The sequence below is a fragment of the Nocardiopsis ganjiahuensis DSM 45031 genome, assembly GCF_000341085.1.
In the GTDB taxonomy this organism is placed as follows: Bacteria; Actinomycetota; Actinomycetes; order Streptosporangiales; family Streptosporangiaceae; genus Nocardiopsis; species Nocardiopsis ganjiahuensis.
Window position 1 is genome coordinate 1 of sequence record NZ_ANBA01000016.1, and the last position, 57097, is coordinate 57097.

55 protein-coding genes and 1 pseudogene (1 of these 56 cut by a window edge) are annotated in these 57097 nt (G+C 71.8%); 35 read left to right on the top strand and 21 right to left on the bottom strand.

Features of this window, described 5'->3' with window-relative positions:
* Both D458_RS0122625 and D458_RS0122630 read right to left on the bottom strand, forming a co-directional pair.
* Positions 1–843, bottom strand: an 843-nt coding sequence (locus D458_RS0122625) for an ABC transporter permease (RefSeq protein ID WP_017589016.1), incomplete at its 3' end; no start/stop codon positions are given.
* Positions 843–1622: an ABC transporter ATP-binding protein gene (locus tag D458_RS0122630; RefSeq protein ID WP_017589017.1), complete on the bottom strand. Its 780-nt coding sequence runs from the start codon at positions 1620–1622 to the stop codon at positions 843–845. The genes D458_RS0122625 and D458_RS0122630, both read right to left, overlap by 1 nt.
* Before the next feature lie 283 nt (positions 1623–1905).
* On the opposite strand from D458_RS0122630, the gene D458_RS0122635 reads away from it, so the two are divergent.
* From D458_RS0122635 to rpsR, 6 genes are all read left to right on the top strand, one after another.
* Positions 1906–2619: a PIG-L deacetylase family protein gene (locus D458_RS0122635; protein ID WP_017589018.1), complete on the top strand. Its 714-nt coding sequence runs from the start codon at positions 1906–1908 to the stop codon at positions 2617–2619.
* Positions 2620–2806: 187 nt separating this feature from the next.
* Positions 2807–3016 (top strand): hypothetical protein, encoded by a 210-nt coding sequence (locus D458_RS0122640; RefSeq protein ID WP_017589019.1) that lies wholly within the window; start codon positions 2807–2809, stop codon positions 3014–3016.
* Positions 3017–3018: 2 nt separating this feature from the next.
* Positions 3019–3261: a hypothetical protein gene (locus D458_RS34025; RefSeq protein ID WP_040702719.1), complete on the top strand. Its 243-nt coding sequence runs from the start codon at positions 3019–3021 to the stop codon at positions 3259–3261.
* 99 nt (positions 3262–3360) lie between these two features.
* Positions 3361–4212: an NAD-dependent protein deacetylase gene (locus tag D458_RS0122645; RefSeq protein WP_017589020.1), complete on the top strand. Its 852-nt coding sequence runs from the start codon at positions 3361–3363 to the stop codon at positions 4210–4212.
* Positions 4213–4371: 159 nt separating this feature from the next.
* Positions 4372–5487: a CobW family GTP-binding protein gene (locus D458_RS0122650; RefSeq protein ID WP_239648043.1), complete on the top strand. Its 1116-nt coding sequence runs from the start codon at positions 4372–4374 to the stop codon at positions 5485–5487.
* Between the two features lie 56 nt (positions 5488–5543).
* Positions 5544–5795: a 30S ribosomal protein S18 gene (rpsR, locus tag D458_RS0122655; protein WP_017589022.1), complete on the top strand. Its 252-nt coding sequence runs from the start codon at positions 5544–5546 to the stop codon at positions 5793–5795.
* A 249-nt stretch (positions 5796–6044) separates the two neighbouring features.
* Here rpsR and D458_RS37060 read toward each other — a convergent pair whose 3' ends face one another.
* A complete protein-coding gene (locus D458_RS37060; protein WP_017589023.1) occupies positions 6045–6185 on the bottom strand; it encodes a hypothetical protein in 141 nt (46 codons plus the stop codon).
* A gap of 136 nt (positions 6186–6321) precedes the next feature.
* The gene (locus tag D458_RS0122665) at positions 6322–7338 is read right to left on the bottom strand and encodes a LacI family DNA-binding transcriptional regulator (protein WP_017589024.1); all 1017 of its coding nucleotides are present in this window, start codon (positions 7336–7338) and stop codon (positions 6322–6324) included.
* A 219-nt stretch (positions 7339–7557) separates the two neighbouring features.
* Between D458_RS0122665 and D458_RS0122670 the strand changes: the two genes are divergently transcribed.
* From D458_RS0122670 to D458_RS0122695, 6 genes are all read left to right on the top strand, one after another.
* Positions 7558–8853, top strand: coding sequence for an ABC transporter substrate-binding protein (locus D458_RS0122670; RefSeq protein ID WP_026119591.1), 1296 nt, complete (start codon positions 7558–7560; stop codon positions 8851–8853).
* Complete coding sequence (locus D458_RS0122675) at positions 8850–9737, top strand: carbohydrate ABC transporter permease (protein ID WP_017589026.1); 888 nt, start codon at positions 8850–8852, stop codon at positions 9735–9737. The genes D458_RS0122670 and D458_RS0122675 overlap by 4 nt, the downstream gene beginning before the upstream one ends.
* A gap of 136 nt (positions 9738–9873) precedes the next feature.
* Entirely contained in the window at positions 9874–10713 is an 840-nt protein-coding gene (locus D458_RS0122680; protein ID WP_017589027.1) for a carbohydrate ABC transporter permease, read from the top strand.
* Positions 10714–10761: 48 nt separating this feature from the next.
* Positions 10762–12405: a glycoside hydrolase family 43 protein gene (locus tag D458_RS0122685; RefSeq protein WP_017589028.1), complete on the top strand. Its 1644-nt coding sequence runs from the start codon at positions 10762–10764 to the stop codon at positions 12403–12405.
* A 367-nt stretch (positions 12406–12772) separates the two neighbouring features.
* Positions 12773–13573 carry a cyclase family protein gene (locus D458_RS0122690; RefSeq protein WP_017589029.1) on the top strand — a complete coding sequence of 267 codons (801 nt, stop codon included), beginning with the start codon at positions 12773–12775 and terminating at the stop codon, positions 13571–13573.
* Positions 13566–15284 (top strand): thiamine pyrophosphate-binding protein, encoded by a 1719-nt coding sequence (locus D458_RS0122695; RefSeq protein WP_017589030.1) that lies wholly within the window; start codon positions 13566–13568, stop codon positions 15282–15284. Before D458_RS0122690 ends, D458_RS0122695 begins: the two co-directional genes overlap by 8 nt.
* A 141-nt stretch (positions 15285–15425) precedes the next feature.
* Here the strand turns inward: D458_RS0122695 and D458_RS0122700 are convergent, their stop codons facing one another.
* The 4 genes from D458_RS0122700 to D458_RS0122715 all read right to left on the bottom strand — a co-directional run bounded on the left by D458_RS0122700 (position 15426) and on the right by D458_RS0122715 (position 19703).
* Positions 15426–16406 (bottom strand): glycoside hydrolase family 16 protein, encoded by a 981-nt coding sequence (locus tag D458_RS0122700; protein ID WP_017589031.1) that lies wholly within the window; start codon positions 16404–16406, stop codon positions 15426–15428.
* Positions 16407–16495: 89 nt separating this feature from the next.
* Positions 16496–17332 carry a carbohydrate ABC transporter permease gene (locus D458_RS0122705; protein WP_017589032.1) on the bottom strand — a complete coding sequence of 279 codons (837 nt, stop codon included), beginning with the start codon at positions 17330–17332 and terminating at the stop codon, positions 16496–16498.
* Positions 17329–18186, bottom strand: coding sequence for a carbohydrate ABC transporter permease (locus D458_RS0122710; protein ID WP_239648044.1), 858 nt, complete (start codon positions 18184–18186; stop codon positions 17329–17331). The genes D458_RS0122705 and D458_RS0122710 overlap by 4 nt, the downstream gene beginning before the upstream one ends.
* A gap of 197 nt (positions 18187–18383) precedes the next feature.
* Positions 18384–19703: an extracellular solute-binding protein gene (locus tag D458_RS0122715; RefSeq protein ID WP_239648045.1), complete on the bottom strand. Its 1320-nt coding sequence runs from the start codon at positions 19701–19703 to the stop codon at positions 18384–18386.
* A 251-nt stretch (positions 19704–19954) separates the two neighbouring features.
* Here D458_RS0122715 and D458_RS0122720 point away from each other — a divergent pair, with 251 nt between their 5' ends.
* Positions 19955–20833, top strand: a complete 879-nt coding sequence (locus D458_RS0122720; RefSeq protein ID WP_051049753.1) for a GntR family transcriptional regulator — start codon at positions 19955–19957, stop codon at positions 20831–20833.
* Between the two features lie 136 nt (positions 20834–20969).
* Here D458_RS0122720 and D458_RS0122725 read toward each other — a convergent pair whose 3' ends face one another.
* The gene (locus tag D458_RS0122725) at positions 20970–21692 is read right to left on the bottom strand and encodes a LysE/ArgO family amino acid transporter (protein ID WP_026119593.1); all 723 of its coding nucleotides are present in this window, start codon (positions 21690–21692) and stop codon (positions 20970–20972) included.
* A 92-nt stretch (positions 21693–21784) separates the two neighbouring features.
* On the opposite strand from D458_RS0122725, the gene D458_RS0122730 reads away from it, so the two are divergent.
* Complete coding sequence (locus D458_RS0122730) at positions 21785–22675, top strand: LysR family transcriptional regulator ArgP (RefSeq protein ID WP_017589037.1); 891 nt, start codon at positions 21785–21787, stop codon at positions 22673–22675.
* A gap of 67 nt (positions 22676–22742) precedes the next feature.
* Positions 22743–23111: a hypothetical protein gene (locus D458_RS0122735; protein WP_017589038.1), complete on the top strand. Its 369-nt coding sequence runs from the start codon at positions 22743–22745 to the stop codon at positions 23109–23111.
* A gap of 16 nt (positions 23112–23127) precedes the next feature.
* On the opposite strand, the gene D458_RS0122740 is transcribed toward D458_RS0122735, so the two are convergent.
* Positions 23128–24147, bottom strand: a complete 1020-nt coding sequence (locus D458_RS0122740; protein ID WP_026119594.1) for a LacI family DNA-binding transcriptional regulator — start codon at positions 24145–24147, stop codon at positions 23128–23130.
* A gap of 589 nt (positions 24148–24736) precedes the next feature.
* Positions 24737–25534 (bottom strand): hypothetical protein, encoded by a 798-nt coding sequence (locus D458_RS0122745; protein ID WP_017589040.1) that lies wholly within the window; start codon positions 25532–25534, stop codon positions 24737–24739.
* A 210-nt stretch (positions 25535–25744) separates the two neighbouring features.
* Between D458_RS0122745 and D458_RS0122750 the strand changes: the two genes are divergently transcribed.
* Positions 25745–26593, top strand: a complete 849-nt coding sequence (locus tag D458_RS0122750) for a TIGR03620 family F420-dependent LLM class oxidoreductase (RefSeq protein WP_017589041.1) — start codon at positions 25745–25747, stop codon at positions 26591–26593.
* A gap of 174 nt (positions 26594–26767) precedes the next feature.
* Here D458_RS0122750 and D458_RS0122755 read toward each other — a convergent pair whose 3' ends face one another.
* Positions 26768–28582 (bottom strand): AMP-dependent synthetase/ligase, encoded by a 1815-nt coding sequence (locus D458_RS0122755; protein ID WP_017589042.1) that lies wholly within the window; start codon positions 28580–28582, stop codon positions 26768–26770.
* 269 nt (positions 28583–28851) lie between these two features.
* On the opposite strand from D458_RS0122755, the gene D458_RS0122760 reads away from it, so the two are divergent.
* Positions 28852–30066, top strand: coding sequence for an acyl-CoA dehydrogenase family protein (locus D458_RS0122760; RefSeq protein ID WP_017589043.1), 1215 nt, complete (start codon positions 28852–28854; stop codon positions 30064–30066).
* A 74-nt stretch (positions 30067–30140) separates the two neighbouring features.
* Positions 30141–30410, top strand: coding sequence for a hypothetical protein (locus tag D458_RS0122765; RefSeq protein WP_017589044.1), 270 nt, complete (start codon positions 30141–30143; stop codon positions 30408–30410).
* A gap of 4 nt (positions 30411–30414) precedes the next feature.
* On the opposite strand, the gene D458_RS0122770 is transcribed toward D458_RS0122765, so the two are convergent.
* Entirely contained in the window at positions 30415–31167 is a 753-nt protein-coding gene (locus D458_RS0122770) for a class I SAM-dependent methyltransferase (RefSeq protein ID WP_017589045.1), read from the bottom strand.
* Positions 31168–31420: 253 nt separating this feature from the next.
* Here D458_RS0122770 and D458_RS0122775 point away from each other — a divergent pair, with 253 nt between their 5' ends.
* The 7 genes from D458_RS0122775 to D458_RS37700 all read left to right on the top strand — a co-directional run bounded on the left by D458_RS0122775 (position 31421) and on the right by D458_RS37700 (position 39392).
* Positions 31421–32293 (top strand): FAD binding domain-containing protein, encoded by an 873-nt coding sequence (locus D458_RS0122775; protein WP_017589046.1) that lies wholly within the window; start codon positions 31421–31423, stop codon positions 32291–32293.
* Positions 32294–32295: 2 nt separating this feature from the next.
* The gene (locus D458_RS0122780; protein ID WP_017589047.1) at positions 32296–32832 is read left to right on the top strand and encodes a (2Fe-2S)-binding protein; all 537 of its coding nucleotides are present in this window, start codon (positions 32296–32298) and stop codon (positions 32830–32832) included.
* Positions 32829–35192: an aerobic carbon-monoxide dehydrogenase large subunit gene (locus tag D458_RS0122785; RefSeq protein WP_017589048.1), complete on the top strand. Its 2364-nt coding sequence runs from the start codon at positions 32829–32831 to the stop codon at positions 35190–35192. The genes D458_RS0122780 and D458_RS0122785 overlap by 4 nt, the downstream gene beginning before the upstream one ends.
* An 84-nt stretch (positions 35193–35276) precedes the next feature.
* Positions 35277–36167, top strand: coding sequence for an XdhC family protein (locus tag D458_RS0122790; protein WP_040702720.1), 891 nt, complete (start codon positions 35277–35279; stop codon positions 36165–36167).
* 3 nt (positions 36168–36170) lie between these two features.
* A complete protein-coding gene (locus tag D458_RS34030) occupies positions 36171–37082 on the top strand; it encodes an AAA family ATPase (RefSeq protein WP_017589050.1) in 912 nt (303 codons plus the stop codon).
* Complete coding sequence (locus D458_RS37695) at positions 37079–37984, top strand: SRPBCC family protein (protein WP_026119596.1); 906 nt, start codon at positions 37079–37081, stop codon at positions 37982–37984. Before D458_RS34030 ends, D458_RS37695 begins: the two co-directional genes overlap by 4 nt.
* Positions 37968–39392 carry a vWA domain-containing protein gene (locus D458_RS37700; protein ID WP_239648046.1) on the top strand — a complete coding sequence of 475 codons (1425 nt, stop codon included), beginning with the start codon at positions 37968–37970 and terminating at the stop codon, positions 39390–39392. Before D458_RS37695 ends, D458_RS37700 begins: the two co-directional genes overlap by 17 nt.
* A 27-nt stretch (positions 39393–39419) precedes the next feature.
* Here the strand turns inward: D458_RS37700 and D458_RS35725 are convergent.
* The 5 genes and pseudogenes from D458_RS35725 to D458_RS0122830 form a co-directional block, all read right to left on the bottom strand.
* Positions 39420–40253 (bottom strand): annotated as a pseudogene (locus D458_RS35725) (LysR family transcriptional regulator); the annotation flags it as partial.
* A gap of 362 nt (positions 40254–40615) precedes the next feature.
* Complete coding sequence (locus D458_RS0122815; protein ID WP_017589053.1) at positions 40616–41101, bottom strand: winged helix-turn-helix transcriptional regulator; 486 nt, start codon at positions 41099–41101, stop codon at positions 40616–40618.
* A 61-nt stretch (positions 41102–41162) separates the two neighbouring features.
* Complete coding sequence (locus D458_RS0122820; RefSeq protein ID WP_017589054.1) at positions 41163–42212, bottom strand: aldo/keto reductase; 1050 nt, start codon at positions 42210–42212, stop codon at positions 41163–41165.
* A 57-nt stretch (positions 42213–42269) separates the two neighbouring features.
* On the bottom strand, positions 42270–42593 hold the full coding sequence (locus D458_RS0122825; RefSeq protein WP_017589055.1) for a putative quinol monooxygenase: 324 nt from the start codon (positions 42591–42593) through the stop codon (positions 42270–42272).
* Between the two features lie 143 nt (positions 42594–42736).
* Complete coding sequence (locus tag D458_RS0122830) at positions 42737–43228, bottom strand: hypothetical protein (protein ID WP_017589056.1); 492 nt, start codon at positions 43226–43228, stop codon at positions 42737–42739.
* A gap of 252 nt (positions 43229–43480) precedes the next feature.
* Here D458_RS0122830 and D458_RS0122835 point away from each other — a divergent pair, with 252 nt between their 5' ends.
* The 3 genes from D458_RS0122835 (at position 43481) to D458_RS0122845 (ending at position 48308) form a co-directional block, all read left to right on the top strand.
* Positions 43481–45106, top strand: coding sequence for a bifunctional aspartate transaminase/aspartate 4-decarboxylase (locus D458_RS0122835; RefSeq protein ID WP_017589057.1), 1626 nt, complete (start codon positions 43481–43483; stop codon positions 45104–45106).
* Positions 45107–45143: 37 nt separating this feature from the next.
* A complete protein-coding gene (gene aspT, locus D458_RS0122840; RefSeq protein ID WP_017589058.1) occupies positions 45144–46835 on the top strand; it encodes an aspartate-alanine antiporter in 1692 nt (563 codons plus the stop codon).
* A gap of 228 nt (positions 46836–47063) precedes the next feature.
* The gene (locus D458_RS0122845; protein ID WP_017589059.1) at positions 47064–48308 is read left to right on the top strand and encodes a PucR family transcriptional regulator; all 1245 of its coding nucleotides are present in this window, start codon (positions 47064–47066) and stop codon (positions 48306–48308) included.
* 83 nt (positions 48309–48391) lie between these two features.
* Here D458_RS0122845 and D458_RS0122850 read toward each other — a convergent pair whose 3' ends face one another.
* The gene (locus D458_RS0122850) at positions 48392–49357 is read right to left on the bottom strand and encodes an LLM class F420-dependent oxidoreductase (RefSeq protein WP_017589060.1); all 966 of its coding nucleotides are present in this window, start codon (positions 49355–49357) and stop codon (positions 48392–48394) included.
* A 203-nt stretch (positions 49358–49560) separates the two neighbouring features.
* Between D458_RS0122850 and D458_RS0122855 the strand changes: the two genes are divergently transcribed.
* The 4 genes from D458_RS0122855 to D458_RS0122870 all read left to right on the top strand — a co-directional run bounded on the left by D458_RS0122855 (position 49561) and on the right by D458_RS0122870 (position 52768).
* Positions 49561–50091: a YbhB/YbcL family Raf kinase inhibitor-like protein gene (locus D458_RS0122855; protein ID WP_017589061.1), complete on the top strand. Its 531-nt coding sequence runs from the start codon at positions 49561–49563 to the stop codon at positions 50089–50091.
* Between the two features lie 248 nt (positions 50092–50339).
* Entirely contained in the window at positions 50340–51401 is a 1062-nt protein-coding gene (locus tag D458_RS0122860) for an ATP-grasp domain-containing protein (RefSeq protein ID WP_017589062.1), read from the top strand.
* Positions 51398–52186, top strand: coding sequence for a 3'(2'),5'-bisphosphate nucleotidase CysQ family protein (locus tag D458_RS0122865; protein ID WP_017589063.1), 789 nt, complete (start codon positions 51398–51400; stop codon positions 52184–52186). Before D458_RS0122860 ends, D458_RS0122865 begins: the two co-directional genes overlap by 4 nt.
* A gap of 126 nt (positions 52187–52312) precedes the next feature.
* The gene (locus D458_RS0122870) at positions 52313–52768 is read left to right on the top strand and encodes a DUF1707 SHOCT-like domain-containing protein (RefSeq protein ID WP_017589064.1); all 456 of its coding nucleotides are present in this window, start codon (positions 52313–52315) and stop codon (positions 52766–52768) included.
* Positions 52769–52823: 55 nt separating this feature from the next.
* On the opposite strand, the gene D458_RS0122875 is transcribed toward D458_RS0122870, so the two are convergent.
* Positions 52824–53315 (bottom strand): DUF3145 domain-containing protein, encoded by a 492-nt coding sequence (locus tag D458_RS0122875; protein ID WP_026119597.1) that lies wholly within the window; start codon positions 53313–53315, stop codon positions 52824–52826.
* A gap of 360 nt (positions 53316–53675) precedes the next feature.
* Here D458_RS0122875 and D458_RS34040 point away from each other — a divergent pair, with 360 nt between their 5' ends.
* Both D458_RS34040 and D458_RS0122885 read left to right on the top strand, forming a co-directional pair.
* Positions 53676–54200 (top strand): RNA polymerase sigma factor, encoded by a 525-nt coding sequence (locus D458_RS34040; protein ID WP_017589066.1) that lies wholly within the window; start codon positions 53676–53678, stop codon positions 54198–54200.
* A gap of 3 nt (positions 54201–54203) precedes the next feature.
* Positions 54204–54626 (top strand): hypothetical protein, encoded by a 423-nt coding sequence (locus D458_RS0122885; RefSeq protein WP_017589067.1) that lies wholly within the window; start codon positions 54204–54206, stop codon positions 54624–54626.
* 185 nt (positions 54627–54811) lie between these two features.
* On the opposite strand, the gene D458_RS0122890 is transcribed toward D458_RS0122885, so the two are convergent.
* On the bottom strand, positions 54812–55585 hold the full coding sequence (locus D458_RS0122890) for a CPBP family intramembrane glutamic endopeptidase (RefSeq protein WP_160168065.1): 774 nt from the start codon (positions 55583–55585) through the stop codon (positions 54812–54814).
* 277 nt (positions 55586–55862) lie between these two features.
* Between D458_RS0122890 and D458_RS0122895 the strand changes: the two genes are divergently transcribed.
* Positions 55863–57097, top strand: partial view of a CHAT domain-containing protein gene (locus tag D458_RS0122895; RefSeq protein WP_017589069.1) — the 5' portion only. 964 nt of this gene lie beyond the right edge of the window; 1235 of the gene's 2199 nt are visible here — the first part of the coding sequence; the start codon lies at positions 55863–55865; the stop codon falls past the right edge of the window.

Consider the following 57097-nt stretch of genomic DNA (forward strand, 5'->3'; position numbering starts at 1 on the left):
GAGGCGCTGCACCACCGTGAACACGCTGAAGACGGCCACGCCCAACAGCGCCGCGAGGAGGATGGCGGCGATGAGGTCCTCCGACTGCAGACGGGCCCGGTAGGTGTCCAGGAGGGTCCCGATCCCGGCCTGTCCCTGCGCGAAGAACATGTCGCCGATGACGGCGCCGGTGACGGAGAGCCCCGCGGCGGTGCGCAGACTCGTGATGACCGACGGCAGGGCGGCGGGCAGCTGCAGGGACAGCAGGCGCCGCCAGCGTCCGGCCCGCCCCAGGGTGAACAGGTCGTGGAGGTCGCGGTCCACCGACTGGAGGCCGAACAGGGTCATCGACACGACCGGGAAGAACGCGATGAGGACGCAGACGATGGTTCTGGCCGGGAGCCCGTAACCGAACCACAGGCCGATCAGGGGCACGATCGCCAGCACGGGGACGACCTGGAGCACGACCGCGTAGGGGTAGACGACGCGTTCGATCGCGCGGGACTGGCTCATCAGCACCGCCGCGGCCACACCCAGGACCGCGGCGAGGAACAGCCCGAGCAGGGCCACCTGGGCGGTGACCGCCAGCGCGCGGAGCATGGTCCCCAGGGTGAGGGGGTCGAGCAGCGAGTGGGTGAGGACCCGGTGCGGCGGGGGCAGGAGGAACCGGCGGTCCTCGCTGAGCACGAGGTAGGACACCGCGTACCAGGCGGTGAGCGCGAGCAGCACCGAGACCAGAGGCGGAAGCGCCCCGTGCCGGCGCGACCGGCGGGCTGCGGCCGGTGCGGTCCCGGGGACGTCGGGCACGGACCGCCGGGCGTTGGAGGCGGGGCCGGTGTGGCGGGTGGGGAGTGTGTCAACCATCAGCTCACCCCGTTCAGGGCGGTGCCGACCTCGCGCACCCGCTCATGGAAGCCGGGTTCGTGGCGGAAGCCGGGCGTGCGCGGGTGAGCGGCCGGGTTGTCGACGATCCGCACGATCCTGCCCGGCCGGGGTGACATGACCACGATCCGCGAGGCCAGGAAGACGGCTTCGGAGACCGAGTGGGTGACGAACAGGGCGGTGAATCCGTGGGCGGTGTGCAGGCGCAGCAGTTCCTCCTGCATGCGCAGGCGGGTGAGGTCGTCCAGGGCACCGAAGGGCTCGTCCAGGAGCATCAGCTCCGGGCGCAGGGCCAGAGCCCGGGCCAGGGACACCCGCATGCGCATGCCGCCGGACAGCTCGCCGGGCAGGCCGGCGGCGAACTCGGTGAGCCCGACCGCCTCGATCGCCGCCTCCACCCGGGCACGGCGCTCCGCCCGGCCCACGCCCCGCAGGCGGGCCGACAGCTCCACGTTGGCCCGCACGCTCCGCCAGGGCAGGAGAGTGGGCGACTGGAAGATCACCCCGGTGGATTCGGGCCCCACCGCCACCGTCCCCGCCGTGGGGGCCTCCAGCCCGGCGGCCAGGCGCAGGAGCGTGGACTTCCCGCACCCCGAGGCGCCGAGCACCGCGACGAACTCGCCCCGGGACAGTTCGAGGTCGACCTCCGACAGCGCCAGTGTGCCGGTCGGGTAGCGCAGGTCCACCCCGGCGAAGGTGACGTCCGCCGGTGTGTGATGAGTCGGTGCGTCAGCGTGCCTGACGGTCTCGTAGAGCTTCACTACGCCCCATCCCCTCGGGTGTAGGCCGTCGCATGATTGCATGCAACCTGTGGTGAAATAGAGAGTAAAGGCGCTCTGTTGAATGCAGGTTGCCGAATATTTCGCCGAGATTGCTTGATATCGCATGCTGATCGGGAAGCCCTGACATGCGGACGACCCAGCACGCGGAATCGGCCGCGAGTTCCCCCGTCCCGGCCCGGGGCGGGACGGCGGCGGCCGGGAGGTTCATACGATGGGTGGCGACCTCGAACACGCGGGAACGCCCGCGACGAAAGGAGCCCCGGTGGCTGACGTGCCCGAACGCGCCCTGGTCGTGATGGCCCATCCCGACGACGCCGACTTCGCCTGTGCCGGAACCGTGGCGCTGTGGACCGAGGCCGGAACCGAGGTGGTCTACCTGATGGTCACCGACGGCGAGGCCGGCGGGGACGAGATCACCCTGGACAGCTCGGAGATCGCCGCGATGCGCCGGGAGGAGCAGCGCCGGGCCGCGGCCGAGGTCGGGGTCAAGGACGTGCGCTTCCTCGGGTACCCGGACGGAAGGGTGCTGGCCTCCCTCGACCTGCGCCGCGACATCTCGCGGGTGATCCGCCGGGTCCGGCCCGGGCGCGTGATCATCCCCAGCCCCGAACGCGACTGGGACAGCATCGCCGCCAGCCACCCCGACCACATGGCCACCGGAGAGGCCACCCTCAACGCGGTCTTCCCGGACGCGCGCAACCCGCACGCACACCGTGAACTCCTCGCCGACGAGGGCCTGGCCCCGTGGACCGTCCCCGAGGTCTGGGTCGTCGGCGGCCCCAAGCCCAACCACTACTCGGACATCACCGACGTCTTCGAGCGCAAGGTGGCGGCGCTGACCGCGCACGAGAGCCAGATCGGGGACATCGCGGAGCTGGAGCCGATGCTGCGCCAGTGGATGGCCGCCAACGCCGCCGAGGCAGGGCTCCCCGTGGGCCGCCTGGCCGAGGTCTTCCAGATCGTCCAGACCGCCTGAGCCGAACCCGGGGGCGCTGTCGCGCGGCTCCGCGACCGCACCCCGTGGTGCCACGGCTCCCGGGCCGCGACCGCAGCATCGCCCGGGTTGCGACTCATACCCTTCAGGGGTATAAGTGGATCTTGAGAATACCCCCTCAGGGTATCCGAGTGCGACAGGGGCGTACCCCCTGGGAGGAGCCACCACCATGGGCCATCACGACCACAGGGCACCGGAGGACACCGTTCAGGACGGAGTCGCCATCTGCCCGGTGATGCCGGACAACACGGTCGTCAAGGCCGAGGCCGAAGCCGCCGGCCTCGTCCGCGACCACGGCGGCCGGCGGTACTGGCTCTGCTGCTCCTGCTGCGGCCCACGTTTCGACGCGGACCCCGAGCGCTACACCGGGGCGGCCTGAACATGGCCTGGGAACGGCGAGGCCTGGCACGGATCGCCCTGGCAGGCGTGATCGGGGCGGCCCAGGAGGCGGTTCGGCTGGAGCGGGCCCGCACCGAGACCTCCCCGCCCACCGCCGCCGACACGCGTTCCGCGCTCCGGTCCCGGGCCGCTGTCACCTGCCTCGTGGGCTGCCTGACACGCTCGTTGGCCCCGGACGCCCCTGTTCCCCCGCTCCCCCGGGGGTGCGGGGGAACAGGGGCCTAGGGACACGGCGGGAACCCGGGAGACGAGACCCCCGGTGCGCTCGGCCGGGGGCGCCCGCCCCGGCGGAAGGGGAACGCCGTCACGACATATCCTCGAACGGTGACGAACACGCTCCGCGTCCACAGCCCCGCCGAGGCGGCCGCCCGGGTACGCGAGGTCCTCGGCCCGGGGCCGGTGGTCGCGCTGACCGGCGCGGGGATCTCGACGGACTCGGGCATCCCCGACTACCGTGGCCCGGACTCACCGCCCCGCACACCCATGACCTACCAGGAGTTCGTCGGCGACGCCGTGTTCCGGCGCCACTACTGGGCCCGCAACCACGTCGGCCGGCGCCACGTGGAGAACACCAGGCCCAACGACGGCCACCGCGCCCTGGCCGACCTCGAACGCGCCGGCGTGGTGTCCGGGGTGATCACCCAGAACGTCGACACCCTGCACGAGGCCGCGGGCAGCAGCCGCGTCATCGACCTGCACGGCCGCTACGACCGGGTGGTCTGCATGGGGTGCCGTGCGGTGACCGGCCGCGAGGAGCTGGCCGAACGCCTCACCGAACTCAATCCCGGCTTCGCCGCCGAGGTGGCCGACATCGAGGTCGCCCCCGACGCCGACGCCGTCCTGGCCTCCACCGAGCACTTCCGGGTGGCCGACTGCTCCTCCTGCGGCGGCGTCCTCAAACCGGACATCGTGTACTTCGGCGAGAACGTGCCCAAGCCCCGGGTACTGGAGGCCTACGCGATGGTCGACCACGCGGCCGGGCTGTTGGTAGCGGGGTCGTCCCTGACGGTCTTCTCCGGACGAAGGTTCGTGAAGCACGCCGTCAGCCGGGGCAGACCCGTGGTGATCCTGAACCGCGGCGCGACCCGCGCGGACGACATCGCGACCCTGACAGTGGAGCACGGCTGCTCCGAGGTCCTGCGCGCGCTGGCGGACGCCTACCTCGCCGAGCGCTAGGAGACGGGCGGCACGGTGCCCGGGCCCGGCCGGAACACGCGCCCCGGCTCCGCTTCCGGTTCAGGTGTTCGCCTCCCGCCCGTATGCCCTGTTCCCAAGTGCCGCGCGTGTGCGTTACGGTAATGGTTATCGTTTTCATTAATGGGAGGGTCTTCCCCGATGAAAGAAGTGACCGCACCCCTGCGCGTGGTCGTGGTCTCCGGGCTGCACCGGCTCGCCCGCCGCAGCACCGTGGACGACCTGATCACAGCCGTGCCGGGCTCCATCGCCGTCCACCACGACCTCGACGGCATCGCCGAGGGCATCGTCCACCGCGTCACCCGTGACCGCTGGGGAACCCTCGGCCACAGCCGTGTCGACCTGGACCACCTGTGTGCCTCCTGCACCCTGCGCGAGGACCTCATCCCCACCCTGCTGGACCTGGCCGAGCGCGGCGAGCACACCCTGTGCGTGGTGGAGACCTGGGACGGGGTCGAGCCCCGTTCCGTGGCCGAACTCGTCTCCTCCCACGAGGAGCTGCGACTGGCCACCGTCGTCACCGCGGTGGACTCCGAGCGCCTGCTCCCGGACCTGGCCAGCCTCGACGACCTAGCCGACCGGTCCCTGGACATCGCCGTGGAGGACGAGCGCACCGTCGCCGAGGTCCTCTCCCACCAGGTCGAGTACCCCACGGTGCTCGCGTTGCACGGCGCCCGACACCGCGACGAGGCCCGGGCACTCGTCGAGCACCTGAACCCGGCGGCCGTGGTGGTCCCGCCCGGCGGCGGACTGATCGCCCTCACCGAGGGCCGCTTCGACCCCGAGAGCGCCGCCAACCGGCTCAACCCGGCGTGGGCCCAGTACTCCGACCTCGCCGACGGCCGTGTCAGCACCGTCGTGTGGACCCGCAAGCGCCCGCTCCACCCGGTCCGCCTGCACGAGTCCCTGGAGCGGATCGTCGCCTCCGGGGTACGCGGGCGCGGCCGGGTCTGGCTGGCCAGCAGGCCCGACACCCTCCTGGTGTGGGACGCCTACAACGACGCACTGATCCTGGAGAGCGCGGGCCCCTGGCTGGGCGCCCTGCCCGAGGCCGCCCTCGACATGGTCTCCGAGACCCGCCGCACCTCGGCGCTCCTGGACTGGGACCCGGTGGTCGGCGACCGCCGCCAGCACCTGGCCTTCACCGGGGTCGACCTGGACGCCGAACGGCTCGTCGAACTCCTCGACTCCTGCCTGCTCACCGACGAGGAGGCCGGCCGCCCTCTGGCCGAGGACCCCTTCGCCGACGCGATCTGACCCACCGGCACACCCGCGCAGAACAACACCCGAAGGCCGACCCGAGGAGGACTCCCATGCCACCGAAGACCCGCCGACCCAGCGGACGCGACACCTCGCGCCGGTTCGCCAACCCCCTGGGCGAGGCCGACCACGTCGACTACAAGGACACGAACCTGCTCCGCAAGTTCATCTCGGAGAAGGGGAAGATCCGCAGCCGCCGGGTCACCCGCGTCACCGCCCGCCAGCAGCGCCTGATCGCCGCGGCCGTCAAGAACGCCCGCGAGATGGCCCTGCTGCCGTACCCGTCCTCGACCAAGCAGAGCTGATCCGGGACCGGCCCGGCGGACCGACGGAGCCGTCTCGGCGGCACCGGCGAACCGTCCGGGACCACCGGCCCCGGCTCGCGGGCCGGGGCCGCCCTGACCGGCAGCACACCGAAAGCGGGGCCGACCGTTCGCCATCCGGTCGGCCCGGGTGGGTTCCCGGGGCACTCTCCCTCCTCCGGGACCCCCTCCCCCGCCCCGGGAGCCCCACCACCACGGGCAGCGTCCCCCACCGGGGCACCACGCCCCGAGTCAGACGGGTTCGGGAACCCCGGCCAGAGCCGCCGGAGCGAGCACGCGCAGGAACGGGACCACCGCGAGGACGGCCAGCACCGCGAAGAACCCGAAGGCGGACCGCTCCCCCACCAGCTCGGCCGACAGTCCGACCAGCACGGCGCCCTACGGCATCGCGCCCCAGCTGAACAGACGTGCCGCGGCGCTGTAGCGGCCCAGCATCTCCGAGCCGACGATCCGCTGCCCGAGGGTGCGCGCGTTGACCGACCACAGGGTGCCGCCCGTCCCGCCGGGCTCACTCCTTGGGCGGGGCCGTACTGTCGCGTCGGATCAGGCGGGTGGCCAGCTCCACCCGGGTGGTCTCGGGCTGGTTGCCGCTGATGAGGTCGAACAGCATGCGGGTGGCCATCTGCGCCATGTCGCGCAGCGGCTGCCGGACGGTGGTCAGCGGCGGGGTCGCCCACTCGGCCTCGGGGAGGTCGTCGAAGCCCACCACCGAGACGTCGTCCGGCACGCTCAGGCCCCGCTTGTACAGGACCTCGTAGGCGCCGCGGGCCATCTGGTCCGAGCCCGCGAAGATCGCCGTGGGCGGTTCGGGCAGGTCGAGCAGGTCCTCGGTGAGGTCCTTTCCGGTCCCGGCCATGAAGTCGCCGTGGGTGACGTACCCGTCGAGCACGGGCAGCCCGGCGTCGCGCATGGCGCTGCGGTACCCGTCCACCCGGGCCCGGCTGCACATCACGTCGGGCGGTCCGGCGAGCATCGCGATGCGCCGGTGGCCCAGGCCGATGAGGTGCTCGGTGGCGGTGAGGCCCCCGTCCCAGTTGGCCGCGCCCACCGCCGGGACCTCGCGGGCGGGGTCGCCGACGGGGTCGACGGTCACCACCGGGATGCCGAGGGCGTCCAGCTGGGCCTGCTGCTGGGAGGAGAGCTCGGACAGCACCAGGACCACACCGTCGGAGTGCCGGGCCTGGAGGTTGTCCAGCCACTTGCGGCCGGGCCTGCTGCGCTTGCGGTCGTGCACGGCGGAGACGACGATCCCGAAACCGGCGTCGTGCGTGACCTCCTCGACCCCGGTGAGGATCTCCATCGCCCAGGGACTCCCCAGGTCCAGGAAGACGAGGTCGATCAGGCCGACGGGGCGGCGTTCCCGGTGGCGTCGCGGCTGGTAACGGTGCTGCTCCAGGAGCCGTTCCACCTGGCGGCGGGTGTCGGCCGCGACGTCGAGATGACCGTTGATCACCTTGGAGACGGTCGAGACGGAAACCCCCGCCTCACCGGCGATCTCGGCCAGGGTTGGGCGTCGCTTCGCCATGTGCCTCCTCGTCGTCGGGGGAACCGGCTTCCCCGTGCTCCGCTGCGCTGGATTCTATCCCGAAACTTTTCGAAGTCCACACCGCAACCTCCTCGCAACCAAACAGCCCCTTGACGTGGACGCGAGGACAACTTAGCGTCAGCCTTCCCGAAAGCTATCGGAAACATTTCGAAAGCTTTCGGTGCCCCCCGGAACAAACGGAAGAACGGTGTACACGCCATGAGTCGCACCCACCGGATACGTGTGATCGGCAGTACCTCCCTGGCCCTCTCCCTCCTCCTCGCCACCGGCTGCGGAACCTCGGGCCCCGGTGGCGGCGACGCCATGCAGGTCTGGGCGCTGGAGGACGCTGCGGTCAACGAGATTGTCGAGCAGCGCATCGAGGCGTTCAACGGGACCCAGGACGTCCCGACCGAGCTCGTCACCTTCGTCAACGACGCCTACAAGCAGCGCCTCCAGGTGGCGCTCGGCTCCCCCAACGCCCCCGACGTGTTCTTCAACTGGGGCGGCGGCAACCTCGCCCAGTACACCCAGCAGGACCAGGTCTTCGACCTCACGCAGGCCCTGGAGGACAACCCCGAGTTCCGCGACGCCTTCCTGCCCAGCGTCCTCGACGTGGCCGCCATCGACGGCTCCTACTACGGAGTGCCCCTCCTCGGGGTCCAGCCGGTCGTCATGTACTACAACAAGCCCGTCCTGGAGGCGGCCGGCCTGGAGCCCCCGGAGACCTTCGACGACCTCTACGAGGCGATCGACGTCCTCCAGGAGGAGGGCGTCACCCCGATCGTCCTGCCCGGAGCCCAGGGCTGGACCCAGCTGATGTGGTTCTCCTACCTGGTGGACCGGATCGGCGGCCCGGACGTGTTCCAGGCCGTCGTGGACGGTGAGGAGGGCTCCTGGGAGGACCCCGCCGTCCTGGAGGCCCTGGAGATGTGCCAGGACCTGGTCGACCGCGGCGCGTTCGGCAACAACTTCACCTCCATCGACTACGACAACGGGAGCGCGTCCGCCCTCCTGGCCAACGGCGACTCCGCGATGTTCCTGATGGGCAGCTGGGACATCTCCCGCCAGATGGAGGACAGCCCCGAGTTCGTCGAGAACGACGAGCTCGGCTTCACCGCCTTCCCCGTCGTGGAGGGCGGCGCGGGCGAGCCCAACGCGATCGTCGGCAACCCCAGCAACTACTTCTCGATCAACAGCGACAGCGAGCACACCGAGACCGCGGTCGACTTCCTCGTCGAGACCCTCGCCTCCGACGAGTACGTGAGCGACCTGATCGACGTCGGCCAGGTGCCCCCCATCGAAGGCATCGAGGAGCAGCTCCAGGAGAGCGACCACGCCGAGTTCGCCACCTTCACCCACGGGCTGGTCTCGGACGCGCCGACCTTCACCCAGTCGTGGGACCAGGCGCTGGACCCGGCCGTGGCCGAGGCCATGCTGACCAACCTCCAGCTGGTCTTCATCGGTGACATCACCCCGGAGGAGTTCGGCCAGGCCATGGAGCAGACCCGGTGAGAACCTCCGCCACGGAGCGGCCCGGATTCGTCTGGGTCGCTCCGGCCCTGCTCTTCTTCGGCCTGTTCGGACTGGCCCCGGTGCTCATCGTCGGCTACCTGAGCTTCACCTCGTGGCGCGGGCTGGGCGACCCCGAGTGGGTCGGTCTGGCCAACTGGGCGGCGCTGCCGGGCGACGGCCAGGTCCGCGGCGGGCTCGTGATCACCATGACCCTGACCGCCCTGTGCTGGGTGACCCAGACACCGCTGGCACTGGCCTTCGGTGTCTGGTCGGCCGGCCCCCAACGCGTCCGCGCGGTGGTGAGCGCGGTGTTCTTCCTGCCGCTGCTGCTGTCCACCGCCGCCATCGCCCTGGTGTGGAAGGCCCTGCTCGACCCGAACTTCGGGATTCCCGCCCAGGTCAGCGAGTGGCTCGGGTTGAGCCACAGCAACGTGCTCGGCCACTCGTCACTGGCCCTGTACGCGATCGTGTTCATCGTGCTGTGGCAGTTCCTGCCGTTCCACATGCTCCTGTACCAGGCGGCCGCCCGGCAGGTACCGCGGTCGCTCTACGAGGCCGCCGAACTGGACGGGGCCTCCGGTGTCCAGCGCTTCCTGCGCATCACCGTCCCGCAGCTGCGCCACACGATCATCGCGTCGTCGGTGCTGATGCTGGTCGGGTCCATGACCTACTTCGAAACCGTCCTGCTGCTGACCGCGGGCGGCCCGGGCAACGCCACCCGCATCCTGCCGCTGCACATGTACAACCAGGGCTTCGTCGCCTTCGAGATGGGCTACGCGAGTGCCATCGCGGTGCTGCTGGTGATCCTGGGAACCGGACTGTCACTGCTGGTGGTGCGGGCGACCGGCTACTCCCGCATGACCAGCCAGAGAGAGGGAATGTGACATGGCCACCGGAACAAGGCCCGGAACGAGTCCGGGCACGGGGCCGGGGGCGGGTTCGGGCTCGCCGGGCCGTCGCGGTACGGGTTCGGGGAGCGGCCCGGGCCGGGGACCGCGCCGGGGCCCCGCCGCGCGCCTGGTGGCGCTGCTGCGGCCCCGGCCCGGCAGCCGCCCGGCCTACGGGGCGGGGATCGGCGCGGCCCTGTGGCTGCTGGTCGTGTGCGTGCCCCTGTACTACCTGGTCGCGACGAGCCTGCGCGGGCCGGGCGACTACATGTCGCAGGGTCCCCTGTCCGTCCCCGAGACCCTCACCCTGGACAACTACCGCAACGTCTTCGAGGTCGGGTTCCTCGGCTTCCTGACCAACAGCCTGATCGTGGCGTTCGGGGCCATCCTCCTGGTCCTGCTCGTGGCGGTGCCCGCCGCGTTCGCCATCGTGCGCAGCCGCAGCCGCGCGGTCCGGATCAGCTTCACGCTGTTCCTGCTGGGGCTGGCGGTGCCGGCGCAGGCCGTGATCATCCCGATCTACCTGATCATCACCCGGCTGAACCTGTACGACAGCCTGCCCGCGATCATCCTGCCGACCGCCGCGTTCACGCTCCCGATCTCCATCGTCGTGCTCACCAGCTCGCTGCGGGACGTGCCCGGGGAGCTGTACGAGGCGATGGCCCTGGACGGGGCCGCCACCTGGCAGGTGTTCCTCCGGCTGGTCCTGCCGCTGTCGCGCCCCGGCGTGGTGACGGTGGCGATCTTCGTCGGCCTCAACGCCTGGAACAACTTCATCTTCCCGCTCGTGCTCACCCAGAGCGAGTCCAACCGGGTCCTGCCCCTGGGGCTGTGGGCGTTCCAGACCCAGTACGGGACCGACGTGCCCGGACTGATGGCCGCGGTCGTGCTGTCCACCATCCCCATCCTGGCCCTGTACCTGTTCGGCCGCAGACACCTGCTGAGCGGCCTGGCCGCCGGTTTCGGCAAGTAGGCACGGGCCTTTCGGCCCTCCCCGTACCCCCACCGCAGAAAGGTCACGATGACGACCGCTCCCGCAGCTGGCACTGGCACCGGCAGCCGCACCGGAACCATCACCAACCCGGTCCTGCCCGGCTTCCATCCCGACCCCTCGATCCTGAGGGTCGGCCAGGACTACTACCTGGCCACCTCCACCTTCGAGTGGAGCCCGGGCGTGCTGTTGCACCACTCCCGGGACCTGGTCCACTGGCGCCCGCTCGGCGGGGTCCTGGACGAGGACCGCCTCCTCGACCTCACCGGGCACCGCGACGGCGCGGGCGTGTGGGCGCCCTGCCTGTCCTGGAAGGACGGGGTGTTCCACCTGATCTTCACCGACGTGGAGAACTACGCCGAGGGCTTCTGGGACACGCCCAACTACGTGGTCACCGCGTCCTCGCTCGACGGCCCCTGGAGCGACCCCGCGCCGATCCACGCCATGGGGTTCGACCCGTCCCTCTTCCACGACGAGGACGGCCGGAGCTGGGTGACCAGCAGTCTGATGGACTGGCGGCCGGGGCACCACGCGTTCGCCGGGATCGTGCTCCAGGAGCTGGACACCGAGTGGATGCGGCTCCTGGGCGAGCCGAGGGTGATCTTCGAGGGCACGTCCGCCCGGGTGACCGAGGCCCCGCACCTGTACCGGGAGAACGGCTGGTACTACCTGGTGACCGCCGAGGGCGGGACGCAGTGGGACCACCAGGTGACGGTGGCCAGGTCCCGGGAGATCACCGGCCCCTACGAGGTGGACCCGGCCGGTCCCACCCTGTCCTCCCGCGAGCATCCGTCCCTGCCCCTGCAGAAGGCCGGGCACGGGAGCCTGGTCAGCACCCCCGACGGCGAGTGGTTCCTGGCCCACCTGACCTCGCGTCCGCTCACCGAACGCGGCCGCTGCGTGCGCGGGCGCGAGACGGCCCTGCAGCGGGTGGAGTGGGTGGACGGCTGGCCCCGGGTCGAGGGCGGCGTCCCGCACGAGGAGGTCGAGGGGCCCGCCCTGGAGCCGCACCCGTGGCCGGAGGTCCCCGCGAGGGACGACTTCGACGCCCCGCTGCTGCGCCCGGAGTGGAGCACTCTGCGGCGCCACGTGGACGAGGGGTGGGTCTCGTTGAACGAACGCCCCGGTCACCTGCGCATCGAGGGCGGGCAGTCGCCCTCCGGAACCCGCGGCCCGAGCCTGGTGGCCCGCCGGGTGCAGCACGAGCGGTGCGTGATGGAGACGGTGATGGAGTTCTCCACCGACACCTTCCAGCGGATGGCCGGGCTGACCGCGTACTACAACATGCGGCAGTGGCACTACCTGCGCGTGGGCTTCGACGAGGCGGACGGGCTGTTCGCCGGGGTGCTCAGCTCCGACCGCGGCCGGGTGCGCGAGGTGGGCGAGCGCGTGGACGTGCGCGGCTGGGAGCGGTTTCACCTGCGCGCCGAGATCGACGGGGCGGAGCTGCGGTTCGCCCTGTCCCCGGACGGCCGCGAGTGGACCTCCGTCGGCGGGGTCCTGGACGCGAGCATCCTGTCCGACGACTACGCGGAGGAGCGCGCGGCCGACGGTGAGACCGCGACCGTCTGGGGCTTCACCGGGGCCTTCCTCGGGCTGTGGGTCCACGACCTGACCGGCACCGGTTGCCACGCCGACTTCGACTTCGCCACGTACCGGGGGTCCGACGGCTGAGCCGTGGCCGCCCCGGACGAAGGGGGCGCTCTCCGGGTCCCGGAGAGCGCCCCCACCCGGTTCCGGGGCCGGTCCCGGTTCAGGATTCGGCAGAGCCCACTCCGTACCTTTACTACGTAGATTCTTAGTAGATTCGGACGTCAGACCCCTCCCCCGCCCGCCCCGGAACCTCTCTTCCCCCGTGTGCCACCCGGGTGGTGCCTGAGCGCCGCCCCTGCCGCGCGGGGAGCGGCGGCGCCGGCTGAGGCCGTCGGGCGGAGCAGCGTCCGCTCCCCCGGTCGAGGTTCCGCGTCCCTGTCCGTTGTCGGTGGAGACGAGTAGGGTTCTGCCCATCCAGGCAGAAACACCCCTGTTCTCCGGAGACCACATGAACTCCCCGGTCCTCACCCAACTCATCGGCGGGCTCGCCAGTGGTGACGTCGAGATCGTCGACCTCACCACCCGGTTGAGCGCGAACACCCCCACGCTCCAGCTCCCCGCGCCCTTCGCCAACCTCGTCGACTTCGGTCTCGAACAGGTCAGCGCCTACGACGAGCCCGGGCCGTTCTGGAAGCACCACAACATCCGCACCGGCGAGCACGTCGGCACCCACCTGGACGCGCCCGTGCACTGGGTGACCGGGAAGGGCGGCCGGGACGTCTCCCAGATCCCGATGAGCCGTCTGGTGGGGCCCGCCGCGGTCGTCGACGTGAGCGCGGAGGTGGGCAAGGATCCCGACTTCCTGCTGGAGGTCGAGCACATCCGCGCCTGGGAGGCCGAGCACGGACCCCTGGAGAACGGTTCCTGGCTGCTGCTGCGCACCGGCTGGGACCAGTACGGGCACGACCAGGACCTCTTCCTGAACACCGACGAGAACGGTTCGCACACCCCCGGGGTCTCCGCCGAGTGCGCGCGGTGGCTCGCCGAGGACAGCCCCGTCTCGGGGTTCGGGGTCGAGACGGTGGGGATCGACGCCGGCAACGCCATGAGCCTCGACCCGCCGTTCCCGGTGCACCACCACCTGCTCGGCAACGACCGGTACGGGGTCACCTCCCTGCGCAACCTCGCCCAACTGCCGCCGACCGGCGCCGTGGTCGTGGTCAGCCCGCTGCCCATCCTGGACGGAACCGGCAGTCCCGCCCGGGTCATCGCGTTCGTGGACCGAAGAGCCGAGGAGCCCCGTGCCTGACGAGAACCTCCCTGCCGACACCCCTTCCACCGTCGCCGACCTGGTCGGGCGCGCCCTGGCGCAGTTGGGGGTCGGGCACGTGTTCGGGGTGGTGGGCAGCGGCAACTTCCATGTCACGAACTCCCTGCGCCACCACGGCGTGCCCTTCACCGCGGCCCGGCACGAGGGCGGCGCCGCCGTCATGGCCGACGCCTACGCCCGCATGTCCGATCGGGTCGGCGTGCTCAGCGTCCACCAGGGCTGCGGGCTCACCAACGCGCTGACCGGGATCGGAGAGGCCGCCAAGAGCCGCACCCCGCTGCTGGTCCTGGCCGCCGACACCGACCCGGCCGCGGTACGCTCCAACTTCGCCGTCGACCAGGACGCCCTGGCCCGGGCCGTGGGCGCGGTACCCGAACGCGTGCACTCGGCGGACTCCGCGGTCGCCGACACCGTGCGGGCCTTCCGCACCGCCCTGCACGAGCGGCGCACGGTCGTGCTGAACCTGCCCCTGGGCGTCCAGGCCCAGGACGCTCCCGAGGACGCCCCCCTGACCGTGCGCCCGCCGGCCCGGCCGGCACCGGTGCGCCCGGCGGCGGAGTCCGTGGCCTCACTGGTGGAACTGGTGCGCGCGGCCGAACGCCCGGTGTTCGTGGCCGGGCGGGGTGCCCGGGGCGCGGGGCCGCAGATCGCCGCGCTCGCCCGGCACGCGGGGGCCCTGCTGGCGACGTCGGCGGTGGCGTCAGGGCTGTTCGAGGGCGAGGAGTTCTCACTGGGGATCTCCGGTGGCTTCTCCTCCCCGCTCACCGCCGAGCTCATCGCCGGAGCCGACCTGCTGGTGGGCTGGGGCTGCGCGCTCAACATGTGGACGACGCGGCACGGGAGGCTCGTCGCCCCCGGGGCCAGGGTGGTCCAGGTCGACCTGGAGGACGCTGCGCTGGGTGCGCACCGGCCGATCGACCTCGGGGTGCTCGGGGACACGGCCGCGACCGCCCGTGACGCCCTGGCCGTCCTCCGCGGGATCCGGCCCGAGCCCTCCCCCGGGCTGAGGACCCCGGAGACGGCTGCCCGTATCTCCGCCGAGTCCCGCTGGCAGGACCTGCCGGTCGACGACACCTCCACCCCGGACCGGATCGACCCCCGTCCGCTGACCGCGGCCCTGGACCGGATCCTGCCCCGGGAGCGGATCGTGTCGGTGGACTCGGGCAACTTCATGGGTTACCCGTCCACGCACCTGTCGGTCCCGGACGAGTTCGGGTTCTGTTTCACCCAGGCCTTCCAGTCCGTCGGACTGGGCCTGGGCACGGCGATCGGCGCGGCCGCCGCCCGGCCGGACCGCTTGCCGGTGCTGGGGACCGGTGACGGCGGTTTCCTGATGGCGGTCTCCGAACTGGAGACCGCCGTGCGCCTGGCACTGCCGCTGGTGGTGGTCGTGTACAACGACGCCGCCTACGGCGCGGAGGTCCACCACTTCGCCCCCGAGGGCGCCTTCGCTCCGGGAGGCGCCGCCCCCGGGCTCGACTCGGAGTTGGGCACGGTGGTCTTCCCGGACACCGACATCGCCGCGCTCGCCCGCGGGTACGGCGCCTCCGGGATCACCGTGCGGCGGGTGGAGGACCTCGGCGGGGTGTCCGAGTGGCTGGCCGGGGACCGGGCCGGGCCGCTGGTGGTGGACGCCAAGATCACCTCCGACGGGGGTTCGTGGTGGCTCGCTGAGGCCTTCGGCCACTGAGCCCCGCCGCTGAGCCCGGCCGAGGGGAGCGGCCGGTGGGAGCAGGCGGCGGAGACCGGCGGTGGGAACGGGCCGCCCCGCCCCCGTCAGGGCTCGAAGACCGGGAGGGCGACGGGGGCGGGACGGCGGTTCGGAAAGGGGTCAGACGGTGTCGACGAAGTCGACGTCCTCGGCCCGCAGGGCGCCCACCTCGTACTGGACCTCAGCCGGGCTGAGCACCCGGTCCTTGGCGTGGAAGACCCAGTCCACGTCCTGTTCGTAGGAGCGGTGCTCCGGGGATCCGAGCAGGCCGTCGGCGATGAACCACAGGTTGAAGTTCACCGACATCGGGGTCTCGGGGTAGTAGGGCTGGCCGTGCCGGGCGACCTGCCGGCCGTCGATGTAGTACGTGACCTGTTCGTCCGCGACGGTGAACACCAGGTCGCGCCAGCCCTCGTGGCTCTCCTCGATCACGTCGTGGACGTTGACCGCCTCCCACGGGTCGGACCTGTAGGTGTCCCAGGTGGTCATGTACATCGACAGCTCGTTGCCGCCCCAACCGCCGTTGGGCAGGTACTCGAAGTCGATCTCCCCGTACTGCGGGTCCATCGGGAAGTCGAGGGGCGTGATGCTGAAGAAGGTCTGCACGACGTGGTCCCCGTCGGGTCCGGTCGTGGGCGCGTCGGTGAACCGGACCCGGGCGGCGTAGGTGCCCTCGTGGAACTTGCGCTCGTGGTACACCTCGGTCTGCTCGGTACGGGACTCGTCGGTGTGGGACTCCAGGCGCATCACCGTCTCACCCCCGGAGCCCTCGAAGGTGACGTTGGCCGGGTCCCAGACGGCGCCGGGCACCCCCGGGCCGCCACCGCCCGAGCGCACCGTCCAGCCGTTCCGGCCGACCGCGGGGTCGTCGTGCGCCGTGTAGTGGAAGTCGTCGAACAGCACGCCGGTCCGGGCCGCGGCGCCCTCCTCGGCGGAGGTGAGGACGGCGTCGGTCGGTTCGGCCGAGACGGCGGCGAGCAGGCCCGCGCCGAGCGCGAGCGCACCGGCGCCGGCGAGGACGGCGGGGAGGGGGCGGAGGGTTCGGGTACGGGTGGAGGGGGTGTGGGGAGCCGGGGTCCGGCGTCCGTTCTTCTCGTGCACAGGGGGTCCTCTCAGCGGGTAGAGGTGCTGCTGACGTGTTCGGGGATTCGGGGTTCGGGGTTCGGGGGACTCCTCTCACTCAGGCCGGTTCATCCCTTGACCGCGCCGGCGGTGAAGCCGGTGGTGACCCGGCCCTGGAGGACCAGGAAGATCGCCAGCACGGGCAGCATGAACAGGCTGGAGGCGGCCATGGTGGCGCCCCAGTCGGTACCGAAGGTGTTCTGGAAGGACGCGAGCCACACCGGCAGGGTCCGGTCGGTCTGGTCCTTGATGATGAGCATGTTGGCGAAGGCGAACTCGTTCCACGCGGTGATGAAACCGAACAGCGAGGTGGACAGCAGGCCGGGCGCCAGCAGCGGGAAGACCACCTTGCGGAAGGCCTCGGCGCGGGTGGCGCCGTCGACCATCGCCGCTTCCTCCAGGTCCGGCGGCACCGCCGCGATGAACCCCCGGAGCGTCACGATGGTGAACGGCAGCGTGATCATGAAGTACACGAGGGTGAGCATCGGCAGGCGGTCGAGCATGTCGGTGTCACGGGCGATGACGTAGACGGGGATGAGCATCGCCTCCCACGGGGCCATCTGGGCGATGAACACCATGAGGAGGAAGCCGCGCCGCCCCTTCCAGTTCATGCGGGCCACCGCGAAGGCTGCGAGCAGACCGATGCCCAGTGACAGCAGGACCGCGCTCACCGTGACCAGGAGGCTGTTGCGCCAGTACCCCCAGAAGTTGTCGGCGCCGACCGCGGTGCGGAAGTGGTCGAGGGTGAGGGCGGTGGGCAGGAAGAGCGGGTCCGGGGACTGGATGAGAACGGTGGGCTTGAACGCCGTCAGCACCATCCAGTACACCGGGAACGCCATGACCGCGAACACGGCCAGGGCGGCCAGGGCGAAGGGCAGTCTGCGCCAGAGGGTCGCCGGGTTCACCTCAGCGCCTCCTGTCGGTACATGTGGCGGAAGTACACGACGAGCACCAGCATGAGGATGACGACGGTGATCGTGGACGCGGCCCCGGCCAGGTCGTAGCGGTGCTGGAGCGTCGCGATCCGGAACGCGTACACCTGGAGGATCGTGGTGGCACCGCCCGGACCGCCCTGGCTGATCGCCCAGATCTGCGCGAAGGCCTTGAACACCCAGATGATCTCCAGGCAGGTGATGAGGCCGAAGATCGTCCGGGTCATGGGCAGGGTGATGGTGGTGAACAGCCGCCAGGGCCCGGCGCCGTCGATGCGCGCCGCCTCGTAGAGCTCGTGGGGGATCGTGGTCTGGGCCGCGTACAGGGTGATCGCGGCGAACGGGACCGACTGCCAGACCACGAGGACGACGATGATCCAGAACGTGGCGGTGCCGCTGGCGAACCAGGAGTAGGACTGGAACGAGGTGAACCCGGCCCGGACCAGCAGCCAGTTGACCACGCCCAGTTCGGACTGGAACATCCACTGGAAGATGGTGGTGGCGGCGATGACGGGGGTGGCCCAGGTGAGGACCAGGGCGCCCATCACCAGGAGCCGGGCCCCTCGCCCCAGCCGCATGAGCAGCAGGGAGACGAGGGTCGCCAACACCATGATCAGGGTGACGTTGGCGATGGTGAACCCGAAGGTGCGCCGGACCACGTCCCAGAACACGGGGTCGTCGAGGATCTCCCGGTAGTTGTCGAGCCCCACGAACGCCGCGCCGCCGTTGACGAGTTCGCCCATCCGGAAGTGCTGGAGGGAGATCACGATGTTGCGCAGCAGCGGGTAGAGCAGCAGGTAGAGCGCGCCGAGCACGGTGGGGGCCACGAGCAGGTAGGGGACGGCGCCGCGGATCAGGGCGGTGCGGCGGGCCGGGGCGGAGCGGCGGTTCGGGGCGGAGCGGCGGTTCGGGGCGGAGCCGGTGCCGCCCCCGGGACCTCGGCGTCCGGGAGCTCGTCGACCGGGACCGGCGCCGGAAGCGCGATCGCGGTCCGCACCTGTGCGGTGGCCTGTGCTGGGCACGGTCAGCCGGCGTTGAGGGTCGAGGTGATGGTCTCGGAGACCCGGGCCCCCGCCTCCGCCGGGTCCGTTCCGGTGAGGACGGCGGTCTGGAACTCCTTGATGACTCCGCTGGCCTCCACCGCCGCCCATTCCGGGGAGTTGGGGGTGGCCCGTCCGTTGTCGGCGGCCGCCTGGGCCATGACACCGGCGCCCTCGTTGTCGGCCAGGGCGTCGGTGAGGGTGGTCTTGTTGGGCGCGTAGTTCATCTCCGCGGCGATGCGGCGCTGCCACTCCTCGCCGACCAGGGCCTGGAGGACCGTGTAGGCGGCGTCCGGGTTGCCGGAGGCGGCCGGGATGACGAGGTCGGAACCACCGACGAACACGGTCCCGGAGAGTTCGTCCGTGGGTCCGGGGATCGGGAAGAAGCCGAGCTTGCCCGCCAGCTCCGGGTTGGCCTCGACGATCCCGGCGGCACCGCCGGGGGCGGAGATGATCTGGCCGACGTCTCCCCCGGCCATGACCTCGATCTGCGGCGGTTCGGCCTCGTCGGAGTCGCGGGGGCCGTTGCCGTGCGCCTGGAGCTGCGCGTAGTACTCCATGGCCGCGGCCGCCTCGGGGGTGTCCAGGGTGCCGGTCCACTCCCCGTCGTCCTCGACCGCGAAGTCGCCTCCCTCGTCCCACAGGAACCCGGCGAACACGTACCAGTTCTGTCCCGGCAGGTAGATGCCCTGCTGGTCGCCCCCGTCGAGGATCTCGGAGTACTCGAGCCACTCCTCGCGGTCGCGCGGCGGCTCGGTGAGCCCGGCCGCCTCCCAGAGTTCGGTGTTGTAGATGACCACGCGGTTGGCCCCGTAGAAGGGGATGCCGTACTGACGGCCTTCGAAGGCACCGGGTTCGGCGAGACCGGGCAGCCAGTCCTCCCCGCCGAGTTCGTCGACCCGGTCGCTGAGGTCGGTCAGTCCGCCGCTGGCCGCGTACTGGGCGACCTGGGAGTTCCCGGTCTCGATGATGTCGGGGGCGTCGTTGCTGGCCAGGGCCGCGGTGACGCGTTGGCCGATACCGTCCCACTCCTGGATCTGGATGTTGAGGCCGACGTCGGGGTGCTCGCCCTCGAACTCCTCCTGGAACTGGGCGATCAGTTCCTCGGTGAGGCTGTCGCGCATGATCCACACGTCGACGGTCGGGTCGGCCCCCTCGTCGGTGGAGGAGCACCCGGCCAGGAGCACGAGGGAGAGGAGGGCACCGGCCACGCAGGAGCCGGCCACCAGTGGCGGGGACGGGCGGGGGTGCGGGACGCGGAATGCGGGGACGAGGGGTTCGGGTGTGGGGGGAGCGGACTTCACGAAGCACCTCGATGCCTTCTGTGATCTGACCAATTGGTCAACCGAAGTCTGTTGACTGCCGAAAATGGCATAGACCAATTGATCCCGTCAAGAGCTTCGCCGAAGACCGCGAACCACCAGAAGACATGGGATGTCGGGCGGGACGGCGGGATCATCCCTGCCGGAGGCCCGACCACTGGCAACTCCACTGGTCAGAAACTGGTCAACAGCAACACTCCCCAGAAACGGGTGCTGGTGCCATACTGGTCAACATGGCTGCCAGTGATCGTCCCCCGAGCGCGAACGGCACGGCCGAACGTCGCGCCGACCCCGCGAACGGGGTTCTCAAACGCGACATGGTGCGCGACCACCTCCTCGACCTGGTGGACGAGCGCCGCCCAGGCGACGTCATCCCCTCCGAGCGCTCACTGTGCGCTCGGCTCGGGGTCTCCCGTCCCACCCTGCGCGCGGCCGTGAACGAGCTGGTCGGCAACGGTCTGATCGTGCGTGAACACGGTCGGGGCATGTTCGTGGCGCCCGCCAAGATCACCCAGGAGATGGTCTCCGAACAGCGGCCCTTCGCGCTCCCCCAGGCGGTCGGGGTGTGGTCGAGTTCGGTGCTGGAGTTCGCGACCGTGCCCGCGGGCGCCCGGGTCGGCCGCAGGCTGCACGTCTCCCCCGCCTCGAGGATCACCTACGTCGCACGGCTGCGGCTGGTGGACGGCCAGCCCATGGCCATCGAGTACCTGCACGTCCCGGTCGACCGGGTCCCCGGCCTGTCCCGGGAGGACGTGGCCTCGGACTGCTTCTACGACCGGTTGCAGGAGCACCACGGCATCGAGGTCACCGAGGCCGTGCAGACCATCGAACCCACTGTCACCAGCGAGGCCGAGGCCCGGCTGCTGGAGGTCCCCGAGTTCTCTCCCGCGCTGCTGTTCGAACGGCTGACCAGCGACTCGGCGGGCCGCCCCGTGGAGTACGTGCACTCGATCTACCGGGGCGACCGGTACCGGATCATGTCGCGGCTGGCCCTGGATCCCGCCTCCCGTGGTCGGACCGCCTCCGGCCACGAACACCACCCGGGGATCCCGCCGGGGGACCTGGACCCCGCCTTCACCCCGACGACCAGCGGTGACGTCCAACCGTCCTGAACGGGACCCTCCGCGCCCGTCCAGGGATCGTGTGGCTGGGACCGGTGACGGACCCCGAGGCATCCGCCGCAGTGTGAGAGGGCGGGCGCCCCGTCCGCGGATGCCCCGTTCCGCGGGCTCAGGACCGGCGACGGACTCAGAACCCGAGCGCCAGGCGGACGCCCAGGGTGAGCATGATGACCGCGATGGCCCCGTCGAGCACCCGCCAGGCGCCCGGACGGGCGAAGACCGGGCGGAGCAGCCGCGCGCCGAAGCCCAGCGAGAAGAACCACAGGAAGCTGCCGGCCACGGCGCCGCCCGCCCACCACCAGCGGGCTTCTCCGGCCTGCTGGTTGGCGACCGACCCGAGGAAGAGCACGGTGTCCAGGTAGACGTGCGGGTTGAGCCAGGTGAGGGCGAACGCGGTGAGGACCGCGGCCTTGAGCCCGGTGCGCCCGCGGGCCTCGGCGGGCCGGGTCGCCAGAGCGCCGCCCGACCCCACGGGCACGCTCTCGCGGTCCGCGCCGGGGACGCCCTCCGCCCCGGGGTCGTTTTCCGCCGGAACCAGGGCCTGCGCCCGGCCTGGACGAAGCGCCCGGTGGGCGGCGAGCAGGCCGTACACCACGAGGAAGCCCGCACCGAGCAGGCGGACGACCACCATGGCCGTGGGAAGCGCCTCGAGCAGACCGCCGACGCCCGCGACGCCGGCGGTGATGAGCAGCGCGTCCGACACCGCGCAGAGCAGGACCACCGCCAGGACCGTGGTCGGCCTGCCGTCGATGCCGAGCCGGAGCAGGTACGCGTTCTGGGCGCCGATGGCCACGATGAGCGCCAGGCCGGTGCCGAGGCCCATGAGGGCGGGGAGAAGGGTTTCGTTCACGGGGAAAGCCTCCCCCACCTGCTTCATGCAGTAAAGCTAAACTTTCTCAGAACCCCTAAGAGATGCTTAGGAAAGCACGTCAGGAGCCCGGGATGCCCTTCCAGTTCGACCACCTGCGCACCCTGACCGCTCTCGTCGACGAGGGCACCTTCGAGGCGGCCGCCCGCCGCCTGCACGTGACCGCGTCGGCGGTGTCGCAGCGGGTCCGGACGATGGAGCAGACCGCGGGCAAGGTCCTGGTGCAGCGCACCAACCCGGTCGTGCCCACGGAGGCGGGCGACGCGGTGCTGCGCTACGCCCGGCAGGTGCTGCTGCTGGACCAGGACGTGCTCTCCGCGCTCCAGACCGCGGAGCACGGGGACGGCCACGCGCAGGTGCCGCTCGCCGTGAACGCCGACAGCCTGTCCACGTGGTTCATGGAAGCGCTCGCCGAGCTCCCCCCGGAGCTGGGCGCCGTCTTCGAGATCCACCGCGAGGACGAGGAGCACACCACGGGCCTGCTGCGGTCGGGGGCGGTGATGGCGGCGGTGACGTCGACCCCGGAGGCCGTCCAGGGCTGCTCCGTGGAAGGGCTCGGCGTCATGCGCTACCACGCGGTGTGCAGCCCGGCCTTCGCCGACCGCCACCGCACCGAGTCCGCCGACTGGCTGGTGGAGGCGCCGGTGGTGAACTTCGACCGCAAGGACGATCTGCAGGACCGCTTCCTGCGCGGCCTCGTCGGTCAGGGCGCGCGCGGCCCCCGCCACTACGTCCCGGCGTCGGAGGACTTCGCCCGTACCGTGCTCCTGGGTTTCGGCTGGGGCATGGTCCCCGAGCAACAGTCCGCCGAGGCACTGGCCGAGGGCCGGCTGGTGCCGCTGGCCCCGGAGCGCCCCGTGGAGGTCCGGCTGTACTGGCAGCGCTGGAACCTGAGGTCACCGCTGCTCGACGAGGTCACCCGGTGCGTCCGCGCCGGGGCCGCCCGGCACCTGCACCCGCTGTAGAGCGCCACCGGGCCCCTAACATGTGAGGCCGGACCCCGCCCCTGGTGGCCGACCCTGGTAGGAGTGCATGACCGAGAGCGAGAGACTTCCCGCGGACGTGACGGACGTGCTCGAGAGGATGCTGGAACCGGGCGATCCGGTGCACGCAGCGCTCCGAAAACAGGTTCCTCATCTGCGCCTCCGCTCCCGCTGCACCTGTGAGTGCGGCACCGCCTACTTCGAGATCGACGCCGGGGCCGTGGAACCGGCTCCGATCAACTCGGGCAGCCCGGTGGTGGCCGACGCCCAGCTCGTCACCGAGGAAGAAGAGTCCCTCGGCGAGGTCCTGGTGTTCTCCTACGGCGGCTACCTGACCAGCCTGGAGGTCTGCTCCTGGAGCGACGGCATCAAACCCACCCTGGCTGACGCGCGCCGCTGGCTGCGCCCCTACGACTGATCCCCGGCCGAACGGCTCAGGGCTTTCCCACGGTGCTCTCCCGGGTGACCAGGGCGAAGCCGGGCCGGACCCGCCTGGGTTCGACGGCCTTGCCCTCACCCTCGGCCAGGCGTTCCAGGAGGGCGTCCGTGGCCGCCCGGGCGATGGCCCCCTTGTGCGGGGCGACGGTGGTGAGGGTGGTGGTGCAGTAGCGCCCGTCCTCGATGTCGTCGAAGCCGACCACCGCCACGTCCTCGGGGACGCGCAGGCCCCGTTCGGTGAGGGTGCGCATGGCGCCTATCGCGACGAGGTCGTTGTAGCAGAACACCGCGTCCGGCCGGACCCCAGAGTCCAGGAGGCGGGCCATGGCCCGGGCGCCGTCCTCGCGGGTGTAGCCGTCGGTGACCGCGACGAACTCGTCCCCTGTGGGCCGCCCGTTCTCGGTCATCACCTCGCGCCACCCCCGCAGCCGCTGGTGGGCGGCCTGCCGGGCGTAGCCGTGGCGGGCGCCGAGGAAGGCGACGCGCCGCCGGCCGATCTCCACCAGGTGGGCGGCGGCGGTGCGGGCGGCGGCGACGTTGTCGATGGCGATGTGGTCGTAGGGCGCGTCGTACTGGCGCTCCCCCAGGAGCACCAGGGGCGCGTCGCTGTCGCGGGCGAGCAGGTCCTCGTTCTCCAGCTCGATGGGGCTGAGGATGAGCCCGTCGATCACCCGGGCCCGGAAGCCCTGGGCGAAGAGGATCTCCTGGTCGCGGCGGCCGCCGGTGTGGTCGAGCAGGACGATGTAGTCGAGTGTGCTCGCGTACGCGATGACGGCGTCGGCGAGCTCGGCGAAGTAGGGGTTGCCGAGCTCGGGCAGGGCGAGGGCGATCATCCCGGTCCTGCCCTTGCGCAGGTGCCGGGCGGTGAGGTTGGGGCGGTACCCGAGCTCGTCGATGACCCGCTGGACGCGCTGGCGGGTTGCGGGTGTGACGTGCCGGTAGCCGTTGACGACGTTCGACACCGTCTTGACCGACACCCCCGCCCGTAGTGCGACGTCCTTCAGACTGACGACCACTCGTTTCCCCTCCCCGGGCCACCGGATCGCTGCGTCCGGGGCCATCATCTTTTCCATCGTTACACAACACGGGCGCGCTCTCTGCCCAACGGCGCTGACAGGCTGCTTTCCCTGATGCCGAGGGCATTTTTGCGCCCCCGGGTGTCCGAAGGGTTTCCGTTCGGGGTCCGGGAAGGGATCATCGGCTGCTGTGCCACCTCGGCGGATTCAGCTTTCCCACGTTGTAAAAATGTGGGCGGCTCTGCTGGGTTCGTCGACGGCGCCCTGGGGCCTGCCCCCGGTCATCGTGGTAACGGCGCAGGTCGGCTCAGCCGGGGTCGCGGTTCCGGCTGAACCGACCTGCGCCTTCTCCGTGCCGTCGCGGCACGGAACCGTCCGGGTCCTGGACCGGCGCGAGCCGGGGCGGGTTCGGGACGTGGCCTCCGGGGCCGCGTCCTCCGTCCGTTCCCTGACTGCTCTCGGACGCTCGACCGGGTGCTCCTCAACAGCCGGTCGGGCGTTCTCGCGCTCTCGCTCGGCGGTCCCGGCGGGCCCGCGCCCGGGTTCGGGGGGCGCGTGTGACCATGCTGGACGCACCGGCCGGGAGGCGCTATCCGAGACCTTTCGGGGTGCCGTGCTCCTGGTCGAGGATGGCGAGGTCCCGTTCGGTGACCACCCCGAAGTAGAGCGCCTTCTCGATGAGCACCTGCGCTCGCCACCCGACGCCCTGGCCGTTGCCCTCCAGGTCGACCCTGAACTTCTCCTTGAGCAGGTAGTCGACGTGGGAGTTGACGGCGGACGTGCCGATGTTCACGCGCTCGGCCACCTGCCGCTGGGGCGGGACGGGCGGGTTGAGGCCGCGCAGCTGGGGTTCGCAGTAGGCGACCAGGACCCGGTAGTAGGTGTGGAACCGGTCCATCCGGAAGCTGGTGGCCTCGGTGCGCTCGCCGGTGTTGTCGTGCCAGTCGCTGTCGCTGTCGCGCAGGTGCGGGACCAGGACGCCGGCGCAGGCCGCCGGGGCCATCACCAGGAAGCTGTGCTCGCCCGCGGCTCCGGGGATGCGCACCCGGGAGGTCTCGAAGGGCACCAGCATGCCGTGGGTGTTCGGCGGGACCTGGACGAACCCGGCCAGCCGCTCGGTGTTCTCCACGATGTAGGACCTGTTCTGGCTGATGTTGCTGATCCGCCAGTGGTCCCCGTACGACGTGATGTCCCCGGCGTGCCGGTGCACGGCCAGGTCACCCGCGGCCAGCTTCATGTCCACGTCCCGGTTGCGGCCGCCGCGGCCGAAGGTCCGGGTCTGGCCCGGGGCCAGGTGGTGGGTGTCCATGGGTGTGTCGCTGTCGTAGTCCTTCTGGACCGTGACGAGCTGATCGGGGTCGTCGATCAGGAGGGGGTGCGCGCTCATAAGCCGTCTCCAGGGGGGCGGGGAGAAGCCCGCGGGGAAGGGCCTGCCCCCGCAGGATACTTCCTGTTCCCTCGTGCGGCGGGTATGTCGCGGCTCCGGCGGGGGTTCACGCTCCGGGCCGCTGTCCGCCGTAGGTTGGTGACGGCACCGGCCGCCGAGCACTGATTGCGCTGAGAACACCGAGAACCCCGAGGGCACCGAGGAGTATCCATGGGTCTGAACGCGACACCGGTCGACCTGGGCAGGTACGGCGTGTGGCTCCGCCACCAGGACGTCGACGAGGACGTCGCCGCCGAGGTGGAGCGCCTCGGCTTCGGCGCGCTGTGGATCGGCGGGTCCCCCTCGTCCGATCTGGAACCGGTGGCCACGGCTCTGGCCGCCACCTCGCGGCTGGCGGTGGCCACGGGGATCGTCAACATCTGGGCGGCACCGGCCGAGGAGACCGCCGAGGCCTTCGGCCGCCTGGAGAAGGCCTATCCGGGCCGTTTCCTGCTGGGGATCGGGGCCGGCCACCGGGAGGTCAACGGCCCCGAGGCGGTCAAACCCCTGCAGGGGATGCGCGACTACCTGGACGTGCTGGACCGCGGGGGTGTCCCGGCCGACCGCCGGGTGCTGGCGGCGCTGGGCCCGAAGATGCTCGAACTGAGCGCCGAGCGCGCCGCGGGCGCGCACCCCTACCTGGCCGACCCCGCCCACACCCGGACCGCGCGCGGCGTGCTCGGGGACGGGCCCCTGCTGGCCCCGGAGCACAAGCTGGTGCTGGGCACCGACGTCGCGTCCACCCGGCGGCAGGCCCGGGAGGGGATGTCATTCTACCTGGGGATGCGCAACTACGCGGCCCACCTGGAGCGGTTGGGGTTCACTCGGGACGACCTGGCCGACGGTGGCAGTGACGAGCTGGTGGACGACCTGGTCGCGCAGGGCGGCCCGGAGGACGTGGCCGCCGTGCTGCGCACGTACGCGGCGGCCGGGGCCGACCACGTGGTGGCCCAGCCGCTGCCCGGGGAGTGCGGCCTTCTCGGCACCCTCGCCCGGCTGGCCCCGGCACTGACCGAATGACCGATGGCCCGGCCGGCCGTCCGACCGGCCGGCCCCGGCCAGGGACGCGATCGGTCGCGCGGCGTCCCGGTTCGGGGGCGCGGTCGCTGACCGGTACCGGTCAGCGACCGCGGGCGTCGGCGCCGGCGGAGGCCCTCATCCCCTGACGGGGGACCTCGGTCCGGCCGGTGGCCCTCAGTCCCGGTAGAGGTCCTCCAGATCCTTGCCGTAGCGGTCCACGACCACGCGGCGGCGGAGCTTGAGCGAGGGCGTCAGCTCCCCGGTGTCCGGCCCCCACTCGCCGGACAGGATCCGGTGGCGCTTGACCTGCTCCGGACGGCTGAGCCGGGCGTTGGCCGCGGCCACCGCGCGCTCGACCTCCGCCGCCACCTCGGGGTGGGCGGCCAGGTCGGCGCCCTCGGCCCCGATACCCCGCTCACGGGCCCACAGCATCGCCATCTCGGAATCGAGGACGAGCAGCGCGACCAGGTAGGGGCGGTTGTCGCCGTGCGCGAGGGCCTGGCCGATCAGCGGGTGCTCCTTGAGGGTGTTCTCCACCAGCGCGGGCGACACGTTCTTGCCGCCCGAGGTCACGATGATCTCCTTCTTGCGGTCGGTGATCCACAGGAAGCCGTCCTCGTCGATCCGGCCCACGTCCCCGGTGGGGAACCAGCCCTCGTCGTCCACGGCGGGGTCCACCGAGCCGTCCGGCCGGAGGTAGCCCTGGAACATCGAGGGGCCGCGCAGGAACACCTCTCCGTCCTCGGCGACCCGGATCCGGACGCCGTCGAGGGGGCGGCCCACGGAACCGAGGCGGTGGCCGCCGTCCGAGGGCCTGTTGAGGGTGGCCACGCCCACGGACTCGGTGAGGCCCCACACGTCCATGACCTCGATGCCCAGTGAGGCCCAGAAGCGGAGCACGTCCACCGGCATGGGCGCCGAGGCGCTGGAGGGCAGGACCACCCGGTCCAGGCCCAGGCGGGCGAGCAGCGGGGTGAGCACGGAGGAGTGGACGCCCCGGTACCGCTCCTCCAGTTCGGCGGGGACCTCCTCGCCGCGTTCGCGGTACTCGCTGTACTCGGTGGCGACCTTCCGTGCGCCGTCGACGACGGCGGCGATCTCCTCGGGCAGGGCGGCGAGGGAGGCGCGCACGGCCGTGGCGAGTTTCTCCCAGACGCGCGGCACCCCGACGAAGTGCGGGGGCCGGACCTCGGGCAGGACTCCGGCCAGGGCGGCCGGGTCGGCGCACATCCACACGTGTGAGACGCGCAGGAGCGGCAGGTAGAGGGTGAGCAGGCGTTCGGCGATGTGGGCCAGCGGGAGGTAGCAGACGTGGCTGGGGTGGTCGGGCAGGTCCACGGCGGCGTCGAGGGAGGTGGCCTGGGCGAGGACCTGCCTGTGGGTGATGGCCGCGCCCTTGGGGTCGCCGGTGGTGCCCGAGGTGTAGACGACGGTGACGAGGTGGTCGGGGGTGAGGTCGTGCCGGCGGTCGAAGGCCCCGGCGGGAACGGTCTCGGTGAGGCCCGTGTAGGGGGTGTGGCCGCGCCCGGGGTCGGGCCGCTCCACCACGACCAGGGTTTCGAGGGGTGTGTCGGGGTCGTCGAGGAGCTTCTCCCAGGGGGCCGCGACGGCGGCGTCCTCCACCACGGCGAGGCGGGCGCGGCTGTGCCGGGCGATGTAGCTGATCTGTTCGGGGGCGGCGGAGGAGTAGACGGTGGTGGGGACGGCCCCGACGTGGACGAAGGCCATGTCGGAGAGCCAGTGTTCGGGCCGGTTGCCCATCATCAGCAGGACGTGGTCTCCGGGGCGGACCCCGAGGGCGGCGTAGCCCTCGGCGAGCGCCGCGACGGTGTCGTGGGCCTGGGCCCAGGTGAGGGTGGTCCAGTCGGTGGCGCCGGACTCGCGCCAGGACAGGGCGGGGAGGTCGGAGTGCTCGCGTGCGTTGCGCAGGAACAGCTCGGGGAGGGTGCGGTTCGTGGGGTCGTCCGTGGTGCCGGGAACGGAGGTCATGTGTACTCCTGGGCAGCTTCCTCGACGGTGTGATCCAGAACACACAGGAGCCTAACACCGCGGCTTTCCGCGAAAAGGGGAGCAGTTCCACCCGCCTCCCCCGTGCGGGAGCCGCCAACACCTGGACAGTTCGGAAACCCAGGTGCTACTCATGGGTAACACTCATACGTAACCGCCGGTAACACCAGCCCGCCGGTCTCGCCGTCCCACCCCGGGACCAGCCCCACCCGCCCCGGGCCGGTCCCCGTACCACCCAAGGAGCCACCCCCGTGTCCGACTTCTCCCTCCAGCTCCCCGAAGAGATCAGCGACGTCCGGGACTGGGCCCACGGGTTCGCCGCCGACGTCATCCGCCCCGCCGCCGCCGAATGGGACGAGCGGGAGGAGACCCCCTGGCCGATCATCCAGGAGGCCGCCAAGATCGGCCTGTACTCCCTGGACTTCTTCGCCACCCAGGCCTTCGAGGAGAGCGGCCTGGGCATGCCGGTGGCGATCGAGGAGCTGTTCTGGGGCGACTCCGGAATCGGCCTGTCCATCATGGGCACCGGCCTGGCCGCCGCGTCCCTGAGCAAGACCGGCACGCCCGAGCAGATCGGCGAGTGGGCGCCGCAGATGTTCGGCACCCCCGACGACGTCAAGCTCGCCGCCTTCTGCGCCTCCGAGCCCGACGCCGGCTCCGACGTCTCGGCGATCAGGACCCGCGCCGTCTACGACCAGGCCAAGGACGAGTGGGTCATCAACGGCGTCAAGACCTGGGCCACCAACGGCGGCATCGCCGAGGTGCACGTGGTGATCGCCTCGGTCGAACCGGACCTGGGCTCGCGCGGCCAGGCCTCCTTCGTCATCCCGCCCAACACCCCGGGGCTCTCCCAGGGCCAGAAGTTCCTCAAGCACGGCATCCGCGCCTCGCACACCGCCGAGGTCGTCCTGGACAACGTGCGCGTGCCCGGCTCCTGCCTGCTGGGCGGCAAGGACAAGCTCGACGAGCGCCTGGCCCGCGCCCGCGAGGGCAAGCGCTCCAAGGGCCAGGCCGCCATGAAGACCTTCGAGGCCACCCGGCCCACCGTGGGGGCCATGGCGGTGGGCTGTGCGCGGGCCGCCTACGAGTACGCCCGCGACTACTCGGTCCAACGCGAGCAGTTCGGCAAGCCCATCGGGGACAACCAGGGCGTGGCCTTCCTGCTGGCCGACATGGCCACCCGCATCGACGCCGCCCGCCTGCTGGTCTGGCGCGCCGCCTGGATGGCCCGCAACGGCAAGGACTTCACCTACGCCGAGGGCTCCATGAGCAAGCTCTACGCCTCCGAGACCGCCACCTTCGTCACCCAGAACGCCCTGCGCATCCTGGGCGGCAACGGCTACACCCGCGAGTACCCGGTCGAGCGCTGGCACCGCGACGCCACCATCTTCACCATCTTCGAGGGCGCCAGCGAGATCCAGAAGCTCATCATCGGCCGCACCGTCACCGGCCTGCCGATCCGCTGAACTCGGAGGACACTCCTCCGCAGGGGTGAACCCGCGGGTGAGCGGGGAGGCTCAGGGGCAAGGAGGTGAGGCCGGTGTTCGAATGGCCCACACTCGGCGTCCTGATCGCCGTCGCCGTGCCCATCATGATCATCTTCCTGGTGCTGGGCATCTTCCAGATCGTCCAGCGCCAGGCGGAACGGGCCATCCGCTCACCCGAGTACTGGGACGAGGTCCCCGACGGCAAGCGCTACCCGACCGGCTGGGACGAGGAGGAATCCTCCTCAAGGCCGGCCTCCGAGGGGAGACCCGGACCGGAGGGCGGGGAGGCCGAACCGGACACGCCCGAGAACGACGACAGGTAACCCCTCAGGCCGCTCGGACGGCGTGGGCGACGGTGACGATCTCGCCGCTCGCGCCGGTCAGCGGCCCCCGCCGCCGGTCCCCGTAGCGCTCAGCCACCTGGAACCCGGCCCCGGCCAGGAACCGGTCGATCTCCTCGGCCGCGGTGAACCGCAGCACGCCCCGGTCCACCCGCAGCGGCTCACCGTCGCGCGCGGCGGTGGTCTCGGTCAACGTGACCACCCCGTCCACCACCGACTCCACCCGGTGCTCCACCCGCAGTTCCCGCCCGTGGTGATCCACCACCTCGGCGGCGTTCTCGGGCGTCCAGCGCTCCCAGGCCCGCGCGGCCGGGTTCCGGGTGCCGAACACGAACCGCCCGCCCGGCCGCAGCGCCGTGCGGACCGCCGCGAGCGAGTCCCGGAGCTCCTCGTCGCCGACGAACACCTGGAACGCGTTGCCGGCCATGATCACGAGGTCGAACTCCCCCTGCCACTCCGGCCGCCGGGCGATGTCCACGGCCCTGCCCTCGGCCCACTCCACGTCCCGGCGCGTACGCGCCCGCCGCAGTGAGGGCAGGTCGGGGTCGATCCCGCAGAGCCTGCCCGGGTGCCCCTCGGCCCGGGCCCGGTGCAGCATCGTCCCAGTCCCGCACCCCACGTCCAGCACGGCCTCGGCCGCCATCACGTGGGAGAGGTAGAAGTCGTCACAGGGAGCCCAGGGGTTGAGCACGTCGTAGAGCGCGGCGACGTCGTCGTCCGAATACGCGTGTGGGTCCATGCGCGGCAGTATCGCCAACCCTCCGCGCGACCGCACTCGGTTTTCGTGTGCGCCCCGGGTGCGGGGATGCGGGTCGGCCCACCCTGTCCACTGTTCGGCCGGACGTCTCGGAAGCCTCCTCCGTTCCCCTCCCGGAACTCCGGTTCCTTCACAGTGCCGTTCCCCTCGGGTATTAAGCGACTCCTTAGGTCGGCGTTGACCCGCCGACCACGTTCGGTGTGCACTGCATCACACGCAACGCGAGGGAGTGTGCATGCAGGTCCCAGCACCGTTCGAGTACGAACGCGCGACCAGCGTCGACCACGCGATCGGTCTGTTGGACCGGTTGGGTGAGTCCGCGCGGCTGGTCGCGGGCGGCCACAGTCTGCTGCCGATGATGAAGCTCCGGCTCACCGACCTGGAGTACCTGATCGACATCAACGAGCTCCACGGGGAGCTCGGGTACGTGCGGGTCGAGGGGGACGAGGTCCGGGTCGGCGCCATGACACGGCACCGTGAACTCCTGGAGTCCGACGTGCTCGCCGGGGTCTTCCCCGTCTTCCGTGAGGCCGAGCGGGTGATCGCCGACCCCGTCGTGCGCAACCGCGGCACGCTGGGCGGATCCCTCTGCCAGGCCGACCCCTCCGAGGACCTCTCGGCGGTGTGCGGTGCCCTCGACGCCGTGTGCGTGGTCCGCGGACCCCGGGGGGAACGGCTGGTACCGATGGTCGAGTTCCACCGCGGCCCCTACGAGACGGCGCTCGGGCAGGGCGAGATGCTCGTCGAGGTGCGCTTCCCGGTGAGGCCCGGCGGGGTCAGCGCCTTCGAGAAGGTCGAGCGCCGCGCCGGCGACTGGGCCGTGGCATCCGCGGCCGCCGCCGTGTGGCTGGACGGGGGCACCATCACCCACGCCCGGGTCGGACTGGCCGCCGTGGGCTCCGGCACCGTGCGGGTCGAGGGGATCACCGAGGCCCTGAGCGGGCAGCGCCCCTCCGAGGAGCTGTACACGAGGGCGGGCCGGATCGCCGCCCGGAGCTGCGACCCCGCCACGGACAGCCGGGGCAGCGCCGAGTACAAGCGCCACCTCGCCGAGGAACTCACCCGACGGACGCTGCGCCGCGCCGTCGCCGGAACCGGGAAGGCCTGAGCATGCGCGTCACCATGACCGTCAACGGCGAAGAGGTCACCAAGGAGATCGAGAGCCGTCTCCTGCTGGTGCACTTCGTCCGGGACCACCTGGGGCTCACCGGCACCCACTGGGGGTGCGACACCAGTAACTGCGGCACCTGTGTGCTGTGGATGGACGGTGAACCCGTCAAGTCCTGCACCGTCCTGGCCGCGATGGCGGGAGGCAAGGAGGTCCGCACCGTCGAGGGCCTGGCCACCGACGGCGAGCTCGACCCCGTGCAGAGGGGGTTCATGGAGTGCCACGGCCTCCAGTGCGGTTTCTGCACCCCGGGGATGATGATGACCGCCCGCGCCCTGCTGGACCGCAACCCCGACCCGTCCGAGGACGAGGTGCGCGAGGCCATCTCCGGGCAGATCTGCCGCTGCACGGGCTACGCCACCATCGTGCGCTCGGTGCGCTGGGCGGCCGAGCACGAGGCGGCCGAGAAGGCCGCCGCCTGCCCGGCACGGCCCGAGTGCGGGGCCGCGTCCGACGGCGCCGAGGAGGGGGTTCGATGACCACGGTGAACGACCACAAGCCCGTCGGCCACGGCAGGATGCTCCGCAAGGAGGATCCCCGCTTCGTGCGCGGCCGCGGCCGGTACGTGGACGACGTCCAGCTGCCCGGGATGCTGCACCTGGCGATCCTGCGCTCCCCTGTGGCGCACGCCCGGATCGTCTCCATCGACACCAGCGCCGCCGAGGCGCACCCCAAGGTGAAGGCGGTCGTGACCGGCGCGGCCCTCGCCGAGAAGGGCCTGGCGTGGATGCCGACCCTGTCCAACGACGTCCAGGCGGTCCTGGCCACCGACAAGGTGCGCTTCCAGGGCCAGGAGGTCGCCTTCGTGGTGGCCGAGGACCACTACTCGGCCCGCGACGCCCTGGAGCTCATCGACGTCGAGTACGACATGCTCACCCCGGTCGTGAACGCCCGTACCGCCCTGGCCGAGGGCTCTCCGGTGATCCGCGACGACCTGGAGGGCAAGGCGGACAACCACGTCTTCGACTGGGAGACCGGCGACGAGGCCGCCACCGAAGCGGTGTTCGCCAGGGCCGACGTGGTGGTCACCGAGGACATCGTCTACCCGCGCGTGCACCCGGCGCCCATGGAGACCTGCGGCGCGGTCGCCGACTTCGACTCCGTGGAGGGCCGGCTGACGCTGTGGTCCACCACCCAGGCGCCGCACGCCCACCGCACCCTGTACGCGATGGTCGCGGGGCTGCCCGAGCACAAGATCCGGGTCATCTCCCCCGACATCGGCGGCGGCTTCGGCAACAAGGTGCCCATCTACCCCGGGTACGTGTGCGCGATCGTGGCGTCCCTGGTCATCGGCAAGCCGGTCAAGTGGATGGAGGACCGCTCCGAGAACCTCGTCAGCACCGGGTTCGCCCGCGACTACATCATGCGCGGCGAGATCGCCGCCACGCGCGAGGGCCGCATCCTGGGCATCCGCACCAACGTGCTCGCCGACCACGGAGCGTTCAACGCCCAGGCGGCTCCCACCAAGTACCCGGCGGGGTTCTTCGGGGTGTTCACCGGCAGCTACGACATCGAGGCGGCCTACGCCAAGATGACCGCCGTGTACACGAACAAGGCCCCGGGCGGCGTGGCCTACGCGTGTTCGTTCCGGATCACCGAGGCCGTGTACCTGGTCGAGCGGATCGTGGACTGCCTCGCCCACGAACTGGAGATGGACCCGGTCGAGCTGAGGTCGAGGAACCTCATCCGGCCCGAGCAGTTCCCGTACACCACCAAGACCGGATGGGTGTACGACTCCGGCGACTACGAACCCACCCTGCGCGAGGCGGTGCGCATCGCCGGGTACGAGGAGCTGCGCAAGGAGCAGGCGGACAAGCGTGCGCGCGGCGAGCTCATGGGCATCGGGGTCTCGTTCTTCACCGAGGCGGTCGGCGCCGGACCGCGCAAGGACATGGACATCCTCGGCCTGGGCATGGCGGACGGCTGTGAGCTGCGCGTCCACCCGACCGGCAAGGCCGTGGTGCGGCTCTCGGTGCAGTCCCAGGGGCAGGGGCACGAGACGACCTTCGCGCAGATCGTCGCCGAGGAGATCGGCATCCCGCCGGACGACATCGACGTGGTGCACGGCGACACCGACAACACCCCGTTCGGGCTGGGGACCTACGGCAGCCGGTCCACGCCGGTGTCGGGGGCGGCCGCCGCGGTGGTGGCGCGCAAGGTGCGCGACAAGGCGCGCATCATCGCCTCGGGGATGCTGGAGGTGTCGGTCGCGGACCTGGAGTGGACGAAGGGCGCGTTCTCGGTCAGGGGCGACCCCGAGCGGTCGGTGACCATCCAGGAGATCGCGCTGCGGGCCCACGGCGCCGGTGACCTGCCCGAGGGGATCGAGGGCGGTCTGGAGGCCCAGGTCTGCTACAACCCCGAGAACCTCACCTACCCGCACGGGGCCTACATCTGCGTGGTCGACGTGGACCCGGGGACGGCGCAGGTGAAGGTGCGCCGCTTCGTGGCCGTGGACGACTGCGGGACCCGGATCAACCCGATGATCATCGAGGGCCAGGTGCACGGCGGTCTGACCGACGGGGTCGGGATGGCGCTCATGGAGATGATCTCCTTCGACGAGGACGGCAACTGCCTGGGCGGTTCGTTCATGGACTACCTCCTGCCGACCGCGCTGGAGGTCCCCGACTGGGAGACCGGCTACACGGTGACACCGTCGCCGCACCACCCGATCGGCGCGAAGGGCGTGGGCGAGTCGGCCACGGTGGGGTCTCCCCCCGCGGTGGTGAACGCGGTCGTGGACGCGCTGAAGCCGTTCGGGGTCCGCCACGCGGACATGCCGCTCACCCCCTCCCGGGTGTGGGACGCCATGAACGGCCGGGCCGAGCCGTCGTTCTGACCGTGGCTCCGAGGCCGGATCCGGGGCGCCGGTCCCCACCGAAGCACCACCAACAGCAGCATCCAGGAAGGGGTGGGCCACGCGATGGCCGCCGTTGACCTGTCGGACCGCGGGCGCGAACTGCTCGCCGGCAGGGTGCCGTTCGTCGAGGCGACCGTGGTCCGGGCGCAGGTCCCGGCCTCGGTCCGGCCCGGGGACGGAGCGATCGTCCTGCCGGACGGTTCCATCGAGGGTTTCGTGGGCGGGCAGTGCGCGCAGGGTTCGGTGCGCACCGCCGCCCTCGGCGCGATCCGCGACGGCCGCAGCGTGCTGCTGCGGGTGCTGCCGGGCGAGGACGAGCCCTTCCCGGAGACCCCGGGAGCGCACGTGGTGGTCAACCCCTGCCTGTCCGGCGGCGCCCTGGAGATCTTCCTCCGGCCGCGCCTGCCGGACCCGGTGGTCGGGGTGGTGGGCGAGTCCCCGATCGTGGCCGCCCTGCGGGGGCTCGCCCCGCCGCTGGGGTTCGTGGTCGAGACCGGGGCGGACACGTCCGTGGTGGCGGGCTCGACCGCCGTGATCGTGGCCAGCCACGGCGGCGACGAGGCGGCGGTGATCCGCGCCGCCCTGGACGCCGGGGTGGGCTTCGTGGGGCTGGTGGCCTCCCTGCGGCGGGGCGCCGCGGTGCTGGACGCCATGGACCTCGACCACTGCGAGCGGGGACGGGTCCACTCCCCCGTGGGCCTGGACATCGGGGCGAGCACCCCGGCGGAGATCGCGTTGTCGATCCTCGCCCAGCTCACCCGGGCGGTCCGCGTGGACGGCCTGGCGGCCCCCGCCCCGGCCGCCGGTGAGGGGTCCGCCGTGAAGAGCGCGGTGGACCCCGTCTGCGGGATGAGCGTGACCGTGGGGCCCACGACCCCGCGGCTGGAGACCGGCGGCCGGGAGCTGTGGTTCTGCTGCCCCGGCTGCCGTGACCGGTACAGGGCGGAGGGGTAGCCCGTGCTGAACGCCGAGGAGGTCCGGCGGCGGCTGGACGAACAGGACCACCTGGTGGACGAGGGCACCGCCACCGCCCTCTTCCTCGCCATGGCGCTCGGGCGCCCCCTGCTGTTGGAGGGCGAACCTGGCGTGGGCAAGACCGCCGTGGCCAAGGCGCTCGCCCGGGCCCTGGACGCGCCGCTGATCCGGCTGCAGTGCTACGAGGGGCTGACCGCGGGCGAGTCCCTGTACGAGTGGAACCACCAGCGGCAGCTCCTGGCGGTCCGGTTGGCGGAGTCCCGGGGCGAGCGGCTGGACGACGGCGACCTGTTCGGTGAGGAGTTCCTCCTCGACCGGCCGATCCTGCGGGCGGTCCGGCACGGGGGGCCGGTGCCGCCGGTCCTGCTGATCGACGAGGTGGACCGGGCCGACGACGAGTTCGAGGCGCTGCTGCTGGAGTTCCTGGGAGAGGCGTCGGTGACCGTGCCCGAGCTGGGCACCTTCACCGCGGAACGGCCGCCCCTGGTGGTACTGACCTCCAACCGCAGCCGCGACCTGCACGACGCCCTGCGCCGCCGCTGCCTCTACCACTGGATCACCTTCCCGGCCCCGGAACGGGCCGCGGAGATCCTGCGCCGCCGCGTCCCGGAAGCGGGCGAGGCGCTGGTGGGTTCGGCGACGGAGTTCGTGGGGCGGGTCCGGGAACTGGACCTGGACAAGGCCCCGGGGATGGCTGAGAGCATCGACTGGGTGTCGGCGCTGGGCGCTCTCGGTGTGACCGAACTGGTCCGGGACGACATCGTGCGGACCCTGTCCGCGCTGGCGAAGACCCCCGACGACCATGAAACCGTGGTCTCGGCACTGAACGACCTCGGCCACGGCCCGCCGGGGCCGGAGCACTCCCCCAGGGCCCGAGCGGAGACAGCCACGTGAGGATCGACAACGAGTTCACCGTCGACGCGCCCGTCGAGCGGGTGTGGGACCTGCTCACCGACGTCGAGGCGATCGCGCCCTGCATGCCGGGCGCACGCCTGACCGGGGTGGAGAGCGGACCGGACGGCGACGTCTACTCGGGAACGGTGCGGGTGAAGGTCGGGCCGGTCGCGGCCGCCTACGAGGGCACCGCGTGGTTCGTCGGGCAGGACGCCCGGAACCGGCGTGCGGTCATCGAGGCCAAGGGCAGGGCCGGCCGGGGCGGAGGGAACGCGTCGGCGTCGGTCACGCTCGAGCTCCGTGAGGAGGGCGGTGGGACCGCGGTCTCGGTGGGTACGGACCTGAGGATCACCGGCAAACTCGCCCAACTGGGCGGCGGGATGGTCAAGGACGTGTCCGAGCGGCTGCTGGGACAGTTCGTCGAGTGCTTGGAGGGCAAGCTCACCGGCACGGAAACGGAGGCGGCGGTCATGGCGCACCACGGTGCGGAGTTCGGCGGGGGCGCCGGGGACGACGCGAACGGACGGAGCGAGGAGGGCAGGGGCTCCCATACGAGCGGCGGAGACCACATGAGCGGTGGCGGGCACATGTCCGGAGGCGCCCACATGTCGGGCGGCAGGCACATGTCCGCCGACGGCGACCTGTCCGACGAGGTCCAGGAGAGCGGGGACGGCGCCGGCCCCGAGGGGACCTGGACCACGGCCACGGGACTGACGCCCGGGTCGGACCCGGCTCCGACCGGCCCCGCGCCCTCCACCCGTCGGAGCATCGACGGTGGGGAGGCGGCGCCGCTGGACCTGGGCCGGGCCACCGGGAAGGCCGTCGTCCAGCGGCTGTGGCCGATGCTGGCGGTGGTGGTCGTGGTGGTGGGGCTCCTCCTCGGCTATGCCTACTTCACCTGACCGCGCGGTGGCCTCCCCGGCCCCTTCCCAGCGACCGGACGCGTCCCCGCTGCCGGGAGTGGACCGGGCGGCGTTCGCCGTCGCCCTCACCGCGCGCCTGCGCTCCCGGGGCGTGCGCGTGGACCTGGACGCCGCGAGCACCCTGGCCCGGGCGCTGGCCGCCGTCCCGCCGACCGCGCTCGGCCGGCTCTACTGGACGGCGCGGGTGTGCCTGGTGCGGCGGCGGTGCGATCTCGCCGCCTTCGACACGGTGTTCGACACCGTCTTCGGGGGCGGTGTTCCGGGGGACGAGGACTCGACCCCCCTGGCCGCTGTCCGAACCGGAGCCGACCGCTCCCCCGAGCCGGGCCCCGGGTCCGAGCAGGAGGGCGCGGTCGGTGCCGGGCTGCCGTGGGTGACCCTGCCGCCCGGCCCCGCCGACCCGGAACGGGACAGCCCGGCGTCCGCGCTCCCGGAACTGCTCCCCAGCGACCTCGACGCCCTCGCCGAGGCCCCTTTCGACCAGCTCTCCGAGGAGGAGACCGCTCGGCTCGGGGCGTGGTTGGCGGAGTTGCGGCCCCGGCTGCCCCGGCGCAGGGTCCGCAGGCGGGCCCCGGGGCGCTCCGGCGGGCGGGTGGCGCTCAGGCCCACCCTGGCCCGGGCCCGCCGGACCGGGTGGGAGCCGGTGGAACTGGTGCGGACCCGCCCCGTGTCGCGTCCGCGCCGGGTGGTGGTCCTGTCCGACGTGAGCGGTTCGATGCGGGCCCAGACAGCTGCCTGCGTCCACCTGATGCGGGCCTTCGCGCTGACCGTGGAGACCGAGGCGTTCGCCTTCGGCACCCGTCTGACCCGGCTGACCCCGCTGCTGCGCGAGGGCACCGCAGAGGAGGCGGTCGCCCGTGCCACCGAAGCCGTGGACGACCGGTTCGGCGGGACACGGATCGCCGCGAACCTGCGTGCCCTGCTCGCCTCCCGGCACGGGGCGGCGGTGCGCGGCGCGGTGGTGGTCGTGGCCTCGGACGGGTGGGACGGGGACGCCCCGGAGGCGATGGCGGCGGCCATGGAGCGGTTGCGGCGGCGGGCCCACCGGGTGGTGTGGGCCAACCCCCGCGCAGCCGCCCCGGGCTTCGAGCCCTCGGTGGGCGGGATGGCCGCGGCCCTGCCGTTCTGCGACGCGCTGTTGCCCGCACACACCTTCGCCGCCCTCCGGGATGTGGTGGAGGCCGTGGCCCGCGAGAGCGCGCCCGGGAGCCGGAGGGAGGGCTCTCGGGACGGGTCAGGTGGCCGGCCTCTGGGGCACGGCGTGGTTCCAGAGGGTGACGTGCACCCCCGAGCGGAAGCGGCCGCGATCGACACCCGCTCCCCGCAGCATGGTCTGGGTGGCGCGGGGCGTGGTCGCGAAGCGGACGAACTCGGCGGCCACTCCTGACTCGTCGCTGTCGGGGAGGGCGCTCACCGACCAGCAGCCGCCCGTGCGCACCGGAGGGCCGACCGGAAGGAGCAGGCGTCCGGCGGCGAGGTCGTGGGAGACCGCGTACCCCAGGGCCAGACCCACCCCGGCGCCCTTCTTGACCTCGTCGAGGGCGGCCGCGTGGCTCTGGAAGACGCGCTGGCGGGCCTCCGGAACACCGAACCGGCGCAGGACCGCGGGGACCAGCCCGGTGTGGTCCAGGGCCGAGGGGCCGAGGAGCCAGGTCTGTTCGCGGAGGCGTTCGGGAGCGGTCCGCCCACCGGCGAAGGGGTGTCCGGGGCCCACCACGGTGAGCAGCTGGTACCTGAGGATGCTCTGGGAGGTCACCCGCTCGGGTTCGCCTCCCGCTGCCTGTTCCTGGCCCGGGCCGATGGCGACGTCGACGGCCCGGTCGTACAGCAGTTCCTCGAACCGGCTCGGGCTGTGCACGCTCAGCTCGACGTCGAGGTCGTCGGCGCGCCCCACGAAGAGTTCGATCAGGCCGGGCGCCGCGTACTCGACGAACAGGCTGGAGGCGGCGATGCGGAGCAGACGGGTACCGGTGCCGGCCTGGCTGACCTCACGCAGGGTACGGTCCTGAAGGCCCAGCAGTTCGGTGGCGCGACCGGCCAGGCGCAGGCCGCCGGGGGTGAAGGCCAGTCCGGCGCCGGTCCGGGAGAAGAGCCGGTCACCGAACAGTCTGCGGAGCTTGCCGATGTGCAGTGAGACCGCGGCCTCGGAGACGTCGAGTTCGCGGGCGGCCCGTTTGACCGAGCCCAGCCGGACCACCGCGGAGAACGCTCTCAGCTGCGTGGGAGTCACCGAACGCCCCCGGGGCATCGGGGCAGGGGCGCGCGGGGGTGTTCCGGATCGGGGTTCGCGTGGTCCAGCACGGCCGGGGACAGGGCGGGGAGGAGCGTCCGGCGCCGGGGGGAAGGCATGGCGACCTTTCGGACAGGGGGGATGAGGTCAAGCTAGGGGACGCCTGAGCACCCCACAAGAGACTTTTGCCCCGAAAGACCCAAATACCACGAAGGGCCCAGTCCGCCACTCAAGCCCCAGCCCTGCATCCAGGTGCCTGCTTACCCCTCACGCGCACTGCTCGCGAAGCGCCCCCCGGAAGGCCGCACGGCCCCGGGGCCGCTCGGCGATGGAGGCCGCACGGCCGCGGGAGCGGCCGGCCGGCCCAGGAACCCGGCTGCTCAGTCCCGGGAACGGCGGCGCCGGACCGCCATCCGCAGCTCGTCCGGGGACACCTCGCGACCGTCCTCTGTCAGGTAGCCGACCCGCACCGGCGCTCCGGTGCCGTCCTCGACCAGGGCCAGCGGGCCGCCGCCCTCCTGGAGGTAGGTGTCGCCCCAGCCCTTGAGCGCGAAGACCGCGGGCATGAGGTCGGCGCCCATGTCGGTGAGGACGTACTCGTGGCGGGTGCGGCTGCCCGGCTCCTTGTAGGGCTCACGGCGCAGCAGTCCGGCCTCGGTGAGCTGTTTGAGGCGCGCCGCGGCGACCGCGTCGGTGATACCGACCCGTTCCACGAACAGTTCGAAGCGGCGGGTGCCGAAGAACGCCTCGCGCATGATCAGCAGCGCCGAACGCTGTCCCACGATCTCCAGCGCCTTCGAGATCGAGCACGCCCGGGGCTTCCAGGAGCGCAGATCGGCGAGGGCGGGATCGAGTTTGATCGGCATGGTGCCAAAATACCCGCTCACCCCGATCCCGAACGGCGGACCGGCCCCGCCGGGTTGCGGTCTACTCCTTGGAGGCGGTGGCGCCCCACCAGATGTTGACGTCGGAGTCGACCGCCCACCGGTCGATGTCGCGCAGCTCCTCGTCGGAGAAGTCCGTCGCCTCCGCCGCCTTCAGGTTCTGCTCCAGCTGCTCCGCGCTGGAGGCGCCGACCAGCGCCGTGGTGACGGTGCGCGGCCCCTGCTCGCGCAGGACCCAGGAGATCGCCATCTGCGCCAGGGTCTGGCCGCGCTCGGCAGCGATCTGGTTGAGCGCCCGGGCCCGGCCGAGCACCTCCTCGGTGAGCATGCTGTCGCGCCAGCTGGGCCGCCCCACGCCGGCGCGGGAGTCCACGGGCACGTCACCGCCCAGATAGCGGGAGGTCAGCAGCCCTTGCGCCAGGGGCGAGAACGCGACCACGCCCATGCCCTCGTCCGCTGCCGCCTCCAGCAGGCCGTCCTCCACCCAGCGGTTGAGCATCGAGTACGAGGGCTGGTGGACGATCAGCGGCGTGCCGAGGTCGCGCATGATCGCCGCGGCCCGACGGGTCAGCGACGGACCGTAGGAGGAGATCCCCGCGTAGAGGGCCCGTCCCGACACCACCGCGTGGTGGAGGGCCAGCATGGTCTCCTCCAGCGGGGTGTCCGGGTCGGGCCGGTGGCTGTAGAAGATGTCGACGTGGTCGAGGCCCATCCGCTTCAGCGAGCGGTCGAGCGAGGACAGCAGGTACTTGCGAGAACCGCCCTGCTGGTGCGGTCCCGGCCCCATGGTCCACCCGGCCTTGGTGGTGATCACCAGCTCGTCCCGGTAGGGACCGAAGTCCTCCGCCAGGAACCGGCCGAGGTTCTCCTCGGCGCTGCCCGGCGGCGGGCCGTAGTTGTTGGCCAGGTCGAAGTGGAAGACGCCGAGGTCGAAGGCGCGGCGCAGGATCCGGCGCTGCCCCTCCAGGTCCCGGTCGCCGCCGAAGTTCTGCCACAGTCCCAGCGACAGCCTCGGCAGTTTCAGCCCACTCCTGCCGCAGGCCCGGTACTCCAGAGAGTCGTACCGCCCCGCGTCCGCCACGTACGTGACCAAGTCCGCTCCCCTTCAGCCTGTCCGGTCCGTCGAAACCCGTCGAAACCAGCCGTTCCGCTAATCGTCGACCGTGAGTTCGCCCATGCGGTCCCAGCCCTCGCCCTCGACCACGCGGCTGACGATCAGCGGGGTCTCCTTCAGCAGCGGCTTCATGGACGCCAGCCCGTCCCTGAAGTGATCGCTGTTGACGTGGGCTTCGGCCGCGCCGTCCTTGAACGCCTCGACGAGCACGAACTCGTCGTCGCGCTCGACGCTCCGGGACCACTCGAACCACAGGTTGCCGGGCTCCGCGCGGGTGGCCGCGGTGAAGTCGGCGACCGCGTCGAGGAAGCTGTCCACGGCCTCCGGCCTGGTCCGGAACTTGACGACGATCAGGATCATTCCGCATCTCCTTCGTTCTGTGCCACGGGGCACGCGGTCGTGCCGTGCCTCACGGTCCCCACTCTTCCAGAACCGGGACGGTCGAGACCTCGACGAGCACGCCGCGGGGGTGTTCGCTGCCTCACCCCTGACCGTGACCGAGCTCAGGCGCCGCCGAGGGTGGTGCCGGGCAGGCGGGTGGCGCGCCACTCGCCGTCGGTGCCCTCACGGACCTCCAGGGCGCCGAGGTCCTCGTCGGGGTGGACCAGTTCGACGTTGGCGATCAGGGTCTCACCGTCCAGGTCGGTGCTGACGGTGACCTCTCCGATCTCGATGCCCTCGATGTCGGGCAGGCCGGCGGCGTAGTCGGGGAAGGCCTCCGCGCAGTCCTCGGCTTCGCTCTGGGCCACGATCGCGGCCTGGGCGCCCTCGTCGGTGAAGGCACAGCCCGCCTCGCCGTCTCCGGCCGCGAGGGAGGCGACGAACCCCTCGGCGACGGCCTGGGCCGCCACGGCGGCCGCGTCCTCGCCGGCCCCGGCCGCGACCTCCTCCACGCTCTCCTCGACGGGGGACTCGGCGGTTTCCCCACCGTCGCCGCCGCAGGCGGTGAGGGCGAGGAACAGGGGCAGGGCAGCACACATGAGGGTGCGTCGCATGGGGGGTGGCCTTCCGGGAGCGGGGCTGGTCGGTCGCGAGCGGACGCCGGTGGCGCCCGCACCGCACCATTGTTACCGCATTCATCCGCTTGATGACTACGTGTATCGACCGGTCAATCGCCGCAGACCCCCTGATCAGGCAAAGCACGGGTATGGGTTCGGTTCGGCTTGACCCCGCCCCGAGCACCCGCCCCCAGGGGGCGCCTTCCGTATGCGCACAATCACCCTGAGCGACATATCGGAAGGGGTCCCATGACCGATCTCGGGGACGATCGCGCGGCGCAGCGCGGACTGGAGGGGCTCAGCCCCTTCGAGCTCAAGGGCCATCTGATGGACCTGGCCGGGGCCTCCTCCCGGAAGCACGCCCACGCCATGCTCAACGCCGGGCGCGGGAACCCCAACTGGACCGCCGCCCCGCCCCGCGAGGCGTTCTTCCTGCTCGGCCGGTTCGCGGTCCTGGAGACCCGCCGCCACTGGAACGAGTGGCCCGCCGTCGCCGGGATGCCCGTCTCCGACGGCATCACCGAGCGCTTCTCGGCGTTCCTCGACCAGAACGCGGGCGAGCCCGGGGCAGACCTGCTGCGCCGGGTGCTCAACCGGGTGGAGGGGCACCGCTCCGACGCGGTCCTGCTCGAACTGGTCGACGGGATCATCGGCGACAACTACCCCGTGCCCGACCGCATCCTGCCGTTCGTCGCCGAGTCGGTGCACGAGTACCTGGCCGGGGCCATGGGCGGCCGACCCCCCGAGACCCCCTACGACCTGTTCGCGGTCGAGGGCGGCACCGCGGCCATGTGCTACGTCTTCGACTCCCTCCAGACCAACCGCGTCCTGCGCAAGGGCGACCGGATCGCCTTGATGACCCCGATCTTCACGCCCTACCTGGAGATCCCCCACCTGGAGCGCTACGACTTCGACGTGGTCGAGGTCAGCGCCTCGCGCGGCACCGAGGGCGACTTCCACACGTGGGACTACGACGACGCCGAGCTCGACAAGCTCGCCGACCCGTCGGTGCGGATGGTGTGCCTGGTCAACCCGAGCAACCCGCCGTCGGTGGCGTTGTCCGAACGCGCCCTGAACCGCATCCGGGACATCGTGGAGAAGCGCAACCGGGACCTGGTCATCGTCACCGACGACGTCTACGGCACGTTCGTGCGGGGGTTCACCTCGCTGATGGAGGTGTGCCCGCGCAACACCATCGGCGTGTACTCGTTCTCCAAGTACTTCGGAGCGACCGGGTGGCGGCTGGGCGTGATCGCCCTCCAACCCGACAACGTCGTGGACGACCGGATCGCGCGCCTGTCCGGGGAGGACGCCGAGGCGGTCCGCCGGCGCTACGCCTCGCTCTCCCTGGACGTGCCGGGGCTGCGGTTCATCGACCGCATGGTGGCCGACAGCCGTTCGGTGGCGCTCAACCACACCGCCGGGCTGTCCACGCCCCAGCAGGTACAGATGGCCCTGTTCGCGCTGTTCGCCCTCACCCACACGGACGAGGAGTACCACGAGCCGGTCATGCGCGTCCTGGAGCGGCGGATGACGGCCCTGTCCGAAGGGCTGGAGGTGCCCTTCCCCGCGAACGCCCTGCGCGCGGGCTACTACGTCGAACTCGACCTGCTGGCCTGGGCCGAGCGGCACTGGGGGACCGAGTTCGCGGAGTGGATGCGCGCGAACTACGAGCCGGTGGACCCGGTCCTGCGCCTGGCCGAGGAGGACGGCGTCGTGCTGCTCAACGGCGGCGGCTTCGACGGCCCCGAGTGGTCCGTGCGGGTGAGCCTGGCCAACCTCGAACACGAGGCCTACGGGCGGATCGGCCGCGCCCTGAAGCAGATCGGCGCGGAGTACCACCAGCGGTTCACCTCGTCCGCCGACCGCTCCTGAGGCTTTCCGGAGCTCACTGAGACGCGAGGAGGCCGCCGTGGGCGGTTGGATCACCGACCTGTTCGTCAACACCCCGGAGATCGCGCTCTTCACCGCGCTGGCCCTGGGCTACCTGTTCGGCAAGGTGCCGTTCGGCCCCATCCGGCTGGGCGGGGTGTGCGGCACCCTGCTGATGGCGCTGCTGATCGGCTACCTGACCGGAGCCGAGCTCAGCGACGGCGTGAAGAACCTGGCGTTCGCGCTGTTCATCTTCGCGCTGGGGTTCAGCAGCGGACCGCAGTTCTTCGCCAACCTGAATCGGAAGGGGCTGCGCTACCTGGGCTTCCCGATCATCGAGGTGGTGGCGGTGATCGGTGTGGTGCTGACGTTCACCGTGATCATGCAGCTGGACCAGGGCACCGCGGCGGGGCTGATGGCCGGCGGCGCCACCGAGTCCGCGGCGCTGGGCACCGCCAGCGAGGCGATCGGTCGGTTGGGGCTGCCCGAGGAGGACACCCGGACCCTCCAGAACAACGTCGCCACCGCCTACACCATCAGCTACCTGTGCGGCCTGATCACCATCGTGCTGCTGACCAGCCAGGTCGCGCCCCGGCTGATGCGGTTCGACCTGCAGAAGGAGTCCGCGAAGCTGTGGCACCGGCTGAGCGGCGGCCACGACGCGCAGCCCGGCGAGCAGCCCGCCCTGCCCGACCTGGTGGGCCGGGTCTTCCGGGTGGACCGGAGCGCGGGGCGCACGATCGACGACATCGTCCGCTCACTGCCGGGCAGCGCCACCGTGGAGGAGGTCCGCCGGGGCGACCAGAACGTGCGGCCCGAGGACACCCTCCGTGTCCGGGAGGGCGACCTGCTGGTGGTGGTCGGCCGCCGGGCCGCGCTGGTGGGCGCCGAGGACGTGATCGGCCCGGAGCAGGCCGAGGAGCCCGACGTGGTGCTCCAGTCCCTGAACGTGGTGCTCACCCACCGCAGGACGCACAACATGCCGCTGAGCGGGATCAACGAGGTGCTCGGGGCGAAGCTGCGCGGGTCGGTCTTCGTGGAGAGGCTGACCCGCACCGAGAAGGAGATCCCGGCGCTGCCCGGGACCCTGCTCCAGGTCGGCGACGTCCTCACCCTCCTGGGTGCGCCCAGCGACGTGAAGGCGGCCGGGAGGAAGCTCGGCTACCCGATGGCGTCGCAGTACACCACCGACTTCGTCTACCTGGGGCTCGGTCTGGTGCTGGGCATCCTGGTCGGGCAGATCGTGATCCCGCTCGGCAACGCCGACCTCACCCTGGGCACCGGCGGCGGAGCGCTGCTGTCCGGCCTGGTCTTCGGTTACCTGCGGGCCAGGCGGCCCACCTTCGGAACCCTGCACCCGGCCGCCGCGGGCACCATGAAGGACCTGGGCCTGGCGACGTTCATCGCCGCGGTCGGGTTGTCCGCGGGACCCTCCGCGCTGCAACTGGTGCAGCAGTACGGGGTGATGCTGCCGATCGCGGCGGTGCTCACCACGCTCATCCCGGCGACGGTCTCGATCCTCGTCGGCTGGAAGATCCTGAAGATCGAGCCGCCGCTGCTCATGGGGGCGGTCGCCGGTCAGCAGTGCAGCACCCCGGCGATCAGCCAGGTGGTGTCCACCGCCGGGAACTCGGTGCCGATGATCGCCTACACCATCACCTACGCGATCTCGAACATCCTGCTGCCGCTGACCGGTCCGATCATCGTGGCCCTGGCCGGCGCGGTGGTGTGAGGCCGCCCCGCCGGCCCGCGTCCCACAGCCGGACACGGACAAGCCCCGGTTCCCTTACGAGGGGGCCGGGGCTTGTCCGTGGGAGCGGCCTCTGGTGGTATTGGCGGGGGTGACCGGCATCACGGCACCCACTGGCGCACAGAGCACGCGCGGGCGTGCTCGAGGAGAGTCGGCGCACGCGCGGGCGTGCGCCGAAGGGCTCCGCTGTGCGTCCGCGCCGGAGGTGACATGTCGTACCGACTACGGGAGGGCGGCCGCGGCGCCCTCGTCGCGGACCTGCCCCCGGCACTGGGAGCCGAGCTCCGCCCCCTGGTGCCGCACCTGGTCGAGGAGGCCGTGGACGCTGTCCGCCGCCGGGCCGAGGCCCACTCCCAGCCCTTGGAACCGTCGCACGTCGAGTCGGTCAGGACCGTGATCGGTGTCGCGGTGCACACCTTCCTGGACCGGGTCGAACATGCCTCCGAGGCGGAGGACTCCGAGTCCGAGGAGGCCGGGGCCGGACAGCCGGACTCCGTCGCCAGGACCTTCCGTGCGTTCGGGGCGGGCGAGGCCCGCCAGGGGCGCACCCTGGAGTGCCTGCACACCGGTCTGCGCACCTCGGCGGCGGCGGCCTGGCGGCGGCTGGCCCGGGCCGAGTCGGTCGACCGGGACCAGATGGCCGCGCTCGGCGAGGCGCTCTTCTCGTTCCAGGAGGAGATCTCCGCCGCCGCCGCGGAGGGCCACGCCCAGGTGCGCGGGGCCGGGGTGGAGGCGTTGCGGCGCCGCCGAGCCCGGCTGCTGGAGGTGCTGCTGGCCGAGGCCGGGACGGAGCCGGAGGCGCGGGCGCTGTCGACGCTGGCGCGGTCCGCCCGGTGGCGCCTGCCCGAACGGGTCGCGGTGGCGCTGCTGCTTCAGGAGGGTGCGACGGCAGCGGTGCCGGTGCCGCCCCCGGACGTGCTGGTGGACCTGGACCGGCTGGAGCCGTGTGCGCTGGTACCCGATCCGGAGGGGCCGGGGCGGCTGCGGTCGCTGGAGCGCTCGCTGCGGGGGTGCTGCGCGGTGCTGGGGCCGACGGTGCCCCTGGACGGGGCCCCGGCGTCGTTGTCCCGTGCACGGGAGCTGGCGGAGCTGGTGCGGACCGGCGTGGTGCCCGGGTCCGGGGTGCTGCGGTGGGGCGACCACCTTCCGGAACTGCTGCTGTCCCGGGACACGGCCCTGGTCGCCGAGATGGCCCGCACCCGGCTGGCGCCGCTGGAGGGGATGCGGGCACCGCAGCGGGAGCGGATGGCCGACACCCTGCTGGCCTGGCTGGAGTCGGGCTTCAACGCCAACGAGGCGGCCGAGCGGCTGCGGATCCATCCCCAGACCGTGCGGTACCGGATGCGACAGCTGGAGGAGCTGTTCGGGCCCCGGCTGCGGGAACCGGGGGCCCGGTTCGAGTTGGAGCTGGTGCTGCGGGCGCGCAGGCTGTTGGGGCCCCTCGGTCCGGAGTAGGGAACATACCGAACGGTCGGGATGTCCCCCGCGCACCGGTGCGCGGGGGACATCCCGGACGAGGGGGCCGGGGTCGCGGCGGATCAGCCCCGGGGAGCCAGCGCGCGGATCACGTCGGCCGGGTCCAGGCTGGGCGGGGCGATCGGCGCGATCACCGGGGTGCTCACCCCCGCCTCCACGTAGGCCTCGATCCGCTCACGGCAGTACTCCGCGGGACCGTGCACGATGAGGTCGTCGATGACGGAGTCCGGGATCGCGGCGAGCGCCCCCTTGCGGTCGCCGTCATCCCACGCCTTCCACATGGGACCGAGCTCCTCGCGGCCCAACCACTCGTGGAAGGCCCGGTAGACCGGCACGTTCAGGTAGGCCGAGATCGCCCAGCGGCCGATCTCGCGCGCGGTGTCGGGGTCGGTGTCGGGGATGGCGAAGATCCGGGCGACGACCTCCTTCTCCTCACCGAACTCACGCACGATCGGGGCGACCGTGCGCACGTCCTCGGAGGACAGCCAGTTGATGATCGCGCCGTCGGCCTCCCGCCCGGCCAGGCGCAGCATGCCCTGGCGCAGCGCGGCCACCAGGATCGGCGGCTGCTGCTCGGGGACCGCCCCGAGCGTGAAGCCCTTCACGGAGAAGGTGTCGTAGTCCGCCTTGACCTTCCGGCCGGTCAGCGACTCGCGCAGGAAGCGCACGGTGTCGCGGACCTTCTTGTAGGGCTCCTCGAAGGGGATGGAGTTCCACCGCTCCACGATCACGTTCGAGGAGGTGCCGATCCCCAGGCTGAAGCGGCCCGGAGCGGCGGCGGCCATGGTGGCCGCGCTCATCGCGAGCGTGGCGGGCCCGCGCGTGTAGGCGGGCACGATCGCGGTGCCCAGGCGCAGCTGGGGCGCCCACACGCTGGCCAGGGCCAGCGGCGTGAACGCGTCGGTGCCGTTGGCCTCGGCCGACCAGGCGTCGGTGTAGCCGAGGTCGGGCAGCGACTCGAAGAGGGCGCGCTGGTCAGCCAGGGGGATGCCCTCGAAGGGGACGGTGATGCCCCAGCGGTCGGTCATGGCGACTCCTGTCGGTGGGCCGGTCCGGCCGGGTCCTGTCGCCCGAACCGAACCGGGTTCTTGTCCGGTCTCGGCACGACCGTACCCCGCGCCCCCTTCCGCGCAGTAGACCGCCTCCGGGGCTCGAGGGGCGTATGTTCGGTGGCGGGCCCGCCTGCGGCGGGCCGGTACGGACATCCACGAGCACGAAGGAGGCCATCGCCGTGGCCAAGCCGCCATCTCCCTACGACTTCCTGCCCCGGGTCGACTCGTTCACCGTGACCAGCGACGACGTCACGGACGGGCAGCCCCTGTCCAAGGCGCAGGTCAGCGGGATCATGGGCGCCGGGGGTGGGGACGCCTCCCCGCACCTGTCCTGGAGCGGTTTCCCCGAGGGGACCCGGAGCTTCGCCGTCACCTGCTTCGACCCGGACGCGCCCACCGCGAGCGGGTTCTGGCACTGGGCCGTCTGCGACATCCCCGTCGACGTCACCGAGTTGGCGACCGACGCGGGCAACGGTTCCGGCCTGCCGGAACAGGCCGTGACCCTGCGCAACGACGCCGGGAGCCACCGCTACATCGGTGCCGCGCCGCCCGCCGGGCACGGCCCCCACCGGTACTTCTTCGTGGTGCACGCGGTGGACGTCCCGAGCCTGGGCGTGGACGCCTCCGCGAGCCCCGCGTTCCTCGGCTTCAACCTGTTCTCGCACACGCTCGGCCGGGCGATCGTCACCCCCACGTACGAGCAGAAGTAGGGCTTTCCGCCCCGTCTCCGGAGGGCGGGTGCCGCGCTCGGCGCGGCGCCCGCCCTCCGCCCTCCCCTCCCGGGGCCGTCGGATACACGCGCGAGGGGCCGGTCCGGTTCACTTCGCAACCGCATCTGGCCATTCACAAGCCCCGGGGACCCTCCCCCGTCTAGGCTCGGTCCATCCCCCGGCCCACACAGAACATGCCTGGAAGGGTTCAGCTGGTGCCACAGCAGTCTTCGAGGAAACCGACCGTCGTGGTCACCACAGCGGGTTCTGCTCCGACACCCGGAACCATCCTGCATCTGCGCGAACACGGGTTCCGGGTGGTGGCCACCGACGTGGACCCCGCCGCACCCGGCCTGTACCTGGCGGACCGCGGCTACCTGGTCCCGCCAGGCGACAGCGAGGCGTTCCTGCCCCGGATGCGCTCCCTGTGCGCCGAGGAGCAGGCCGTGGCCGTGGTCCCGCTGGTGGACGAGGAGCTCGTCCGGGTGGGTGAACTCGCCAAGGACGGGGTGGCCGTGCTGTTGCCCCGCCTGGACTTCGTCACCACCTGTCTGGACAAGTACGTCCTCATGCAGCAGCTGGAGGACGCCGGGATCGGGGTGCCCCGCACCTGGCTGGCCTCGGAGTGGCCCACCGGCGCCGCCGACGCCTCCCCCGACGGCCTCATCGTCAAGCCCCGCAGCGGGCGCGGCAGCCGGGGCGTGATGGTCGTCGACTCCACCCGCGACATGGCCCGCGTGGTCTCCGAGAGCGGGTACGCCGCCGACGAGCTGATCGTCCAGGAACGCGTCACCGGTCCCGAGTACACGGTGTCGGTCGTGGTCTGGCGCGACGGCGACGTACAGGCGGTGGTGCCCAAGGAGGTACTGCTCAAGCAGGGGGTCACCAAGTACGCCATCACCCGGCGCAACCCCGAGGTGGTCCGTACCTGTCGGGCGGTCCAGACCGCGCTGCGCGCGGACGGCCCGTTCAACGTCCAGCTGTGCCTGGACGGGCGGGGGCGGCCCAGGGTCTTCGAGATCAACCCGCGGTTCTCGTCCACGGCCGCGCTCACCGTGGCCGCCGGGGTCGACGAGATCGCCGGCCTGCTCCGGCAGGCGGTGTGCGACGGACCCAGGCTGGACGACGAGTGGCGCGAGGGGGTGGCGATGGTCCGGAGGTGGACCGACGAGTTCATGCCCGAGGCGCGGTTCGCCGCACACGGGATCTCCCCCGCGCCGGCCCCCAGCTCGAGCGGGGCGGGTTTCGCCCTGCCCGGGTCGGTGTCCACCGGCGACCAGCCCCCGATCGTCCCGGTGCGTGCGCGGTGAACGCCCAGCACGCCCTCTCCGAGGCCGTGGCGTCAGCGGTCGTGGAGGTCGGCGGGCTGCTGCGCGACTGGCGTTGCGACCCCTCGGCGCGCAGCGGCGTGTGGGAGGGCAGCCAGTTCAAGGCCGAGGCCGACGCGATGGCCCACCGGGCGCTCTCGCAGCGGCTGGCCGCGATCGACGGACAGATCCCGGTGGTGAGCGAGGAGGACCCCGCGTCGCTGTCCCGTGAGCGGCCGCCCCGGTACTGGCTGATCGACCCGATCGACGGAACGGCCAGCTACGTGCACGGGTTCGACGGGTACGTCACCCAGGCCGCCCTGGTCATCGGGGATCACCCCGAGGTGACGGCGGTCTTCGCCCCCGAGAGCGGGGTCCTGTACACGGCCGTGCGCGGCCAGGGCGCCCGGCGCAACGGCAGGCTCCTGCCGACGCATCCGCCGACCCCGCCCGGGCACGGAGTACTCACCGACAACACCCCCGAACCCTCCGGCATCGCCCGGCGCGTGTACGACCGCTTCGGCTACGGCGAGTACCTGGAGAGCGGCAGCATCTCGTTGAAGCTGTGCCGGATCGCCGAGGGCGACGCCCACCTGTTCGTGAAGGACGTCCCGGTGCGCGACTGGGACGTCGCCGCACCCGGTCTGGTCCTGGCCGAGACGGGGGGTCTGGTGACCCGTCTGGACGGCACCGGGTTCACCTACCGGGGGTCCTTCGAGCACACCGGTCTGGTGGGTGCGGCCGATCCCTCGACGTGTCGTGCCGTGGCTCACTGGATAGCAGCCTGACCTGCGACGACAGCACCCCGGCGCGCTCCGCGGCAAGGCCCGGAGAACTGACCCCTCCGAGCACTTTCGCGCACCGGGAACGACACGTATGGTGTGGTCACCAACTCGCGCTTTTGGGGGTGGGAAGTGGAGGCCCAACGTCTGCCGCTGAACCAGATGCGCGCCTCGGACACCGAGCGGGACCTGACGGTCGACCGCCTCGCGGTGGCGTACTCCGAGGGCCGTCTGGACCACGAGGAGTACGAGCGCCGGGTGGGCGCGGCACTGACTTCTGTCCTGGTCGGTGAGCTCCGCTCGCTGACCGCCGACCTCCCCGGACCCGAGGGCCCGATCCCGCTGCCGAGGTCCCACCGCGAACGCTACGCCGCCTCCGAGCCCAGGACCGCGCTCGTGCCCTGGGAGGAATGGGGCGACGAGTGGCGCTGGTGGCTGGGCGTGGCCGGCCTGCTGACCGGAGTCTGGGGTGTGGCCAGCCTGCTCGGCGGCGAACTGGTGCCGTACTGGCCCCTGGTCCCGCTGGGCATCTGGGCGGCCGTGCTGCTGGCCTCGGCCATCTGGCCCAGCGAGGAGGAACCGCCCTGAACCCGGGCGTGCGCCCCGGCCCGCGGCGGTTCAGCCGGCGGCGGCTCCTGACGGCTCAGCCGACGGCGTGGAGCCAGCGGACGGGTGCGCCGTCTCCCGCGTAGCGGAAGGGTTCGAGTTCCTCGTCCCAGGCACGGCCGGTGAGCCGGTCGAGTTCGGCGGCCAGGTCGGCGCCCTCGGCGGCGGTGGCCATGGCGGCGCGCAGCCTGCCCTCGGGCACGAGGACCTCGCCTGCGGCGCTGGTGATGGCGGTGAACACACCGAGCGAGGGCGTGTAGCTGTAACGCATGCCGTCACAGCCGGGCGACCCCTCCTCGGTCACCTCGAACCTCAGGCGCTGCCACGCGTTCAGCGCTGAGGCCACCTCCCCCGCGGTCCCCGGCTTCCCCTGCCAGTTGAGCTCGGCGCGATGGTGGCCGGGAGCCGCCGGTTGGGCGACCCAGTCGAGTTTCACGGGTACTCCGACAACACCCGCGACCGCCCACTCCACATGTGGGCACAGCGCCGCGGGCGCGGAGTGGACGTACAAGACGCCGCGTGCGGACACCGAACCTCCTGTTACGAACGAGTGCGCTTCCCCGACGCTCTCGTACTCGAGAAGGTTGCATACCCGCCTGAATGCCTTTTGCCCCATTGTGCCCCACGGGCACCCTAGGAACCATCTCGCACGCTGGTATTTTCCAGCGTTCCCACCGCACCCGGGACACCCAGAGATTAGCGTGTGCCACAGGTGGCGACAGGGAGTCCGATCATAGTGGGGGCGGATGTGCCAGACCAGTCGCACGGGGACATCCCAGCCCCGGAAACATGCGAGAAAATCACCCATTCGAGCAGTTCAGGGCATGTTTCCACCACTTTTTTTCCAGTTTCGGCCACAACCGGCCCCGAGCTCTCCGACGCCGAACTCGTGCTGGGGGCCTGCCACGGGAACGCGGACGCGTGGGAGGCCATCGTCGACCGCCACCTGGCCATGGTGAACCGGATCGCCCGCTCCTACCGACTCCCCCGGCAGGATCACGAGGACGCCGTCCAGACGGTCTGGCTCCGCCTCAACCAGAACCTGCCCCGCCTCCACTCGCCGCACCTGCTCGCCGTCTGGCTGCGCCGGGCCACGAACACCGCCTGCAACCGCCAGCGGCAGCACCGGCAGCGCTTCCTTCCGGTCGATCCCCAGGACCTGATCGGGTACGCCCACCACCAGGCCGATCCCGAAGACCAGTACCTGCTCCAGGAGCGGTACGCCGAACTGCACCGGGCCATAGACGGACTCACCGATCCGGTCGACCGCCGGGTCGCCCGGCTCTACCTCGACGACTCACCCGACGCCGGACCCATCTCCCACAGGACCACTTCGAACCAGCGGCGGCACCTGTTCCGCCAGCTCCGTCGCTCTCTCAGAGCGACCGGAGAACCCAGCGAAAGGCGTGCGTGAACCGTGCGGAACGACCCAGAGCCCATCCCGGACCGAGCCGGGCGGGCCGCCGCCCTGGCCGCCTTCGACCGCTCCCTCGACGGAGCCCGCCTGGCCCGGACCCTCAGTGACACGGTCCCCGCCCCCGGACGGCCGCTCCACCGCGACCGCGGCGGCGCCGCGCCGGCCGTTCTCCGGTTCGGCCTGGAAGGGGTCCGGCTGGACCTCCAGGTCCACCGGAACGGCGCCCACCGCTCGCTCTCCGGCCTGGTGAGCGGCGAGTTCGACCACGTGGACGTCCACCTGCGGCGCCCCGGTCACACCCTGCTCCTGTTCGTCGGGATGGACGGCCGCTTCGACGCCGCCGAGCTGTCCCCGGGTCCGCTGTGCCTGGCCGTGGAGCGCCCCGGCCACCCCCTCACCCTCACGGACTGGTTCACCGTCTGACCCGCGACAGGTCCGGGGCGCGGAGAACGGATGCGCCCCGAGCACGGCACATCGAGCCGGAACCGCAGAGCGACACCGAACTCCCGAGCGGAATCGCACAGCGTCCCGGTGATCCGCGCGTACGGGGCGGGCCCGCCCCGCCGGCGGCATGACCTCACGACCCTTTCGGGTCGGGGCTGATCCGATCAGCGGATCGGCTCACCCGTCCCCCTCTCGTCCCGCCTCCGTTCCTTCACAAGGAGCGTCACGGCCACGGCAACGCCTGCGATGCCGAGAAACGGTGCGACGAGTCCGGCGTACGGGAGGCTCGACGAGAAGGTCGAGAAGTCCCACAGGCCATGGAGCATCATCGCCGGAACCAGCGACCCCGTCGAGCGGAACGCCAGGTAGTAGACGGATCCCAGGCCGAACTGGATGACGACCTGGAGGAACGCGAGCGAACCGATACCGAAGAAGAGGTTGGGCAGGTGCAGCAGCGAGAACAGGAAGGTGGAGAGGAACCAGATGCCCATCTCGCCGAACCGGCTGCGCAGGGCGACCATGAGCTGGCCGCGCGCGATCACTTCTTCGTTGAATCCCACCAGGACGCTGCCGATGACCAGGAGGATCCACATCGTCACCGTCACTCTGGAGAACTCCCCGAACACCAGATTGAGGATCGCGACCGCGGCCATGATCACCGGCACCACGGCGGCAGCTCTCGGGAGTCTCCTCGTCCTCAGGGAGGGGCGCCACCATCCGAAGGTCGAGACGATGGCCAGAAGAACCACGAAACCGCCGGCGAGGGGCGCCACATACCACTTCAGCAGCGTCTCCTCGCTCTCGCCGATGCGCGCGTAGTCGATCCCGTTGACGATCCAGATCCCGTAGAAGACCGCGAGATAGGCGACGAACGCGGTGAGGCCCAGCCAGATCCGCGGGCGGACACGCAATGCCGTCGAAGCAGAGTTCGTGTGCATGGCACCAGTGAAAACCATGTTGTCGGCACACAGTCAACTCTGGCCCCCTCGGGCACTTGGTGTTGACGAACGCCGCTCCGGACCCGGAAAACGGATGCGCCCCGAACCCGGTTAGGTCCGCGCGCCAACACATGGCCACATGTCCGCCTTCGCTCCGGTTGGCCATGTTTCGCGGTCGGTCAGTTGTCCACAGGTTGGCGCAGGCCGTTCCCGCTCGGGTGAACCCACTGCTATCACTGGTGGTGACCGGCCCCCTGGCGAAAGAAGGCAGCCGGACGTGCTCCCCAGCGCAGCGCCCGACCCCACACCCGCGAACCCTCTCCGGGGCGGCGAGAGCCCGATCCCGGAAGCCGGTCGCGCCCTGCTGTCCCGGGTGACCCAGGGGGTGCGGCTGGCCCGGAGAGGACTCTTCGAGGAGACCGTCGACCTCCTCGACGACACCCGCAGGCGCCTGCACGGCCACCCCGTCGCCGAAGTCGCCCCCGTCCTGCCCGGGGTCCTGACCGACCTCGGACTGGCCCAGACCCTGTGCGGCCGTTTCGGTCAGGCCGAGGAACACCTGAACGAGGCCCGGTCCCTGGCCGACGAACGCGGCCTCTCCCTTCTGGGGCTGGTGGCCCGGCACAACCTGGGCTGCCTGGACCTGTACCGCGGCGACACCGCCGCCGCCATCGCCACCTTCCACGGCCTCACGCACCTGATGCCGGCCGACCGGCAGGAACCGCTGCGGGTGGACCTGGCCGAGGCCCTGCTCTCGGAGGGGCTGGTGGAGGAGGCCGGGCGCACCCTCGCCGAGGCCCCCTGGCAGACCGGGGGAGACAGGACCGCCCGTGTCCTGGTGGAGGCCAAGCTCCGGCTCCTGGACGGCGACCACCGGGGCGCTCTCCACCTCGCCCTGCAGGTCAGCTCGAGCGCGGGCCCGGGTTCGCTCTGGTACGGCCTGGCCCGCCGGTTGGAGCGCACCGTACGCGGCGCCGGCCGCCGCACCCCGGTCCAGCGGGCCAAGGACGCCCTCGACCTGCGCACCCCCGCCGTGGCGCAGCCGGTCACGGCCCCCGGACACACCGGTGCCGCGCCCTCGGGCACCGGGTACGCGAACTCCTGGGACGTCGCCGGGGCGCGGGCGCGGCTGCCCCGGGCCCGGCGGGCGCTGGACCACATGGCCGGACTGGGGGCTCCGGCGCCCGGCCCCTGGCTCGGAGACGCCGAACTCGACCCCCACGTGGTGCGGGCCGGACTGGAGAGCGCCCTGAGCGCCGGGGACACCGCGACCGCACTGGAATGGGCGGAGCTGGGCCGCACCTGGGCCGACGGCCTGGTTCCGGGACCGGTCACCGCCGCTGACACGGAGGTCGAGCAGCTGACCGGACGCTACCGGCAGGCGCTGCACCACGGAGCCGGCCCCGAGGCCGCCGACCACGCGCGGCGCTGGGAGTCCGCGCGCTGGCGGGCGCCCCGAAGGTGGGCCGGGCGGCCGCCCGCGTACCGGGAGCCGGTCCTGGGACCGCTGCT

Bases quoted from the DNA above. Each gene is read 5' to 3' on its own strand.
- D458_RS0122640 (WP_017589019.1), top strand. From the start codon at position 2,807: ATGGGCCATCACGACCACAGGGCACCGGAGGACACCGTTCAGGACGGA.
- D458_RS34025 (WP_040702719.1), top strand. From the start codon at position 3,019: ATGGCCTGGGAACGGCGAGGCCTGGCACGGATCGCCCTGGCAGGCGTG.
- D458_RS0122650 (WP_239648043.1), top strand. From the start codon at position 4,372: ATGAAAGAAGTGACCGCACCCCTGCGCGTGGTCGTGGTCTCCGGGCTG.
- rpsR (WP_017589022.1), top strand. From the start codon at position 5,544: ATGCCACCGAAGACCCGCCGACCCAGCGGACGCGACACCTCGCGCCGG.
- D458_RS0122665 (WP_017589024.1), bottom strand. From the start codon at position 7,338: ATGGCGAAGCGACGCCCAACCCTGGCCGAGATCGCCGGTGAGGCGGGG.
- D458_RS0122670 (WP_026119591.1), top strand. From the start codon at position 7,558: ATGAGTCGCACCCACCGGATACGTGTGATCGGCAGTACCTCCCTGGCC.
- D458_RS0122685 (WP_017589028.1), top strand. From the start codon at position 10,762: ATGACGACCGCTCCCGCAGCTGGCACTGGCACCGGCAGCCGCACCGGA.
- D458_RS0122690 (WP_017589029.1), top strand. From the start codon at position 12,773: ATGAACTCCCCGGTCCTCACCCAACTCATCGGCGGGCTCGCCAGTGGT.
- D458_RS0122720 (WP_051049753.1), top strand. From the start codon at position 19,955: ATGGCTGCCAGTGATCGTCCCCCGAGCGCGAACGGCACGGCCGAACGT.
- D458_RS0122730 (WP_017589037.1), top strand. From the start codon at position 21,785: ATGCCCTTCCAGTTCGACCACCTGCGCACCCTGACCGCTCTCGTCGAC.
- D458_RS0122735 (WP_017589038.1), top strand. From the start codon at position 22,743: ATGACCGAGAGCGAGAGACTTCCCGCGGACGTGACGGACGTGCTCGAG.
- D458_RS0122745 (WP_017589040.1), bottom strand. From the start codon at position 25,534: ATGAGCGCGCACCCCCTCCTGATCGACGACCCCGATCAGCTCGTCACG.
- D458_RS0122750 (WP_017589041.1), top strand. From the start codon at position 25,745: ATGGGTCTGAACGCGACACCGGTCGACCTGGGCAGGTACGGCGTGTGG.
- D458_RS0122755 (WP_017589042.1), bottom strand. From the start codon at position 28,582: ATGACCTCCGTTCCCGGCACCACGGACGACCCCACGAACCGCACCCTC.
- D458_RS0122770 (WP_017589045.1), bottom strand. From the start codon at position 31,167: ATGGACCCACACGCGTATTCGGACGACGACGTCGCCGCGCTCTACGAC.
- D458_RS0122775 (WP_017589046.1), top strand. From the start codon at position 31,421: ATGCAGGTCCCAGCACCGTTCGAGTACGAACGCGCGACCAGCGTCGAC.
- D458_RS0122780 (WP_017589047.1), top strand. From the start codon at position 32,296: ATGCGCGTCACCATGACCGTCAACGGCGAAGAGGTCACCAAGGAGATC.
- D458_RS0122785 (WP_017589048.1), top strand. From the start codon at position 32,829: ATGACCACGGTGAACGACCACAAGCCCGTCGGCCACGGCAGGATGCTC.
- D458_RS0122790 (WP_040702720.1), top strand. From the start codon at position 35,277: ATGGCCGCCGTTGACCTGTCGGACCGCGGGCGCGAACTGCTCGCCGGC.
- D458_RS37700 (WP_239648046.1), top strand. From the start codon at position 37,968: ATGCCTACTTCACCTGACCGCGCGGTGGCCTCCCCGGCCCCTTCCCAG.
- D458_RS0122815 (WP_017589053.1), bottom strand. From the start codon at position 41,101: ATGCCGATCAAACTCGATCCCGCCCTCGCCGATCTGCGCTCCTGGAAG.
- D458_RS0122825 (WP_017589055.1), bottom strand. From the start codon at position 42,593: ATGATCCTGATCGTCGTCAAGTTCCGGACCAGGCCGGAGGCCGTGGAC.
- D458_RS0122830 (WP_017589056.1), bottom strand. From the start codon at position 43,228: ATGCGACGCACCCTCATGTGTGCTGCCCTGCCCCTGTTCCTCGCCCTC.
- D458_RS0122835 (WP_017589057.1), top strand. From the start codon at position 43,481: ATGACCGATCTCGGGGACGATCGCGCGGCGCAGCGCGGACTGGAGGGG.
- D458_RS0122845 (WP_017589059.1), top strand. From the start codon at position 47,064: ATGTCGTACCGACTACGGGAGGGCGGCCGCGGCGCCCTCGTCGCGGAC.
- D458_RS0122850 (WP_017589060.1), bottom strand. From the start codon at position 49,357: ATGACCGACCGCTGGGGCATCACCGTCCCCTTCGAGGGCATCCCCCTG.
- D458_RS0122890 (WP_160168065.1), bottom strand. From the start codon at position 55,585: ATGCACACGAACTCTGCTTCGACGGCATTGCGTGTCCGCCCGCGGATC.